Origin of the sequence: Paraburkholderia strydomiana (assembly GCF_031456815.1) — a bacterium.
Lineage (GTDB): Bacteria > Pseudomonadota > Gammaproteobacteria > Burkholderiales > Burkholderiaceae > Paraburkholderia > Paraburkholderia caledonica.
The window spans coordinates 173,015-230,685 of record NZ_JAVDVL010000004.1 but is presented as its reverse complement, the minus strand read 5'-3'; the positions used below and the strand labels follow the sequence as shown (position 1 = coordinate 230,685).

The 57,671-nt window shown below is 60.1% G+C and carries 42 protein-coding genes and 3 pseudogenes (2 of these 45 running past the window's edge); 16 read left to right on the top strand and 29 right to left on the bottom strand.

All coding sequences use genetic code 11. From position 1 onward, the window contains the following. The 5 genes from J2W46_RS13520 to J2W46_RS13500 all read right to left on the bottom strand — a co-directional run. On the bottom strand, positions 1–1,111 hold the 5' portion of the coding sequence (locus J2W46_RS13520; RefSeq protein ID WP_310354357.1) for an FAD/NAD(P)-binding protein. Its footprint begins 305 nt before the window's first position; 1,111 of the gene's 1,416 nt are visible here — the first part of the coding sequence; it begins with the start codon at positions 1,109–1,111; the stop codon falls past the left edge of the window. A 40-nt stretch (positions 1,112–1,151) separates the two neighbouring features. Beyond that, positions 1,152–2,159, bottom strand: coding sequence for an NAD-dependent epimerase/dehydratase family protein (locus tag J2W46_RS13515; protein ID WP_310354355.1), 1,008 nt, complete (start codon positions 2,157–2,159; stop codon positions 1,152–1,154). A gap of 12 nt (positions 2,160–2,171) precedes the next feature. Next, positions 2,172–7,364 (bottom strand): glycoside hydrolase family 99-like domain-containing protein, encoded by a 5,193-nt coding sequence (locus tag J2W46_RS13510; protein WP_310354353.1) that lies wholly within the window; start codon positions 7,362–7,364, stop codon positions 2,172–2,174. Positions 7,365–7,427: 63 nt separating this feature from the next. Next, positions 7,428–8,840, bottom strand: a complete 1,413-nt coding sequence (locus tag J2W46_RS13505; RefSeq protein WP_310354351.1) for an ABC transporter ATP-binding protein — start codon at positions 8,838–8,840, stop codon at positions 7,428–7,430. After that, positions 8,830–9,648: an ABC transporter permease gene (locus tag J2W46_RS13500; RefSeq protein ID WP_310354349.1), complete on the bottom strand. Its 819-nt coding sequence runs from the start codon at positions 9,646–9,648 to the stop codon at positions 8,830–8,832. Before J2W46_RS13500 ends, J2W46_RS13505 begins: the two co-directional genes overlap by 11 nt. Positions 9,649–10,699: 1,051 nt before the next feature. On the opposite strand from J2W46_RS13500, the gene cysD reads away from it, so the two are divergent. Then, complete coding sequence (cysD, locus tag J2W46_RS13495) at positions 10,700–11,596, top strand: sulfate adenylyltransferase subunit CysD (protein WP_310354696.1); 897 nt, start codon at positions 10,700–10,702, stop codon at positions 11,594–11,596. A gap of 26 nt (positions 11,597–11,622) precedes the next feature. Next, positions 11,623–13,506: a sulfate adenylyltransferase subunit CysN gene (gene cysN / locus J2W46_RS13490; RefSeq protein WP_310354347.1), complete on the top strand. Its 1,884-nt coding sequence runs from the start codon at positions 11,623–11,625 to the stop codon at positions 13,504–13,506. Between the two features lie 102 nt (positions 13,507–13,608). On the opposite strand, the gene J2W46_RS13485 is transcribed toward cysN, so the two are convergent. The 6 genes from J2W46_RS13485 to J2W46_RS13460 form a co-directional block, all read right to left on the bottom strand. Then, a complete protein-coding gene (locus tag J2W46_RS13485) occupies positions 13,609–15,105 on the bottom strand; it encodes a mannose-1-phosphate guanylyltransferase/mannose-6-phosphate isomerase (protein WP_310354345.1) in 1,497 nt (498 codons plus the stop codon). 56 nt (positions 15,106–15,161) lie between these two features. After that, positions 15,162–16,094: a glycosyltransferase family 2 protein gene (locus J2W46_RS13480; protein ID WP_310354344.1), complete on the bottom strand. Its 933-nt coding sequence runs from the start codon at positions 16,092–16,094 to the stop codon at positions 15,162–15,164. A gap of 81 nt (positions 16,095–16,175) precedes the next feature. Beyond that, a complete protein-coding gene (locus J2W46_RS13475) occupies positions 16,176–16,754 on the bottom strand; it encodes an acyltransferase (protein ID WP_053857624.1) in 579 nt (192 codons plus the stop codon). A 17-nt stretch (positions 16,755–16,771) separates the two neighbouring features. After that, positions 16,772–18,001: a glycosyltransferase family 4 protein gene (locus tag J2W46_RS13470; RefSeq protein ID WP_310354342.1), complete on the bottom strand. Its 1,230-nt coding sequence runs from the start codon at positions 17,999–18,001 to the stop codon at positions 16,772–16,774. Positions 18,002–18,035: 34 nt separating this feature from the next. Beyond that, positions 18,036–21,383, bottom strand: coding sequence for a methyltransferase domain-containing protein (locus J2W46_RS13465; protein ID WP_310354340.1), 3,348 nt, complete (start codon positions 21,381–21,383; stop codon positions 18,036–18,038). A 113-nt stretch (positions 21,384–21,496) separates the two neighbouring features. Continuing rightward, complete coding sequence (locus J2W46_RS13460) at positions 21,497–22,870, bottom strand: ABC transporter ATP-binding protein (protein ID WP_310354339.1); 1,374 nt, start codon at positions 22,868–22,870, stop codon at positions 21,497–21,499. 494 nt (positions 22,871–23,364) lie between these two features. Here J2W46_RS13460 and J2W46_RS13455 point away from each other — a divergent pair, with 494 nt between their 5' ends. The 3 genes from J2W46_RS13455 (at position 23,365) to J2W46_RS13445 (ending at position 27,870) form a co-directional block, all read left to right on the top strand. Further along, the gene (locus J2W46_RS13455; protein ID WP_053857620.1) at positions 23,365–24,198 is read left to right on the top strand and encodes an ABC transporter permease; all 834 of its coding nucleotides are present in this window, start codon (positions 23,365–23,367) and stop codon (positions 24,196–24,198) included. Continuing rightward, positions 24,188–25,639 carry an ABC transporter ATP-binding protein gene (locus tag J2W46_RS13450; protein WP_310354336.1) on the top strand — a complete coding sequence of 484 codons (1,452 nt, stop codon included), beginning with the start codon at positions 24,188–24,190 and terminating at the stop codon, positions 25,637–25,639. Before J2W46_RS13455 ends, J2W46_RS13450 begins: the two co-directional genes overlap by 11 nt. 323 nt (positions 25,640–25,962) lie before the next feature. Further along, positions 25,963–27,870, top strand: coding sequence for a glycosyltransferase family 2 protein (locus J2W46_RS13445; RefSeq protein WP_310354694.1), 1,908 nt, complete (start codon positions 25,963–25,965; stop codon positions 27,868–27,870). Between the two features lie 53 nt (positions 27,871–27,923). Here the strand turns inward: J2W46_RS13445 and J2W46_RS13440 are convergent, their stop codons facing one another. The 6 genes from J2W46_RS13440 to J2W46_RS13415 all read right to left on the bottom strand — a co-directional run bounded on the left by J2W46_RS13440 (position 27,924) and on the right by J2W46_RS13415 (position 33,531). Further along, positions 27,924–28,844, bottom strand: coding sequence for a glycosyltransferase family 2 protein (locus J2W46_RS13440; RefSeq protein WP_310354335.1), 921 nt, complete (start codon positions 28,842–28,844; stop codon positions 27,924–27,926). After that, complete coding sequence (rfbD, locus tag J2W46_RS13435) at positions 28,826–29,719, bottom strand: dTDP-4-dehydrorhamnose reductase (protein ID WP_310354334.1); 894 nt, start codon at positions 29,717–29,719, stop codon at positions 28,826–28,828. Before rfbD ends, J2W46_RS13440 begins: the two co-directional genes overlap by 19 nt. Positions 29,720–29,725: 6 nt before the next feature. Next, on the bottom strand, positions 29,726–30,277 hold the full coding sequence (gene rfbC, locus J2W46_RS13430) for a dTDP-4-dehydrorhamnose 3,5-epimerase (RefSeq protein ID WP_310354332.1): 552 nt from the start codon (positions 30,275–30,277) through the stop codon (positions 29,726–29,728). Continuing rightward, positions 30,262–31,155, bottom strand: coding sequence for a glucose-1-phosphate thymidylyltransferase RfbA (gene rfbA / locus J2W46_RS13425; protein ID WP_006048652.1), 894 nt, complete (start codon positions 31,153–31,155; stop codon positions 30,262–30,264). The genes rfbC and rfbA overlap by 16 nt, the downstream gene beginning before the upstream one ends. A gap of 10 nt (positions 31,156–31,165) precedes the next feature. Beyond that, positions 31,166–32,227: a dTDP-glucose 4,6-dehydratase gene (gene rfbB / locus J2W46_RS13420; RefSeq protein ID WP_310354331.1), complete on the bottom strand. Its 1,062-nt coding sequence runs from the start codon at positions 32,225–32,227 to the stop codon at positions 31,166–31,168. A gap of 392 nt (positions 32,228–32,619) precedes the next feature. Further along, a complete protein-coding gene (locus J2W46_RS13415; RefSeq protein ID WP_310354329.1) occupies positions 32,620–33,531 on the bottom strand; it encodes a GDP-mannose 4,6-dehydratase in 912 nt (303 codons plus the stop codon). A 203-nt stretch (positions 33,532–33,734) separates the two neighbouring features. Here J2W46_RS13415 and J2W46_RS13410 point away from each other — a divergent pair, with 203 nt between their 5' ends. Then, positions 33,735–34,619 carry a symmetrical bis(5'-nucleosyl)-tetraphosphatase gene (locus J2W46_RS13410; protein WP_310354327.1) on the top strand — a complete coding sequence of 295 codons (885 nt, stop codon included), beginning with the start codon at positions 33,735–33,737 and terminating at the stop codon, positions 34,617–34,619. Positions 34,620–34,631: 12 nt separating this feature from the next. On the opposite strand, the gene J2W46_RS13405 is transcribed toward J2W46_RS13410, so the two are convergent. The 8 genes from J2W46_RS13405 to J2W46_RS13370 all read right to left on the bottom strand — a co-directional run bounded on the left by J2W46_RS13405 (position 34,632) and on the right by J2W46_RS13370 (position 41,660). Continuing rightward, complete coding sequence (locus J2W46_RS13405) at positions 34,632–35,471, bottom strand: lysophospholipid acyltransferase family protein (RefSeq protein ID WP_310354325.1); 840 nt, start codon at positions 35,469–35,471, stop codon at positions 34,632–34,634. A 69-nt stretch (positions 35,472–35,540) separates the two neighbouring features. Further along, positions 35,541–36,821: a dihydroorotase gene (locus J2W46_RS13400; RefSeq protein WP_310354323.1), complete on the bottom strand. Its 1,281-nt coding sequence runs from the start codon at positions 36,819–36,821 to the stop codon at positions 35,541–35,543. Positions 36,822–36,914: 93 nt separating this feature from the next. After that, complete coding sequence (locus tag J2W46_RS13395; protein WP_020069825.1) at positions 36,915–37,940, bottom strand: aspartate carbamoyltransferase catalytic subunit; 1,026 nt, start codon at positions 37,938–37,940, stop codon at positions 36,915–36,917. Positions 37,941–38,026: 86 nt separating this feature from the next. Then, positions 38,027–38,566: a bifunctional pyr operon transcriptional regulator/uracil phosphoribosyltransferase PyrR gene (gene pyrR / locus J2W46_RS13390; RefSeq protein WP_310354321.1), complete on the bottom strand. Its 540-nt coding sequence runs from the start codon at positions 38,564–38,566 to the stop codon at positions 38,027–38,029. Further along, positions 38,553–38,993, bottom strand: coding sequence for a Holliday junction resolvase RuvX (ruvX, locus tag J2W46_RS13385; RefSeq protein WP_020069823.1), 441 nt, complete (start codon positions 38,991–38,993; stop codon positions 38,553–38,555). Before ruvX ends, pyrR begins: the two co-directional genes overlap by 14 nt. A 10-nt stretch (positions 38,994–39,003) precedes the next feature. After that, positions 39,004–39,582 (bottom strand): YqgE/AlgH family protein, encoded by a 579-nt coding sequence (locus tag J2W46_RS13380; RefSeq protein WP_020069822.1) that lies wholly within the window; start codon positions 39,580–39,582, stop codon positions 39,004–39,006. Positions 39,583–39,822: 240 nt separating this feature from the next. Further along, positions 39,823–41,232, bottom strand: coding sequence for a hypothetical protein (locus J2W46_RS13375; protein ID WP_087751582.1), 1,410 nt, complete (start codon positions 41,230–41,232; stop codon positions 39,823–39,825). A gap of 257 nt (positions 41,233–41,489) precedes the next feature. Then, positions 41,490–41,660 carry a rubredoxin gene (locus tag J2W46_RS13370; protein ID WP_007178992.1) on the bottom strand — a complete coding sequence of 57 codons (171 nt, stop codon included), beginning with the start codon at positions 41,658–41,660 and terminating at the stop codon, positions 41,490–41,492. A 286-nt stretch (positions 41,661–41,946) separates the two neighbouring features. On the opposite strand from J2W46_RS13370, the gene J2W46_RS13365 reads away from it, so the two are divergent. The 4 genes and pseudogenes from J2W46_RS13365 to cysC all read left to right on the top strand — a co-directional run. After that, on the top strand, positions 41,947–42,807 hold the full coding sequence (locus J2W46_RS13365; RefSeq protein WP_020069820.1) for a hydroxymethylpyrimidine/phosphomethylpyrimidine kinase: 861 nt from the start codon (positions 41,947–41,949) through the stop codon (positions 42,805–42,807). A 465-nt stretch (positions 42,808–43,272) separates the two neighbouring features. Next, entirely contained in the window at positions 43,273–43,446 is a 174-nt protein-coding gene (locus tag J2W46_RS13360) for a hypothetical protein (RefSeq protein WP_310354319.1), read from the top strand. A gap of 104 nt (positions 43,447–43,550) precedes the next feature. Continuing rightward, entirely contained in the window at positions 43,551–44,639 is a 1,089-nt protein-coding gene (locus tag J2W46_RS13355; protein WP_310354317.1) for an acyltransferase family protein, read from the top strand. Positions 44,640–44,757: 118 nt separating this feature from the next. After that, a pseudogene (gene cysC, locus J2W46_RS13350) lies at positions 44,758–45,210 on the top strand (adenylyl-sulfate kinase); the annotation flags it as partial. 729 nt (positions 45,211–45,939) lie between these two features. Here the strand turns inward: cysC and J2W46_RS34355 are convergent. Beyond that, positions 45,940–46,164 (bottom strand): annotated as a pseudogene (locus J2W46_RS34355) (hypothetical protein); the annotation flags it as partial. A 4-nt stretch (positions 46,165–46,168) separates the two neighbouring features. On the opposite strand from J2W46_RS34355, the pseudogene J2W46_RS34565 reads away from it, so the two are divergent. Both J2W46_RS34565 and J2W46_RS13340 read left to right on the top strand, forming a co-directional pair. Next, a pseudogene (locus J2W46_RS34565) lies at positions 46,169–46,594 on the top strand (hypothetical protein); the annotation flags it as partial. A 429-nt stretch (positions 46,595–47,023) separates the two neighbouring features. Beyond that, the gene (locus J2W46_RS13340) at positions 47,024–47,971 is read left to right on the top strand and encodes an FkbM family methyltransferase (RefSeq protein WP_310354316.1); all 948 of its coding nucleotides are present in this window, start codon (positions 47,024–47,026) and stop codon (positions 47,969–47,971) included. Positions 47,972–48,291: 320 nt separating this feature from the next. Here J2W46_RS13340 and groL read toward each other — a convergent pair whose 3' ends face one another. Both groL and groES read right to left on the bottom strand, forming a co-directional pair. After that, complete coding sequence (gene groL, locus J2W46_RS13335) at positions 48,292–49,932, bottom strand: chaperonin GroEL (RefSeq protein ID WP_020069817.1); 1,641 nt, start codon at positions 49,930–49,932, stop codon at positions 48,292–48,294. Positions 49,933–49,984: 52 nt separating this feature from the next. Beyond that, positions 49,985–50,275, bottom strand: a complete 291-nt coding sequence (gene groES / locus J2W46_RS13330) for a co-chaperone GroES (protein WP_006047749.1) — start codon at positions 50,273–50,275, stop codon at positions 49,985–49,987. 405 nt (positions 50,276–50,680) lie between these two features. On the opposite strand from groES, the gene J2W46_RS13325 reads away from it, so the two are divergent. The 4 genes from J2W46_RS13325 (at position 50,681) to J2W46_RS13310 (ending at position 56,648) form a co-directional block, all read left to right on the top strand. Continuing rightward, on the top strand, positions 50,681–52,213 hold the full coding sequence (locus J2W46_RS13325; RefSeq protein WP_310354313.1) for a methyl-accepting chemotaxis protein: 1,533 nt from the start codon (positions 50,681–50,683) through the stop codon (positions 52,211–52,213). A 477-nt stretch (positions 52,214–52,690) separates the two neighbouring features. Continuing rightward, complete coding sequence (locus J2W46_RS13320) at positions 52,691–53,257, top strand: FkbM family methyltransferase (protein ID WP_310354312.1); 567 nt, start codon at positions 52,691–52,693, stop codon at positions 53,255–53,257. A 1,008-nt stretch (positions 53,258–54,265) separates the two neighbouring features. Then, positions 54,266–55,828 carry a hypothetical protein gene (locus tag J2W46_RS13315; protein WP_310354310.1) on the top strand — a complete coding sequence of 521 codons (1,563 nt, stop codon included), beginning with the start codon at positions 54,266–54,268 and terminating at the stop codon, positions 55,826–55,828. 184 nt (positions 55,829–56,012) lie between these two features. Further along, complete coding sequence (locus J2W46_RS13310) at positions 56,013–56,648, top strand: FMN-binding negative transcriptional regulator (protein WP_310354308.1); 636 nt, start codon at positions 56,013–56,015, stop codon at positions 56,646–56,648. Positions 56,649–57,156: 508 nt separating this feature from the next. Here the strand turns inward: J2W46_RS13310 and J2W46_RS13305 are convergent. Continuing rightward, a protein-coding gene (locus J2W46_RS13305; protein WP_310354306.1) for an RICIN domain-containing protein crosses the window boundary here: on the bottom strand, positions 57,157–57,671 show its end. It continues 1,444 nt past the right edge of the window; only the last 515 of its 1,959 coding nucleotides appear in the window; the start codon falls outside the window, past its right edge; it ends in the stop codon at positions 57,157–57,159.

The following is a 57,671-nucleotide window of genomic DNA, read 5'->3' as shown; positions in this document are numbered from 1 at the left end:
TGACCGTCAGCGGCCGGATCGCGCCGAACGGGCGCGTGCCCAGCGCGACATGAAGCATGCCGTCCTGTTCATACGCATTGCGAACCGCTCCGGCGATACGTTCAACGTGCCCGGCCTTCAGCAGATACTGGAGGCGCTGACCGATAACCGGCGCAAGTCTGTGCCGATGGATGTCCCAATAGGGCAAAAGCGTGCGGAGGAAGCGCGCGCGCTCCGCAGGCGGGAGACTGCGCCATAGCGTCGATGTGTGCGGGCGCAACTCGTTCAGCGCGTCTCGCCAATCCTCTCCGCGAGCGACGCGCTGAGCGACGCAGTCGCGCAGTGATTTTGCGTAAGCCCTGATGGTGGGAGGTAATGACGCGAACCGCTCCGGATATCCGACCTTGATTGGCAACCTGGGGTTCGGACGGTGCGTGTGAGGCACGAGACCTCGGCGCGAGAACATGAAGACCTTGCGCTCGGGGCTCAGCCGCACGAGGCGCAACAAAGTGTCGATGCCGGTGTGCCCCATGCCCATGACAGCAACGGGCGCTGCCGGATTTAACGCGTCGATTGCATCGAAGTCCCAAGGCTGCAAGATTCTGTGCGCGACGTCGCTGCAGAAGCACTGCGGCGCATCCGGTGCGAAGTGCCCCGTTGCAAGCACGACCCGCTGCGCGTGCAGGATCTGCCCGTCTTCGAATTCGATCCGATACCGTCTGGGCTCTTGCTCCAGGTGCAAAGCGACAGCTTGCCCCCGGTATCGCGTAAGGACATCGGGACACATTCGCTCTGCTTGCGCGAGCGTGTGTTCCAGATAGTCGCCATATACCGTGCGCGGGACGAACGACCCGGCGTTCAACCGCGCATCGAGACGCTCCAGATATTCGACGAAGTCTCCAGGCCGATCGGGGAACGCGCTCATGTTGCCGGCCGGCACGTTCAGCAGAAGCTCGGGGTGTGCAGTGCGATAAGCGAGCCCCCGCCCGAAACCCGGTCCGTTGTCGATCAGGACGACGCGAAGCGTGCTCGCCCGCGCGCCGCGCAGCAGGCCGACTGCCGTCAGCGCGCCACTGAATCCGCCGCCGATGATCGCAATGGTCGTCGCGACGCCCTGGGCGGAGTCGGCCACGCCGAACACCTGCTTCAATGCCCCGTCGCCGCTTGCGCTGCTAGCCAGAGTATCCTCCGATTGCCAGCAACGACTGCGCCGCCAATTCGCGCTTCATCCAGGCGGCGAAGCGTTCAACGCCTTCTTCGAAATCGACTTTCGGTGACCAGCCGAGTGAACGGCGCGCACTTTCGATGCAGAGCACGCTCGCCGGGACATCGAACGACCGGCCCGGCCGATAGCGTCGAATAGCAGGCTGGCCCACCGTGCGCTCGAGCACATCGAGCACCTCGTTGATACTGTGTCCTCGACCCGATCCGATGTTGAACAGGCGTTCGCTGCCTTTCAGGTCGATCGAGAGCAGCAGCGCAGTCACGACGTCTTCAATGTAGATGTAATCGCGGATGACAGAACCGTCGCCCCACACTTCGAGTGTTTCGCCCCGAAGGATGCGGCCAAGGAAGACGGCGACGGCCCCTTGCCCCGACTCCGCGCGCTGACCTTCGCCAAAAGGATTGGCCAATCGCAATACCGCGTAATCCAGGCCGTGTTGCTGATGAAACAAAGCGAGGTATTTTTCGATTGCGAGTTTGGCTATCCCGTACGAACACACGGGATTCGTCGGGTGCGTTTCGGGGACGGGCACCGCTTGCGGCACGCCATAGACGGTCCCGCCGGAGGACACGAAAATCACTTTGGTCACGCCCGACTTGACCGCTTGCGTGAGCAGACGAACGGTGCCGAGCAGGTTGGTTTCAACATCGAACGCAGGGTCGGCATTCGACGATTTCGGCAACGTGGTCGACACGAGATGAAAGCAGACGTCGACGCCTTCGAGCGCACATGCAAGATCCAGCGGATTAACGAAATCGCCCTGGAAAAGCTCGAAATTCGGATGCTCAATCGCCTGTGCGCAGCTCGCGCCCGTGTGCGGACGCTCGAAACAGCGAACGTAATAACCGTGCTCGAGCAACGCGCGCGTCAAGTGCGATCCGATAAAGCCTCCTCCCCCCAAGACGAGACACCGCTTCGTGCTGGCTGCAATCTCACGACTGGCATGGCTATGCATATTCGTCCACCGTCAGTTGAGTTCTAGGAGATCGCACCGGCGCTCTTCGGAACCTATCCGTCGTTTGCCGTGCGACATTTTGAAAAGCTCAACGTACTTCGCCGTCACCATATCGATCTTGTAGCGGTTAGCGACCTCTCGCACGAGAGCGCGAGTTCTCTGGTACTTCTGCTCGTCGGACGCGAACGCTGCGATAATTTGCGAGACCGCATCCACCGGCACGGCCCAGTCTTCGAGTTCGATGACCGCGCCGGCAACTTCGTTGCCTTCGGTGAGCATGTTGCGGATATCCCCGACGTCCGTCGCAATGTAGGGTCTGCCCGCAAACAGGCAGTCGACGATCGTCAACGGAAAACTTTCGGACCTGAACTTCGTCAGCATGATGCCCATGTCCGCCGCCGCGTAATGGCCCACGGAGTTCTCCGAGAAACCCGCGAAGTGAACGAAGTCGAACGCCCCGCTTTGGCAATACTCGTCGTACACAGGACCGTTGCCCACGAGAATCAGGCGAATGTCGCGGTTCGACAGTGCTCGGGCCCGCTCCACGGCCTCGATGGTCTCGGCCCAACCCTTGTCAGGAATCGCCCGGCTCACACAGCACAACACGAACGCATCTTCGGGTATGCCCATGCTCGACCGGCTCACCGGCACGATGGTCGGCGGCATCATTCCGTTCGGAATCTTCGCAAAGCGGGTCGAAGTCTCGTCGTACAGTCCGCAGTCGATAAACGGCCCCAGGTTCTTGTCCGCCGTGTAGACCCAGGTCGTGACTTTCTCGTCGGCCAGACGAAGTTGCTCTTCCGTCGCGCCGAATGCGTCGCCGTGCTCGATCATTCCGTGCAACGACGCAACGTGCACGCGCAAACTGTCGTATACGTCGGGCACCTGCGACGGATACTTCTGCAAGTGCCATTGATGCGTGTTCAACGCCTCGATGCCGAACGCACGGATAAGTTCTCTCGTCGCCGTCACATCCGATACCTCGACGACCGGAACATCGTTGCGGACCATTTCACGAATGCGGTCGTCGTGCACCATCAAGCCGGTATTGAGGAGCAGCACGGAATGACCTTGCCGCTTCAGCTCGTTCACGATGCGGATGGGGAGGATCTCAGCACCACCCGGACTAAAGCCCATGGTCGTGACCATGACGTTCGGCAAGCGCCGCTGGCGTGCCTGCAATATCGAAAAGTAATCGTACCAACGCAAGAACTCTTCACTATCGCCGCCGACAACGCGCAAATAGAAGTCTTCGTATCCCTTGCGGCAACGCTCGAGTACTTCGAGTGGCACATCGTAAAGTTCTGCAACGGTACGACTCGCCATGCCGACTTCGCGATAGAAAACTTCGCGCTTATAGGTCGTGTCGGCCGTGCTGCCGGGGTAGCGCCGGAAAAAGTTGGTTGCATCGGCGCAAAAGGCGATTTTCCCGCCGCGCAAAAGATGGAGATAGAACACCCAGTCGCCCGCCACGCGCATGGACAGCCACGACTCGTCGTTAAGAAGCGGCATATCCACCGGTCGCCTGAAGACAACGCTACTCGCGTTCGGGATGGTGTTCTTGATGCCGAGCGCCGTCCTCACTTCGTTATGCGCAGTTTCGACGTAACTGCTATTCCACCTTTCCGGGTTGTCGAGATCGCTTACGTAGCATTCGAAATTACCGTCGATGGGGTTTTCATCGCGATCGACGAATAGCGAGAAGCTATACGCCAGCATCACCGCTTCATCGTTAAAGGTCGAAACAAGGGTCTCGAGGAACGAAGCGTCACAGAAATCGTCGCTTTCGGCGATCCAGACGAAATCGCCAGTTGCGGCCTGAATCCCTCTGGCCCATTGACGGAATACGCCGCCGGAGTTCCGGTCGTTGTATAACGTCCGGCTGATTTCCGGATAGGCCGCTGCGTACTCGTCCATTACTGCGCGGCTTTCGTCCGGCGAGCAATCGTCGAGCAACAGCACCTCGATATTCTTGTAGGTCTGACCGTACACGCTGTCGAGGCGGCGCCTGAGAAACTGCTCGTGCCGGTAGTTCGGAACGATGACGGAAACCTTAGGCATCTTCTTGCCCGACTCGTGTCCCGTGAGCGCCCGCGCCGTCTCGTTCAGACGGTTAAAGCCCGTTCTATGGTCCGGCTCCAGCGCGACGCCCTCGTTCCAGTCGTTCCACGCGTTGATGAAAACCATGCGCCGATCCGCGGGTTGAGACGTTCTCGCATTGCTGATCGCCGCATCCAGCCACCGCCGGTACGCTTTGGGATGGAAACGGGAATAGACGATCGAATCGGCGCCGCGGACCGCGGAATTATCGCGAGCCAGCGTGACGACAGGATAAGAGAAATGGTCAGGCGCACGGTCTTGCGATAGCCGCGACACACCGTTGGCCGCAACCACGCTGTAGGGAACGACATTGATACCGCCTTTGGACAGGGGCGTGAAGGTGCCGATTTCCCCGGCCACGGACAGATCCAGCGACGCCTCAAAGAGCTCGGTCAGTTCCGCGCGCGAACCGTCGTCGTGATCCGCCGACCAGGCTCCGATGAACTTCGGTGCGTTCACGCCCTGTTGCGCAAGATGCTGACGCAAGCTCGCGATGAACTCGCCCATCTGCTGCGCGTTTTCGGCTACGGACACCAGCACGACCGGCCTGTCGTCGATGTGGATATAACGACGATCGGCGAAACAAAACGCGAGCTTGCCGGCGATTGCACGCGACTGTTCGTCGGACTTTGCGTGCAACTGGACGCAAAAACGAATGTCCGCGTCTTCAGTCGCGAGCAAGCTGTCTACCGGCTGGGGCGGTACTGAACCGTCGGCGTCTGTGCCGAGGTCGAAACAGAACGCGTACACGCCATGACGTCGCGCCGCCTGCGCCTGCCAGCGCATGACGTCCTTGTCGAGCGGATCATAAAATCCTGGCTGCGTGCTCGGCAGAAAAGGCTGCAAATGCCCTTTGAACATTGGACGGCCGGCGCGCGCGACAGACCAGTCGGGCGCTTTATAGAAAGCAATCAACTTGACGTCCGATTCGATAGGTCCGAACCAGATGTCTTTCTCATGCAGATTGCTGGCCGCAGGCGCCGCGCGCCGTGCCTCACTCGCTCCAGCAATGGCGTAATGCCAGAACGGATTGATGCCGGCTTCGCGAATGTCGCGATACGTATCGAGGTAATACCGCGTGTCGAAGTCGTCCGACGGATTGCGCCCTTCTCGCCAGCCAGACTCGCAATAGTGGCGAATCGCCTCATCGGGACTCAGGTTGAGCTCCGAATTCACCGAAACGTAATAGCTCTCGTCAAACAGTCCCGACTGCCTGATGGCGTCGACCTCGGCATCGAGGGCATTGTTCACGATTGCATGTTCGTCGCTCTGCGCTGTCACCTGGCCGTCTGCGGGCTCGCGATGAGGATCGTCGACGGCGGCCACCTGACCATCGGTTTGCGACGAATGCGCGACGTCGACGGATGCCGCCGTCGCGCTTGCCTGGACGATGCGCCCTTCGGGCTTTCCAAAACGCAGATAGTGCAACAGAGGATTGACGAGGGCGCGCTCGACGTCCGGGTTATCGGACAGATATTGGGCGGTGCTGAAGGCGGGCGATGGATCGCGTCGCTCGCGCCAGCCATGTGTCAGATAGTGCCTGACGGGATCGAGCCCGGCCTCGCGCACATCCGGATTGCTGGCGAGATAAAACGAGCCGTCGAACAGGTTATTGCCGCGAATGGCGCGGATCGCGAGACGCGTCTGCAACGCGCGGCGCGCACGCGCGATTGGCGATGCGCTGCGCATTTCGTCCGGTCGCGAGCGGCCCAATACACGGCGGTACGCTGTGGCGCCCTTGCGAATGCGCGTGGCGAGTTGCCACGTGTGAGATCCGAAAATTTCGGCGAGCCGTTGGCGCTCCGATTCGAGTTGCGCGCCTTTCTCCGCAGTTTCTTGCTGAAGCATTGCAATCTGGCGATTACCTTCGGCAATTTGCCCATCGCGTTCCGCGAGCGCGCGCTCGAGATGCCACATGTGCGCCTCGCACTCCGCAATGCGCGCTTGTCGTGCCTCGATGGTTCGTTCCAGCGATTTCACCTGCGCGTTGCTCTGGATCGCTTGCCGACTGAGCCTGGAAACCTCCGCATCGCGTCCCGCGATGGCGCGATTCAGATTCGCGATTATCTGGTCACGCCCTGCGACAGCCGCGTCCCGGGCCGCGATGTGCGCTTCGCGCTCGATTTGCAAGGCGTCGCGCTGCGCCCGTGTAGCGTCGCGCTCAGACGCAGCATTTCCAAGCACTGCGATTCGTGTGTCGCGTTCGCGGACGGCCTGGCTAAGTGCGGCCAACCGCTCCGAGCGCTCGCCGAGCTGCGTGTGCCGGGCGCGCAGCAGATGCACGGCCTTGAGCGCAACATCGGCCTGCTCTTCGGAGAAGCTCTCCTTGGCCCCTGGCAACGCTCGGTCATAGCCGAATGCATCGAAGTCTTCCGCATACATCGCGCGCAGCAATTCGCCGCTTCGCTCGGTGATGAAATCCGGCTGAAAAGGAATGAGGCTCTCGTTCGCCCGATGCACGGCGAACGGATCAGGCAGGTAGCCGCCGAGCCACTCCTTCAGTGCGGCGCTCAAAGGCGCATAGTCTTCAACTTTCGCGATCCGGGAATATTCGATGATGTCCGGCCTCAGCAACGAAGCCTGCGGCATCCAGTGATGGTCCCAGAACGACGGTGCCTCGTTGCTCGCGAGATGTTCGAGAAACGCCTCGAACGCGGGCGCAATGTCCTGCCTCGAGTTGACCGGCAGATGAAAAAACTCGAACTTCGTATAGCGTCCGACCTGCAGCGGCTCCTGCAACAGCAGCTTGGATTGCCACGCGGAGAAGATGCGCTTATACGGGTTTCGCACCACCGCGAAGCGGAAGTATTCGTTCGAGGTCAACGCTTCATACAGCGCGTCTTTGTCCAGACCCGTGACGTGCGGCGCAACCTTGTGCGATTCATGAACGACGAGCTCGGGATCGGATTCGGAGCTATCGTTAATGTCGTACAGCGACTCCGCATAGCCTTCCAGCGCCGCGAACCACCATTTCAACGACGTGCACGCCACCTTGGGCGTGGCGATATAAAACAGCTTGTGCCGTTCGGAACGATAGCTGTTCCAGCGCAGGAACTGGAACAGCTTCTCCTGCGCCGCCAGCTTTCCATCAACAACGTCACTCATTTCCCACCCTTTCCAATCGCTCGATACGCGCCAGCGGATCGCGCAGATCCGTTGTCGAATGCATTACATCGTCGGGGTCGCCGCATTGATCGCACAGCCGCTCAGATCGAGCGTCGGCTCACTCGCGGCGAGATCCACATAACCGAACGACTTTTTCCTTTCGGTGGGCGTGATCCGGAACATCACGGCATCCACAATTCGATGTGCGCATGCCGGCTCCTCCGCCGACCACACGCCGCCACCAGCGAAATACGCGCCCTGAATAAGGTTCATATTGAAAGCGAACCTCACCTTGAATTGCGTTCCTGCGCGGGCGTCCGGCACATATGAGCCCTCTTCGGGATAACGCTGGCCGGTAATCTCCGCTCCCTGGATGTTGCGGATATGGCTACCAAAGAACACGCCGGCAAAGTCCCGCGTGAACACACCCTGCATTTCCAGGTAATACGTTTCGCCCGACTGCAGCACATTGACCACGCGCCCGTCTTCGCTGCGAAATGCGATGGATTGAATCTCCGCACCCTGCGCCGGATAGACCGTGGTGGTCTCCGGCACGAGTCCTGGATCGAACGTGGACTCGGCGTTCCTCGCTGCGTCCTGAGCGGCAAGCACGATGTCTGCCGCGGCACCTGCGGCACCCGCGGCACCATTGACGGCGCCGGCACCGCTGTCCGCCGCGCGAAATTCGCGGACCAGTGATTCGTGATCCGCTTTGGGCGCGTAAAGCAGCTTCTGATACGCGCGCACGGCTTGCGCCGCCGGCGCATACATGATGCGGCTGCCACTGTCGAGCAGCAGAGACCGTTCGCACAACTCGATCACGCTGGCCGCCGAGTGCGAGACAAAGAGGATCGACGTGCCGCGGCTTTTCAGTTCTTCCAGCCGCGCAAAGCATTTGCGCTGGAACTTCTCGTCGCCCACCGCGAGCGCTTCGTCGACGACAAAAATGTCCGGGTCGATCATCGCCTGCACCGCGAATGCGAGCCGGACCACCATGCCGCTCGAATACGTTTTGACCGGCTGATCCAGAAAGTGGCCGATATCTGCGAACGCAACGATATCGTCGAAGCGCGCTTCCACTTCCTGGTGACTGAGGCCCAACACTGCTGCGTTAAGGAACACGTTCTCGCGACCCGTGAAGTCCGGGTTGAAGCCGGAGCCCAGTTCGAGCAACGCAGCGATTCGGCCTTTCGTTTCGAGCGTTCCATGCGTGGGATTGAGGGTGCCGCAAATCATCTGCAGCAAGGTCGATTTGCCGCTTCCGTTACGCCCAATGATTCCGACGGTCTCACCGCGCCGCACTTCGAACGATACGTCGCGAAGCGCCCAGAATTCATGAAAGTACTGGGCAGGCGCAGCGCCGATCATTCTCCGTACGCGGGGCAAAACGAATTGCTTGAGCCGATCTCTCGGCTGGTCGTAGATCTGATAGCGCTTGCTCAGGTTCTCGACCTTAATCGCGATTTCAGATGACATCGGCAAATCCCGTGCGTGTCTTCTGGAACCAGGCGAAACCCAGCCAGGCGATGAATGCGCTGATCACCAAGTAGACTCCTAACATTTCGAAGCTCGGAACTTTGCCCCAGTACAGTACATCGCGCGCCGACTCGATTACGGGCGTCAATGGATTGAGATAGAGCAGCGGACGATATTTTTCAGGCAACGTTGTTGCAGGATAGAAGATCGGCGAAAGAAACATCAAGACAGTTGTCAGGATGCCGATGACCTGCGCAACGTCGCGCAAAAATACGCCGAGCGACGCCAGCGCCCAACTCAGTCCCATCGTGAAGAGAATGAAGGGGATCAGCACGAGCGGCAGCAAGACAACCGTTGCGTGCGGCGCTCCAAAAAAGATGCAATAGGCGATGAGCCAGACGAGCAAGCTAACGCCGCCGTGAAAAAGAGCCGACCCTAGGCTCACCCAAGGAAGTATTTCAAGCGGAAATACAACTTTCTTTACGTAATTGGGGTTACCGAGGATGAGACCGGGTGCCCGATTTATGCATTCCGCAAACAGATTAAATAGCATCAGACCCGCAAATAGCACGAGCGCGAATTCGGTCTTGGAATCGCTGGCCGCGTTCCACCGAGCCTTCATCAGGCCACTGAACACGAGCGTATAGACGGCCAGCATCAGCAGCGGATTGAAGAACGACCAAAAGATGCCGAGAAACGAACCCCGGTAGCGACCGAGCACCTCGCGCCGAACAGACAATGCGATCAGCCTCCGGTTACGCCACAGACTGATCGCTAGCTCGCGCGGATGAACTGAAAACTTTTGCATTCGAAGAACGCCTTATGCTTTTTGAAGAGAACTCTCACGACGGGTAATGGTCGCATGCTCACATGCAACAACGAGTACGTATGCACCGGTCAGATGCGGTGGTTTAACCAACGAAGTGTAGTTGGGCGGCGACAGGACAGGAAAGCGGCTTCTATAACCGCGAGATCGGCAGACACACTGGATCGCGTGATCCAACGCTGCAGACCGACCACGGCCTCGCCCGCGCGCCCCGCAGGGGTGGCTGGCTTCATGCCCCTTGCCGAAGCGCAGCGATTTTGCGCCATCGCGAGTTGCGAGAACTCGCTTAGCGTGAGTGACAATAATAGCAGCAACAAAAGGATTCGAGATCAATAGCAAGGATTTGAAGCCTTTTCCGCTTGTCGTGCAGCACGTTCCGCAATTCTCCTAGGACATGCTTGACGCAGTTCGCATTTATCGCCATTCAGACGAGCGAGACGTTGGAAATTACCCGAGCAAGCGCTAGAATTAGATTCAAATTTGCAAACTCCGACATATGACCGACATTGATCTTTTGGGTCTCGATGAAGAGAAGGTGTGGACGACGGAGCTCGCCTTCCAGCATCTGAGTACGCTGCTCGGCGCAGAAAGCAAGCGCACGACTGAACGGCGGCTGCATAGCCTGGAGATCCTGCCGCAAGAACTCAATGCCCAAACGCTCGTCGACGAGCTAGGGCGTCCCGCAATCGCGCTGGTGACGAACTGGGTCATCGAACGCGCACGAAGCAAGCGCCGGCTCTTGCTGTTCTCGCAGCTAGCTCCGCTGCCTGGAGGACGTCCCTGTCTCCATGCAAACGACGCAAGGGGCGGACGCTATTGGGTGCCGCTGCCCGGCGACGCGGACGCCCGCATGGTGCGCAACGCGCTCGCGCAATTGCAGCAGCATCTGGGGCGCGACCTGACCGTCCTCGCTTCCGGGCAACTGGTTGGACTGCTTAGAGATATGCCGTCGATCCCATCGATCGAATTCGTACCGCAGGCATACTCGCCGATTCTGATCGAGCCAGCCGACGACGGCGCAAGCCGTGGTCTTATTTCGCCGCACCTGAAGCGGCTCGAAAACGAAAGCATTCACATACTGCGCGAGGCCATTGCCGAGGCGCAGAATCCGGTCATGATGTATTCGGTCGGCAAAGACAGCGGCGTGATGCTGCATCTCGCCCGCAAGGCGTTCTATCCGAGCCAGCCGCCATTTCCGTTACTGCACATCGACACGCGCTGGAAGTTTCAGGAGATGTATCTGTTCCGGGACTACATGGCGCGCCGTTCGGGTATGCGTCTTATCACGCATATCAATCCGGAAGCCATCACGAAGAACATCAATCCGTTCGAACACGGTGCGGCCCGGCATACGGAAATCACAAAGACGGAAGGCCTGAAGCAGGCGTTGGATCACTACAAATTCGACGTAGTCATTGGGGGAGCCCGTCGCGATGAAGAGAAGTCGCGCGCAAAAGAGCGCGTGTTTTCATTCAGAACCGCCACACATGTCTGGGACCCGAAGAATCAGCGCCCGGAACTGTGGAATCTCTATAACGCTCGCAAGAACGCCGGAGAGAGCATTCGCGTGTTCCCGCTCTCCAACTGGACAGAACTCGATATCTGGCAATACATCCGCCAGGAAAACATTCCTGTCGTGCCTTTGTACTTTGCGCGGCAGAGGCCGGTTGTCGTTCGTCCCGACATGATCATGATGGTCAACGACGACCGATGCCAGATCATGCCCGACGAGCAAATAGAGATTCGCAAGATCCGCTTTCGCACGCTGGGCTGCTATCCGCTGACGGGTGCGATCGAATCGGAGGCGGAGACCATCGACGACATTCTGCTCGAACTGGTCAATGCAAATACATCGGAACGCCAGGGCCGCAAGATCGACACCGATAGCCCCGGCAGTATGGAAAAGAAGAAACAAGTGGGGTATTTCTGATGGCGCGAAATCCCAGGACTAATGGCTTGCCGCAGCGAACCGTCGAGCGGCCGGGCGATATCGACGCGTGGCTGGCCGAGCAATCGCAACTCGACCAGTTGCGCTTTATCACTTGTGGCAGTGTCGACGACGGCAAAAGTACGCTGATTGGCCGTCTATTGTGGGACTCGCGTCAATTGTTCGATGACCAGCTCGCCGAACTCGTAGCGGAGTCCAGAATGTACGGCACGCAACGCGATGCCATCGACTTCGCGTTGCTGGTGGACGGCTTGAGCGCCGAGCGTGAGCAAGGTATCACCATCGACGTCGCGTACCGTTTCTTCGCGACCCGCCGGCGCAAGTTTATCGTGGCGGACACGCCCGGCCACGAGCAGTACACGCGCAATATGGCGACGGCGGCATCGACGGCCGCGGTCGCCATATTGCTGGTCGACGCACGGCGCGGCATCCAGACTCAGACTCGCCGGCATGCGTTCCTCGCGTCGCTCTTCGGCATTCGCCATGTCGTGCTGGCCGTCAACAAGCTGGATCTCGTCGGCTTCGACCGCGCGACGTTCGACAAGATCGAGGAGGACTTCTCGCGCCTCGCCCGGCCGCTGCATTTCGATGAGATCGTCGCCATACCGGTCGCCGCGCTCCACGGCGACAACATCACGCAGAGGTCCGCGCGCACGGTCTGGTACACCGGTCCCACGTTGCTCGGTTATCTCGAGACGGTCAATGCGACCGCGCGGCCGCAAGCAGACTTTGCTCTGCCCGTGCAATGGATCAATCGTTCGACCGCGGACTTTCGCGGCATCTGCGGTACGGTGGCCGCCGGTGCGGTACGCCGTGGAGACGAACTACGCGTGACTTCGTCGGGACAATGTGCGCGCGTCAGCGACATCGTGACATTCGACGGCAATCTCGACGAGGCTCAGGCCGGCGACGCCATTACAGTCGTTGTTGACCGCGAGATAGACGTTTCGCGCGGCGACGTGCTGACGCTGGCATCGCAGCCGCTCGAGGTCACCGATCAGTTCAGGGCCACCGTCATCTGGATGCAGGATCAACGCGGCCTGACAGGCCGCAAATATGAACTGAAACTGGCGAGCCAGTGGGTCGGCGCGTCGATCACCGCGATCAAGCACCGGATAAACGTCAACACGTTCGCGCTCGAATCCGCACGCGATGTCGGCATGAACGACATCGTGGTGTGCAACATCGCCACGAGCAAGCCTGTTGCTTTCATGCCTTACGAGAATTCGACGACGCTAGGCGGCTTTTTGCTCGTCGATAATTTCACGCGCAATACGGTGGCCGCCGGCATCATTCATCACAGCTTGCGCCGGTCGCAAAACGTGCACCGCCAACCATTGACCATCACGCGTGAAGATCGCGAACAGCAGAACGGACACCCGGGCAAGGTTATCTGGTTCACGGGTCTTTCGGGCGCGGGCAAATCGACGATTGCAAACGCACTCGAAGTCAGGCTTCACGCATTAGGCAAGCGCACGTATATCCTCGACGGTGACAACGTTCGTCAGGGCCTGAACAAGGACCTTGGCTTCGAAGAGGCGGACCGCGTCGAAAATATCCGTCGCGTGGCGGAAGTCGCGAAGCTGATGATGGACGCGGGGCTCATCGTGCTGACGGCATTCATTTCGCCGTTCCGGCAGGAGCGTGAAATGGCGCGTCAACTTATCGGCGCAGATCGATTCGTGGAGGTCTACGTGAATGCTTCGCTGACCGTCTGTGAAGAGCGCGATCCAAAGGGCCTGTATAGAAAAGCGCGAAATGGACTGCTGCCGAACATGACGGGCATCGACAGTCCCTATGAAGCGCCCGAACATGCGGACGTGACGATCGACACGGGCAATACGTCGATAGAGGACTGCACCGACATGCTGGTGCAGTCGCTGGACTGCTGACGCAGGCGTCGTTGTACGTGGGCGTAGATCGGCCAGGGACAATCGCGTCAGCCGCGGCGCACAACACGCGCGCCGCGCGCTGACGCGCAGCGACGCTAACGTTCAGCTCCGTCCGTACGTGTCGTCGAACCGCACAATATCGTCTTCGCCCAGATAACTGCCGGACTGCACTTCGATCATGGCCAACGGCACCTTGCCAGGATTCTCGAGCCGGTGTTTTTGCCCGAGCGGAATATAGGTCGACTCGTTCTCCGACAACAAAAACGTTTCTTCGCCGCGCGTAACCAGCGCAGTGCCGCTCACGACGATCCAGTGCTCGGCGCGATGGTGATGCATCTGGAGCGAAAGGCGCGCGCCCGGATTGACCACGATCCGCTTGACCTGAAACCCGCGACCACTGTCGATCGAGTCATAGTAGCCCCACGGTCGATAGACTTTGCGGTGATATCCCGCCTCGGTCCCTTTCTCCGCCTTGATACGCGCGACGATGTTCTTGACGCGCTGCACTTCCGAGGTCTTCGCGACGAGAATTGCATCGGGCGTCTCGACCACCACCAGGTTTTCCGTGCCCACACATGCAATCAGGCGCCCTTCGGAATGGGCGAAGGTGTTCACCGCTCCATCGAACATCGCCCTGCCTCGTGCAACGTTTCCTTCATTGTCTTTCGGCAACAGATCCCAGATCGCGTCCCACGAGCCGACGTCCGACCAACCCGCGCGCAGCGGAATCACCACCGCTTCTGCCGGCGAACCGGCGTCACCGAGGTGCTCCATGACAGCGAAGTCGATGGACTCCGACGGACACGCCATAAGCTCCGGCTTGCCGACACGGAGAAAATCCTGGTCGGTCACAGAAGCAGCAAAAGCACGCTGCGACGCTTCGGCGATAAGCGGACGATAGTGCTCGACAAGCGTCAACCAGACCGACGCGCGAAGGACGAAAATGCCGCTGTTCCACCAGAACTCACCGGACTGCATGTAGCTTTCCGCGAGGCTCAGGTCAGGTTTCTCGACGAAACGCTGAAGGCGATGCCCGCTTCCCTCGCCCACCGCTTCGCCCACCTTGATATAGCCGTACCCGGTTTCCGGCCGGGTAGGGACGATGCCCATCGTGACCACCTGCCCCGTGGCCGCATACTCGGCGGCTTTGGCCACAGCGTCGGCGAATGCTGCGACGTCGCCGATGACGTGATCGGCGGGCATGGCCACCATGATTGCGTCCTTGCCGCCTTCCGCCAGCGCGAGCGCTGCAAGGGTGAGCGCCGGCGCCGTATTGCGGCCCGCCGGCTCCAGAATGATGACGCCGCGTCGGCCAACGCGCCGGAGCTGCTCCGCCGTAGTGAAACGATGGTCTTCGCCGCACACGACGAGCACTTCTTCGGCAACGGGCCGCGTTGCGTGAACCGCATCGAGGCGGCGTGCCGTCGATTGAAGAAGCGACTCTTCGCTGAGAAGCCCGATCAACTGCTTCGGAAAGTGCTCCCGCGACAACGGCCACAAGCGCGTGCCCGAGCCTCCGGCCAGAATTACCGCCTGCAGCGGCAGCGAACCTTGCGTCGGCGACGCACTGTCCTGATGAGAAGATACCGTCGAATTCATAGTACTTTGGCGCCAGGTGATCAGCGAACAATGACCCTCTTGATGGGCCACTGCGCTCAGTTCATGACGGCTGCTCGAAAAGCCGCCGCGTTTCGGGCATCTCCCGCGTACTTGTAAAATGCAGCCCGAGTCGGAAACGTAGACAGGATTGTCTGGAAGAAGCACAGCAGTTCAGTCAACTGCTTGTTTCGCAAGAAAGTCAGGAATGCAGCGAGATCCCGTTCGGCCAGACCAGCCGAGAATAGTCGCGGACCCGAAGCGAATAACGCCTGTGCAATCACCGCAGCGATTTCGACCCGCACCTTGCTGAGGTCTTCCTTGATCGTGTTGCTTTCGTGGACGCGATAAACGATATGCTCGTGCTCGCGATCAAGAAACACCGAACTCTGCGCATACGCAAACATCAGGAAATCCAGATCGTGGCAATAGCGAAGCGGCTGGAAGCCTCCCGCTGCATCCCATAGCGCACGCGAAAACACCATGTTCGACGTGGTCGCAACGAAGTTCTCGTTGAGCAACGCGAGCTGCGGCAGCCCTGTGTCTTCGAGAAAATTCGCGGCGCGGCCCAGCCAGTCGATCGCGACGCCTGCATTCTGCCGCACGCCGTTATCGTCCATGATGCCCGGTCTGCCCGCGATCAACCCGACGCCGGGACGGTCCTGCACGATGGCCCGCACTCGCTCCAGTTTGGTGGGCGCGAAGATGTCGTCCGAGTTCAGCACCGCAATGTATTCCGAGCGGCTGATCCCGATTGCACGATTGATCGTGTTGTGCGCGCCAGCGTTTTCCTGCTTGTGCAAGGTGGCATGCGGCAATTTCGCCAGCATCTGCTGCGCAAGGACGAAACCGTTGTCCTTCGAGCCATCGTCAATGAGGATGATCTCGTCGGCGGGCGAAGTCTGCGACAGCACGCTGTCGAGCGCGGCCTCGATATAGCGCGCGTGGTTGTACAGCGGCACGACGACCGAAATAGTCGGGGTCGTGCGCACTGGCGATGTCCGGCGTGGTTTGAAGATCGACATGATGGCGACTGGGAAAAAAGTGACGGTGCCGACGGATAGCGCCGTCGGCTATTGAATATCGGTGTCGAAGAACGGGAAATAGCGTGACCTGTACCGCAAATCGCGCGAGCGTTCCTTGATGAAGCGGGCCGGATTGCCTGCAACGATCGTGTACGGCTCGACGTCGCGCGTCACGACCGAGCCCGCGCCGATCACCGCACCTTCGCCGATCCGCACACCCGGGCTGATGATAGCGCGCGCGCCGATCCACACATGGTCTTCGATCACCACCGGTTTGCACAGGCACACAAAGTCGGGGTTTTGCGGATCATGCGTCAGCGTCTGGATCAGCGTGTAGTGCGACACATTGACGTTGTTGCCGATCGTAAGCGGCACGCGGCCGTCGAGATACGTGTAACGATTAATCACCGTATTGTCGCCAATCGCGATGTGATAACCGGTCACGAAACAGCCCATCGCAATACTCGAATCCCGGCCGATCCTGACCTGGCAAAACCGCCTCAGAAACCAATGCCGAATCCCGTACGGCATGTAGTTCATGAACAGATGGTTGCCCAGATAAAAACATACAGCAGGCTTGAAACGCCACCTGATGAAGCGATAAAACTCTTTTGCACGTCCCAGCATGTCGCCCTCTCGCCTTGCTAGTGGCTCTTTTGCCGAACCACGTTTTCGATGATCTCTTCATACCGTTTGACGATCTTCGAGAAGTCGAAACGCTCGTAAATCTTTTGACGGCCAGCCTCGGCTCGCGCGCGCCACTCGTCGCGATTGGACGCCATGTCGTTCATCGCACCGGCAAGCACGGGTGCGATTGCATAACTGCGCGGCGCGTAAGCCAACTCGTCCAGAAGCCTGGAGTTCAGATCCGGCGTATCGCCGTACTCGTTCGGCACGAGAATGCCGATATCGTTGTTCTCGATCACTTCGGCGGACGCGCCCGTGTCGGTCAGGATCATCGGCTTGCGGTAAAACATTGCCTCGTTCATCGCAATGCTCCACCCTTCGATAAACGAGGGCAGCAGGAAAGCGTCCGACACGCGATGCACGTCTTCGACATCGGGGAAATAGCCCGGCATCAGAATATGCTGGTCCAGACCATGCTCCTTGAGATACGCACGGAGCTCCTCGACATGCGGCGGATAAACGACGTTTCCAACGCAAAGTATCTTCACGTCACGGCGCTGCCTGAGCAGATGACGCATGGCGTCCGCCATGACGTAGTGGCCCTTGTGCAAGTTGTAAGACGCAATATTGGCAAACACATAATCGCTGTCGGCAAGGCCCAGTTCTGCGCGTGTCAGCTTGACGGGCTTCTTTTCGCGCGCTTCGTGTTCGGAAATGATGAGGCCATTCGGGACGGTCACGATCTTGTCCGCATCCACGCCCAGGTTTCGCACCGCAAAGCGTGTCGCGTTGTTCGACACTGAGACATAACAATCGACGTATCGGTCGTCGCGCGCGAACGCCTTGGCCTGCGCCGGCGAGAAAAAGGCATACACGTTGTGGATGAACGTGATGTTGGGAATCTTGTGGCGCGCAAAAAGCGAATACCCCGCATTCGAAAAATGCGACATGGCTACGTCGATTGGCAACTCGTCCAATAACCGGTCGTAGGCGCGCTGCGGGTCTTCGGCCGGCAAGCCGATCACTCGCAGGCCCGCATCGCGCGCGACAGCACCCAAATGGCCAACCTTGCCGGGCGTCACGATGGTCACATCGAAGCGTTGACGGTCGAAAGCTATCGCCGAGTCGAGCACGACCTTTTCCAGACCGCCTTTGTCGAACGATGCGAGTTCGATCAGCACACCTAGCTTGCCGTCCGTGCGACGCGGCGGACGCTTCCTGAACAACGAAAAAATAGATTGCAACATAAAGTGCCCGGGGCAGTTCGTTCGATACGATCGGTTAGTGGATGTGGAACGCGCTAGGCTCGATAACGCGCGAGTTGTCGATCAGACCAACCGAGTCGAGCAACGCCGAGAACTTGTCAGCGACGCTCTCCACGGAATATTCCTCGGCGGCCGCGAGAAAACCTGCGTCGGCAATGCGCTGCCACAACTGCGCGTCTTCGTGTAACCGCACGATGGCCGCCGCAATCTCTTCGGCAGTCTCGCCCTCCAGGACGTGCTCGCCGTCGACGAGGCCCATGCCTTCGCTCGCCATCTTGCTCAGTACGCAAGGCAGGCCATGCAGCAGGCTCGACACAACCTTGCCCTTGATGCCCGCCCCGAAGCGCAAAGGAGCGACGGAGAGCCGGGCCGTGCTCATGACCTCGTCCAGGTCCTGAACGAAACCGACGATCTTGACACCGGCAGCAGGATTGTCGAGCGCACTGATTTCCGGCGTCACATTGCTGCCGACAACGCGCAGTTCGGCACTCGGCAAATTCCGGCGCACGATCGGCCAGATTTCGTTGACGAGGAACATGACCGCATCGATATTCGGCCGATGCGCGAAGCCCCCGACGAACACCACACCCGAGCGATCGGCAAATGTACTGGCCGAGCGCACAGGCATCCGCGGAATCGGAATGCGGTGGACATTCACTTCCGGCAACGCGGCCTTGACGATGTCGTGTTCCAGCCGGCTCACCACGATGGTCGCGTCGGACAAGGACATCGCACGGAGTTCCTCGCGGCGCAGCGTCAACGCATAGTCGAGCGCTTCGGGCGAGCGTTCATGAATGGCAATGCGCTCCTCGCGCAGATAATGCAGATCGACCGTGCCGAATACGATCTTGGCGCTCAGTTGCCGTTCGCGGAGTGCGCAGATCACGTGACGGGCCACGACGACGCGCTGCACCAGCACGACTTGCGCGTCTCTCGACTCTTCGAGTACGAGATAATTCAGATGATCGAGATCGGTCGCGTATTGAACCCGCACGCCCCAACGGCGCAGTGCGTCGGCGTAACTTTCGAGCGGTTGTTCTTCGAACGCTGCGATGAAGCTGACCTGATAGCCGAACGCATGAAAGATCCGCATGTACCAGAACAGATCGGCGGACCCGGAGTCCTGGTCGGGCTTCGGCACAAACGCGTCGATCATCACGATCTTCGGCCTTGCTGCAAGCTTCAGCACGGTCCCATCGGCCCCGGCGGCAGCGAAAACTTTCTCGAATCGCTGACGAACCGACCACCGCTGGTGCGCGTCCTCCCATTTGCTGTTTGCGTCGCTGGAAGCCGCGCGGTCGACCTTCGAGACCGGCAGCCGGGTGAAGCGCGCAAAAGGCTGCAGGTACGTGTTCTTGCCGAGCGTGGACAACAACAAGCCGATTGAGACCAACCCTGCCTGAAACGGATCGTCGTTGCCGAAGTGCGCGGCTATGGCGCGCCAGGCATCCGCGCGCATCGCTATCACACCGGGCCCCGCGCACGTCACGCGCATGACGGAGTTGACCGCCGGGTCGTCCGGTGTCAGCCCCGCGCAGTTCGGTCGCAGCCGCGCATCGGCTTCAATGGCGGCGCCGGCCGTCTCCACGGTATCGGCATCCTTGAGAATCAGTGCGCCGAGCGCTGCCGCATCGGGGAAGCGCGCAAACGCTTCGTCGAGTGCGGCAAGCCAGCCGGGGTGAGCGACCAGCCGATCCGAAACCAGCACGACGAATTCGCCGCTCAGTTGGCCGATGCCGTCACGCAACGCCGCGAGCGACCGGGACGTGTTGCTGTCGCCCAGGAAGCCGACACCGTATTGCCCGGCGAGCTCCGTATTGGCTGCACCCGCAACGGAGACTGCGTAAGGCACGTCAGAGGTATGGGCGCTGAGTGCGGCCAGACATTTCGCCAACGATCCGTCGTTGCCCGATTCAAGGACAAAGATGGTTGCGCGCGGTTGCCCCGCTTGGGTAAAGCGGGCCGGCGATTTAGGAATCGCGGGCAGCCGGCCAGCCGGCAACGCGACGCGCGAATTGCCTTCATGAGCAGGCAACGCGTTGCCACGGCCAAGCGCGCGGGCGAGTTTGCGCCTCGCGGGCCTCAAACGCGTGACGACGCCGCGCAGTGGCTCGGTAAGACGCCATGACGCGGAATGGACAAGCGCATCGATCTGCGCGCGCAATCTATCGTTTTCAAGCCTCAGCGCTTCGTCGGATGGGCCGCTCGGGATAGCCCGCTGGGTCTGCAGCGCCCGCAACGCCGCATTTGAGTTCTTGACCTGCCGCGTCAATTCGGCCAGTTGCTCATAGATCTGGGACGGCTCAACCTGCGGCACATTGGCAGCGGCATTGGCACTCGCATTTGCGCTCGCCAACAACTGATTCAGGCGCTCGATTTCGTTGTTGCGGATAATGATTTCTTTGTTCAGCCGCACTGCTTCCTGCGTAAGACGGCCGATTTCGGCGTCTCGCGCGAGCACTGCCTCGGTAAGGCGTACGGTCTCGCCGGTCAAATGTCCGATCTCGTCGCCACGGGCAATCGTCTCGGTCGTCAGGCGTGCGATCTCGACCGCCTGATTGCCGATGTGCCCGTTGCGCGAGTGGTCATAGCGCGCGAAAGAAAAGCTCCCTTCGAGAACGTCGTCATTCGGCTCGGGCAACGGACCATCGGAAGCGATCGCGACGAAATAAACCGGGTCGACCATGCTCTCCGTCGCCGTGTATTCGCCTATGTCCGTCTCCGACCAGTACGTGACTTCGCGCGCGCCTTTGCGCCCCTCGCGGAACAGCATTGAACCTGCCGTTGGCTTCTGTTCGTAAAGCACGAAGTTCTTGAAGCCCGTCTTGAGCCACTGAACGAACTCCTCGCGATCGAGCTCGCGCACATGATATTCGTTCGGCGGTGCGCCAGGCGGCGAGTAAATCGGCCGATTGGGCGTCGATATGATCATCAGGCCGTTCGGGCGCAGAACACGCCGGGCTTCCTGCATGAACGCCTCGTGCTCATGGAAGTGCTCGAGTGTTTCGAACGAGTTCAGGAGATCGACCGAAGCGTCGGGCAACGGAATAGCCGTTGCGCTGCCATGCTCGTAGCGCAGATTCGGTTGCTCGCCATAGCGCTTGCGGGCGTTTTCGACGGCCTGGGCGTCGATATCCACGCCCACTACGGATTTCGCCGACTGGGCCAGCACTGCAGAACCGTACCCTTCGCCTGACGCGATATCGAGCACTTCCTTGCCCTCGCACAACGGCGCGGAGAACAGATACCGATGGTAGTGTTCGTACTGAATAGGACCCGCCACGCCGGGAAGATAGCGTTCCCCGGTAAATTCATGGCCGCTCTCCGCGCCTTTGAACCGGAATGTTCTAACTCGTGTTGTCATATTTGAAATCCTGGGCTACTGGCTGACTTAGCCTGGTGAAACTGTCGGTTGTTTTTTTAAGGCCCGATCTTGCGAAGCGTGCGTGAAGCGCCGCTGCTGATACGGTCGCGGCGTCAGGGCACGGCGCTCACGTCGACATGAAGCATCGGGATGCCGAGAAGCGCGTGATGAACTCGTGAGGCGTGCGACTGGAGCGGCAATGCATCATGAACCCAGTGAAGCTGAACGTGGTTGTACTGAGTGCCTTCTGCCACTGCAACATTGATCGAAAAATGACCCTTGGGCAGGACCGGCATGACGAACGAAAACTCCGCGCAAAGAACGGAGTTAGCCTCACAGTGCACAGGGCGGTCTGCGAAAGTACCGAACGTGTTTTCGCCGAACAGATCCTGGCCACGATCGTTCTTCAGAAAGAATCCAACGATCGGGGAAAAAAGCGATTCGCCCACATGGACCGACACCTGCAAGGTCACGGGTTCGCCGCCAACGACCCACTCGAGGCGGCGTTTCGCTTCGTCGACGAGCGCGACGTCGACGATATGCGCGCCGCCTGCTCCGAACGATTGCGACTGGCGATTGAAGGCCATGACCTGAATGTCGTTGCGCAACGAAGACGCGTTGATGAGCCCGCGCCGCTCGTCGCACGACGCGACGCTGCGAGGTTTTACCGGAACCCGCCCGCTCGCGATCGAGGGCGCAGAACCGGTGTATCGGGCTTCGAGATACGCGGCGCACACTTCCTCGGGATCGCCCTGGGCCATCACATGGCCGCGGTCGATCCAGATAACCTTGGAACACAGCTTCTTGATTGTCGAAGTGTCGTGGCTCACGAAAAGGATCGTGCCGCGCTTCTTGAATTCGTCGAGAAAACGAAAACACTTCTGATTGAAGAAAGCGTCGCCGACAGCAAGCGCCTCGTCGATAACGAGAATGTCCGCGTCGACATGCGCAATGACCGCAAACGCAAGTCGCACGAACATGCCGCTCGAATAAGTTTTGACCGGCTGGTCGACGAACTCGCCAATGTCCGCAAAAGCGACGATATCGTCGTACCGTTCGTCGATTTGCTGGCGAGTCAGACCGTAAAGCTGCGCGTTCAGGTAGACGTTCTCGCGCCCCGTGTACTCCACGTCGAATCCCGAGCCGAGTTCGAGCAGCGCGGCGACTTTACCGCGCACAGCGATGTCGCCCGCGGTCGGCGCAAGCGTTCCGCAGACGATTTGCAGCAACGTGCTTTTGCCTGAACCGTTGCGGCCGATGATCCCCACGGTTTCCCCGACTGCGACCGAAAAGCTGACGTCGTGCAGCGCCCAGAACACACTGGATAGTGCGTCGACACGGCGCAATGCGGCGCGCTTTGCAAGCGCGCCCGGCGAGAACCGCGCCGCGACGCCTAACATGCTTTTCTTCAGCCGGTCGGCTGGGCGCTCGTAAGAAGCAAAGCCCTTACGAATGCCCGAAGCTTCGACTGCCAAGTTTCCCGACATATGGTTTGTTCCTTAACCGCTCTCGTATCGCTCTCCGGCGCGCGAACGCATCTTGGCCGCAGACGCGGACTTAACGGCCCGATCAGAGTGGTGCTGAGTAACAGACGATTTTACCGCGTTTCATTCATTTCACAATATGATAAAACCACAGTGCCGATGATTCCGTGATGATGCGAAGAGCCGGCTCGGCGCTTGTGCGCAGGGTCGCTGCCTATGCGAGCAGATTTGCGGCAACGCGCCGCCGATATTCATTTACAGTATTTACACTTCGAGACATGAGGGCCGGCTTCACGGGGTTTCGAGCGCAGCGCTATGCGATAATGCGTACCCACCCATATACAGCTCATCTCCGGCAAGCCACTTGTTGCCGGTTGATCCGACCGCGTCGTCCGACAAGCCGGATGCCTCTCGTCAGCAGGCATCAACCGAGGGGGTGTGCCTGTCGGATGACGCCGTATCTCACTCCATCTTTGTAGAGCATCGACGACCGACTTATGCACAGTTTTAGCGTTTCGCCACGATACCTCGCTGCATCGCTGGTGAAGAATCGGCGCCTCATGTTGGACCTCGCACGCCGCGATGCAGTGGGGCGATACAAAGGTTCATTACTCGGAATATTGTGGTCGCTGCTCACTCCGCTTCTGATGTTGACCATCTACACGTTCGTGTTCAGTACGGTCTTCAAATCGCGTTGGGGCGGCGGTGCCGCGGGCACCGAAACAGCGTCCAAAGGCGAGTTCGCCGTCGTCCTGTTCGCCGGGATGATCATGTTCAATCTGTTCTCCGAGTGCGTGAGCCGCGCGCCGACCCTGATTCTGTCGCATGCGAACTTCGTCAAGAAAATCGTCTTCCCGCTTGAGATTCTCCCTTGCGTGACGCTGCTTTCCGCCATGTTCCATCTTTGCGTCAGCGTGTTCATCCTGCTCGTGGCGGAGTGGTTGATCGTCGGTTCAGTGCCGCCGACAGCGTTTCTGCTTCCAGTCGTGCTCGCGCCTTTGTGTGTGTTCATACTCGGCATCAGTTGGACGCTCGCGGCGACCGGTGTCTATCTGCGCGACATTGGACAAACGATAGGCATTCTGATCACGGCCCTCATGTTCCTGTCGCCCGTCTTTTTTCCGGTCTCGTCGCTGCCGGAACGCTTTCGCACGTTTGTCTATCTGAACCCGATGACGTATCCCATCGAGCAAAGCCGTGATGTGCTCGTGTGGGGCCACTCCATCGACTGGAGCCGCTGGGGCATCTATACCGCCATCGCCGTTCTCGTCGCGTGGCTCGGGTTCGGATGGTTCCAGAAAACGCGACGGGGATTTGCGGATGTCATCTGACATTGCCATCCGCGCCGCGTCGCTGACCAAAGGCTTCGAGTCGTACGAGCAGCCTTCGGACCGCCTCAAGCGCAGTGTCCTCGGCCTGCTCGGCACCCTCGCGCCGTTGCGGCCGCTACGGCGAGCGTTGTTCAAACGCGCCCAGGACTGCGTTCGTACCTTCTGGGCCCTTAAGGGCGTCGACTTCGAAATCGCCCGCGGAGAAACGGTCGGTATTATCGGCCGGAACGGCTCCGGCAAAAGCACCTTGCTGCAGATTGTCTGCGGAACACTGGTGCCCACCGGCGGCGAGGTGGAAACACGCGGCAGGATTGCGGCGTTGCTGGAGCTCGGCTCCGGCTTCGACGTCGAATACACCGGCCGCGAAAACATCTACATGAACGGCCAGTTGCACGGGCTGAGCCGCGACCAGATCGACGCGCGTCTCGAGCAGATCATCGAGTTCGCCGATATCGGCCATTTTATCGACCAGCCCGTAAAAACCTATTCCAGCGGCATGTTCGTGCGGCTGGCCTTCGCGGTGATCGCCCACGTCGACGCCGACATACTGGTGATCGACGAAGCGCTCGCCGTGGGCGATGCGTTCTTCACGCAAAAATGCATGCGGTTCCTGCGCCGGTTCCAGCAAACGGGCACGGTGCTGTTCGTGAGCCATGACTCGTCTGCGGTTCGCAGCCTGTGCTCGCGCGTGATCTGGCTCGACCGTGGCGTGATTCGCGAGACTGGGGAAGCCAGGCACGTCTGCACCAGTTACTTCGAAGCTTTCTACCGCCAGCAGCAAGGCGAAGCTACGTCATGGGCCAGCGCCGAGGACCTTGGCGAAAGCGGGTCGGACATCAAGGCGCCAGCGGGGCTGACACGGCAACCGACGCAAGCGCAAACCGCGGATCAACGGCAACGCTTCATTGAAAACGCGGCCACGCCGGGCGTGACGCTCACCGCGCTTGACGTCGACCCACATAGCCTGCCCACGCAGAGAGATACGCCGCTCATCGAGTCGGTGGAACTGATCAGCGAACAGGGATCGGCGGTGAGCTGGGTGCTCGGTGGCGAGCGCGTGCTGCTGCGCATCCGTGCGAAGAGACCGGAGTCCGGCCCGTTGCCGGTGTTCGCCTTCTTCGTGAAAGACCGGCTGGGTCAGCCGCTGTTCGGTGACGACACCTCGCTCACGAGCACCGGCGACAACGCAGCGTTGCGCGAAGCGCCCGCGGTCGAGGCGGAGTTCGTGTTCGACATGCCGATTCTGCCGCCCGGCGATTACGCGTTTACCGCGCTGGTGCTTACCGGGGCTGCCCATGTTGCCGGCACAATTGCCGTACGGGATTGTGTGCACGACGCCCTGATCGTCAAATCGGAGTCAACGAGCGTGACGACCGGTCTGGTCGGCGCGCCGATGAGCTACATAGCGCTCTTCGTTCGAGATGAAGTAGAACAGGCGTGACATTCCGCTTCGCGCCTGAATGACCTGAACCAATGGAATAACGCGATTCGTTCGCGCTTCAAAAAATGACGTCTGGCCACAATGTCGGCGACCCCAGGCCCGCTCCGCTTCCGCGTAACGCGCCTGCTGCAATACACGAGTCGGAACTCGCCGCAGCAACCCAACGCGCCGAGGTGCTCGAGGAAAAACTGGCGTTCGCGCTCGAGAAGCTGACCCACTACGCGTCAGTAGAAAACGAGCGGGTACGACTCGAAGTCGAACTGCAACGCGTTCTTACCTCGCCGTCATGGCGTATCACCGCGCCGTTGCGTCGCGTGTCGGCGATGGCCCGTGCGCTCCGTCTTGTCTGGGGGACCATCGAGCGACAGGCCGAAGCGCAGGGCGGCTACGCTGGCGCGCTCGGCTACTACGCCAAAGCGCTGCGCCGCGGCGGCATAGCCGGCGCACGCGATCGCCTGCGCCGCTTGCAAAGTGGCGCAGGCTTCGCAGACAGACCGCCTTCGGAAGCCGTCTACAGCGCGTGGATCGATCGCTTCGACACGTTCGGCGAAGCGGAGCGAGACAAGGCGAAGACGATCATGGCGACGTTCGCGCGTCAGCCGCTGATATCCGTCGTCGTGCCGACCTATAACAGCGACCCGGTGTTCCTCGAAGCCATGATCCAGTCGGTGCGGGATCAGGTCTATCAAAACTGGGAACTGTGCATCGCAGACGACGCCTCGACGAGGCCCGAGCCGGCGCAGATTCTGCGCCGATACGCGGCGCTCGATCAGCGGATCAAGGTTGTGTTCCGGGAGGTGAACGGTCATATCTCGGAAGCGAGCAATAGCGCGCTGTCGATTGCTACCGGCGAATACGTCGCGCTGCTGGATCACGACGATGTCCTGCCGGCTCACGCGTTGTTCTCGGTGGTGCGCTATATCAACAAGCACCCCGACGCACGAATGTTCTACAGCGACGAGGACAAACTCACCGCTGACGGCAAGCGCGCAATGCCGTACTTCAAATGCGACTGGAACCCGGAACTGTTCCTGACGCAGAACATGTTCTCTCACCTGGGCGTATTCGAGACCGCATTGATCCGCGAAGCAGGCGGCTTTCGTAAAGGCTTCGAAGGAAGCCAGGACTACGACCTCACATTGCGCTGCGTGGAAATCGCAGGGCATGACAAGGTTGTCCACATTCCTCACTTGCTTTATCACTGGCGCATGGCGCCGGGCAGTACCGCCGGCAGCGGCAGCGAGAAGCCGTATGCGCTGCTGGCCGCCATTCGCGCGTTGCAGGAGCACCTGAAACGCATCGGCGCGGAAGCGACCGTCGAACAGGTCTTCGACGAGCCGGCCATCGTGCACGTCCGCTATGCGGTGCCTCAGCCTGCACCCAAGGTGTCATTGATCATCCCGACGCGCGACGGCGTTGACCTGCTTCGCCAGTGCATCGAAAGCGTTCTATTGCGAACCATTTACCCGAACTACGAAATCATCGTGGTAGACAATGGCAGCGTCAAGGAAGAAACGCTGAGCTACTTCGCGCAGATTTCGGAGAAGAGCAACGTTCGTGTTGTCCGCGACGATTCGCCGTTTAACTACTCAGCGCTTAACAATCGCGCGGTGGCTATGGCCACTGGCGACTATCTTTGTCTGCTGAACAACGACATTGAAGTGATTTCGCCTGACTGGCTCAACGAGATGGTCGGCGTTGCCTGTCAGCCCGGCCACGGCGCGGTCGGCGCGGCGCTCTGGTATCCGGACAACACGTTGCAGCACGGCGGCGTGATGATCGGCCTCGGCGGTGTCGCGGGCCATATTCATCACAAGATGAAACGCGGGCTGTTCGGTTATTTCGGCCGGGCGGTCATGCGGCAGAATCTGTCCGCGGTCACGGCGGCCTGCCTCGTGATCCGCAAGTCGATCTACCACGAAGTAGGCGGTCTGAACGAAGAGTTGGCTGTCGCCTTCAACGACGTTGACTTCTGCTTACGCGTAGGCGAAGCGGGCTACCGGAATGTGTGGACACCGCACGCTGAGTTGTACCACCATGAATCGGCCACGCGCGGTTCGGATATGGACCCGGACAAGCGCGAGAGGTTCGTCAGCGAGGTTCGATGGATGCAGAATCGTTGGGCGAGCAAGCTGGAATATGACCCGGCGTACAACCCGAACCTGACGCTGAACCCGCAACTGCCGCTGTTCACGCTAGCCGACCCGCCGCGCACCCACATACTCGATTGACACCCCGAATGCGTGGGTCAAACCAGCGGCCGTTGCCGGCCGCTGCGGCGTATTTACTGGCGACGGTACGCACCAAGCCGCCCGTGCCAACCGTCGCGAACGCCGCGCCACGCCATCGCAAGGTGATCTCTTCGCTGCTGCGGAAAGAAGCAGTAAATCAGCACGCGTATCGGGAGTTTGATGAGCTCAGTGCTCTTCCATGCCATCGGCATCGACGGGCGCTTGATCAACGCAACGACGTTGCGGAACTGGTAGTAGTGCCGCAACGGGCTATGCATGGGATAGTTGCGCCCGAGTACGCGGACTGGTTCACCGCCGAGCTCGTGACTCATGCGCACCCAAGGGACACCGAGAACCTGGAAGCCTTTCCGCTTTGCGCGCACACACCATTCGAGATCGACGAAATCGATAAACAGCGCGTCGTCCATCGGACCAATGCTTGCCCACCAGCGCAGATTGATACATGAGCCCGAGGTAATCAGAAAGTCGACCTCGATAGGCTGATCGCCGGTGGGCGATACACGTTCCAGCGCCCACCATTTGAAGCGAACGAACGATGCGACACCGCGCAAGCGAGGGTCGTCGTAGGCGGGCCCAACCAGCGCAACGCGTTGTTGCGACGCGTTGGCGCGAGCGATGATTGCCGGCAACTCGACAAACAGCGATCCGGGCGGTTCGCTGTCCTGGTCGAAGAGGATCGCGACTTCGAATTCCTCACGAATGAGTATGTCGATACCCTGATTGATCGCGGTGGCAATGCCGAGGTTCTCGCCGTTCGGCAAGTATTCGATCGAATCCGATAAGCCCAGGTCGCGGGCGGTGGAGACTGACGGCGTATTGTCGATGACAACGCATCGCATGAAGGACGCGAGGCGGTTGGCGCGCTGCACGCAGGCCGCGTCGGGATGGTAGAAAACCACGACTGCGCCCGAACGCGGCTGCCGCGGCTCGCCATTCACTTCGTTGACATGCATAGGCGCAGAGCGTCCCGCCAGTCGGGCGCGCGTACGCCAAAGCTGGCAGCGAGCTTGTCGTTCGACATCCGTGAGTTGCTCGGGCGTGTGGCCGGCGTCGGATACGACGCAGCAGGTATGGGCTTCACCGTGGGCTTCTTCTCGAGTTGCGAATACTCGAAAATAGCTTCAGCGAAACCGTGCCACGACGTACTGCCCGAGGCGGTCAGGTGATAAACGCCCGAATGCTTTTCCCACCAATCGGACTGATTGGGCGCCACGGCTTGCGCGAGTACGTTTGCACTCAGGGCCGCAATCGTGTTGGACCACGTCGGCGCACCATACTGGTCGGCGACCACGCTGAGCTCATCGCGCTCTGCGCCGAGACGCAGCATGGTGAGCAGGAAGTTTCTCCCCCGCGTCCCATATACCCAGCTCGTGCGGAAAATCAGATGCGCGCAGCCGGACTGCGCGATCGCCCGTTCGCCCGCGAGCTTGCTCTTGCCGTACACGTTTTGCGGATTGACCGCGTCGCTCTCGACATACGCGCCGGCCTTGGTGCCGTCGAATACGTAGTCCGTCGAATAGTGAGCCAGCGCCGCGCCGAGCCGCTTCGCTTCTTCTGCGAGCACGCCGGGCGCTTCCGCGTTCAGACGCATGACTGCGTCGATATCGGTTTCGGCTTTGTCGACCGCCGTGTGTGCAGCGGGATTTACGATGAGTCGCGGCTTCACTTCGCGCACGACGCGCCGCACCTGCTCCAGGTCGGCGAGATCTAGCGCGCTACGCTCTAGCGCGACGACCTTGCCCAAACCTTGTAGCGTGCGCGCCAGTTCAAAACCGACCTGGCCATTGACGCCGGTCAGGAGGATCGTTGGTTGATCACCCGCGCTCATACGACCTCAGGAGAAATGCTCAGCGTCCGCGAGATGCTTGGCCGCCGCATCTTTCGCTGCGAGCAGCGGCTCGAAATCAACAGGCCATTCGATACCGATGGCGGGATCGTTCCAGAGAATGCTGCGCTCATGCTCGGGGAACCAGTAGTCGGTCGTCTTGTACAGGAACTGCGCGGACTCCGACAGCACGACGAAACCATGCGCGAAGCCAGGCGGCACCCACAATTGCCGATGGTTCTCCATCGACAACGTCATGCCAACCCACTTGCCAAAGTTCGGCGAACTCTTGCGAATATCCACCGCGACGTCGAACACTTCGCCTTCCACCACCCGCACGAGCTTGCCCTGCGCATGTTCAATCTGATAGTGCAAGCCGCGCAGCACGCCTTTCGCAGAACGCGAATGATTGTCCTGCACGAACGTCACGCCAGCCTCGACACGCTCCGCGAATTCCACGGCATTAAAGCTCTCGTAAAAATAGCCGCGCGCATCGCCGAATACCTTCGGCTCGATGATCTTGACTTCGGGCAGCGCCGTAGCGGTTACTTGGATGGCCATGCAACTTGGTCCGTAAGAATGTTTTGGAGATACTGCCCGTAGGCGTTCTTCGCGAGCGGCGCGGCGAGCGCGAGCAACTGCTCAGCGCCGATCCACTGTTGGCGATACGCGATTTCCTCGGGACATGCGACCACGAGGCCCTGGCGCTTCTGCAACGTCGCAATGAACGTGGCCGCTTCGATCAGCGAATCATGCGTGCCCGTGTCGAGCCACGCGTAGCCGCGACCCATGATCTCGACATTGAGCGCGGCGTTGGCCAGATACCGCGAATTGACGTCGGTGATTTCCAGCTCGCCACGCGGCGACGGCTTGATGTCCGCCGCGATGTCGCAGACCTGCTTGTCGTAGAAGTACAGACCCGTGACCGCATAGTTCGAGCGCGGCTTGGCCGGCTTTTCCTCGATCGACAACGCGCGGAACTGTTTGTCGAATTCGACCACGCCGTAGCGCTCCGGATCGTGCACGTGATACGCGAACACGGTGGCGCCATCGGCCTGATCGTTTGCACGCTCGAGCTGCTTTGCGAGGTCGTGGCCGTAGAAAATGTTGTCGCCGAGAATCAGCGCCGACGGGTCATTACCCACGAACTCGCGGCCAATGATGAACGCTTGCGCGAGACCGTCGGGAGACGGCTGGACCGCGTACTGAATGTTCATGCCCCACTGGCTGCCGTCGCCGAGCATGGCTTCGAAGCGCGGTGTGTCCTGCGGCGTGGAGATGATCAGCACGTCGCGAATGCCCGCCACCATCAGCGTGGAAAGCGGGTAGTAGATCATCGGCTTGTCGTAGACAGGCAGCAACTGCTTCGAGACGACATGCGTGATCGGATAGAGCCGGGTGCCCGAACCGCCCGCGAGAATAATGCCTTTGCGCGCCATTGCCGTGCCCTTACGCGCGTTGCGCGTAGTTGGTCTCAACCCACTTCCGGTAGTCTCCCGAAGCGACTTCGTCAGACCACGCCTGATTGTCGAGATACCACTGCACCGTCTTTGCAAGACCCGTTTCAAACGTTTCCGCGGGCTTCCAGCCGAGTTCGCGTTCGAGCTTGCGAGCGTCGATCGCATAACGGCGGTCGTGGCCCGGGCGGTCCTTCACGTAGGTGATCTGGTCGCGATACGAAGCGCCCGCCTTCGGGCGCAGCTGATCGAGCAGATCGCACAGCGTGTGCACGACGTCGAGGTTCTTCTTTTCGTTCCAGCCGCCGATGTTGTACGTCTCGCCCGGCGTGCCGCGCGCGAGCACTTCGCGGATCGCGCTGCAATGGTCACCGACATACAGCCAGTCGCGCACGTTCTGACCGTCGCCATAAACAGGCAACGGTTTGCCGCCGAGCGCGTTCGCGATCATCAGCGGAATCAGCTTTTCGGGGAACTGGTACGGACCGTAGTTGTTCGAGCAGTTCGTGGTGAGCGTGGGCAAGCCGTACGTGTGATGGTAGGCGCGCACCAGATGGTCGGAGCCCGCCTTGGTCGCCGAGTAAGGGCTGTTCGGCGCGTAAGGCGTGGTCTCGGAGAATTGCGGATCGGTAGCGGAAAGCGAGCCGAAGACTTCGTCGGTCGAGACATGCAGGAAGCGGAATGCGGCCTTGTCGGCGTCGTCGAGCGTGTTCCAGTAGCTTCGCGCGGCTTCGAGCAGCGTGAACGTACCGACCACGTTGGTCTGCACGAAATCGGCCGGGCCGTGAATCGAACGGTCAACGTGGCTTTCGGCCGCGAAATGCAGCACGGCACGCGGCTTGTGCTCGGCGAATAGCGCGTCCATGGCGGCGCGGTCACAAATGTCTGCGCGCACGAATACGTGCTTCGCATTGCCCTGCTGCGACTTGAGCGTGCCGAGATTGCCGGCATAGGTCAGCTTGTCTACATTCAGCACCGCTTCGTCCGACGTATTCAGCCAGTCGAGCACGAAATTGGCGCCGATAAAGCCGGCACCGCCCGTAACCAAGATCATGAAATTCCCTTCCAGATGTTTGCGACAGCCCCGGCATTGGTCGGCCGGCCCGCGCGCCACGCGTTGTGGAGTCTGATTTTCTCAGCGGCTGCGCCTCCGCATCAAGGCGGACGCTCAGACACCAATCTTATAAAAGCCCCGATTATAAAGCGCCCCTGAACAAAAACTAGAACCCTAACAACTTGAAACAGCTTGACAAGTTCCCATTCGGGCGGAATTTCCGACCCCCACTGCCGGGTGGCCCATGCTTACCGGATCGGCGCTCTATTTATATGAGATATATCGCGGCACGAGGCGCGTAATTTTTGTCAGCGACGCGAAGGTGATGGAAGGCCGCGCCCCTTGCGGAGCGGGCCGTCATGAAGGACGGGCGAGCGCCCGGTCCGTGCGTTTCAGGCGGCGAGCATCCAGCGCAGCGTATCCATGAACGGGATAGCGTGCACTTCGGGTACCAGCGAGCGCAACTTCGCGGGCGATCCGGCGAGCACCTTGACATCGGTTTGCCGGACGAAAGCGGGATTGATGTGCACTTGCAACTCATGGCCGGTCAGGTCGCTTGCGGCCGAGAGAATTTCGCGCAACGTATAGGGTGTGCCGGTGCACACGTTCACGGTCTCGGAAGCGGCCTCGGAATCGAGCAGCGCCTCGTAAGCGCTCGCCACATAGCGCACGTCGGAAAAATCGCGTGCAACATCGATATTGCCGAGTTCGATAAAGGGCTCGCGCCGCGCGAAGTGCTCGACGATTTTCGGTACGAGGAAGTTCGGCGCCTGCCCGCGCCCCGTGTAGTTGAACGGACGCGCAATCAGGATGGGCAACCGGTCAAACCAGGTGTGCACCATCGTTTCCATGGCAGCCTTGCTGGCCGCATAGTGATTGACCGGCGTGAGCGGGAAGCTTTCGTCGATCGCGTCGCTCGTCACGTTGCCATACACATTCGCGCTACTCGCGATCAGCACCTTGCGCGGCGTATGACCGGTCGCGGCACACGCCTCCAGCAGATTCAGCGTGCCGATCACGTTGACGCGGTAGAAGTCGAGCGGATCGTCGTGGCCGACAAAGCTGATCGCAGCAAGATGAACGATATAGTCGGGCCGCGCCGTTTCGATCACGCGCCGGCAGTTCTCCGGCGAGGTGATATCGAGCCTCAGGCACGTGGGCGTTTCCGGCTCGTCGCGGCCGGCGAAGGTTTCGATCACGGTATGACCGCGGCCGAGCAGGTTATCGACCAGATAGCGGCCAGTAAAGCCGCTCGCCCCGGTGACGAGCGTGCGGACGGGTTGCTTCGCATGGGAAGACGACATGCTTTCTCCGTTCACGAGGGTCATCCTGTTGTGATGCAATATCGCGCCGGGCGTTCACTGCATGCTGCGACAACAGCCGTAGCCGCGGCATGGCGCGATGCCGGCGCTTCAAACGAGCTATTATGTCACGCTCGCTTGCTGCACTGCCCAACTCGGCAAGCCCCGTTCGCCGCCGCGTGTATCGAACCGCAAACATTTCCTCGATGACTCCCTTCACCGCGCCTTCAACCCCTTCGTCAATTTCGCAGCAGCACCCCGTGCCTCTGGCCTTCGGCGATCTGCAAGGATGCCGCACGCCGTTCCAGCGGCTGCTCGCGAAGGCCGCGCCGCCGGCCGGCACGCCGCTATGGTTCGCGGGCGATCTGATCAACCGCGGCGCCGAATCGCTTGCCACGTTGCGCGACATCATCGCGCTCGGCGATAGCGCGGTGCCGGTGCTCGGCAATCACGATCTGCATCTGCTGTCGGTGTCGGCGGGAATTCGCAAGTCGAAAAAGGGCGACACGATCGACGAGATTCTTGCTGCGCCCGATGCCGCAGACCTGCTCGAATGGGTCCGTCACCGTCCTATCGCGCACTACGAGAACGGCATGCTGATGGTGCACGCGGGCGTGGTGCCGCAATGGGACGTGAACCTCACGCTCGAACTCGCCGACGAATTGCAGCGGGCGCTGCGCGCGCCGAACTGGAAGGAGACACTGGCGGGCCTGTATGGCAACGAGCCGAACCTGTGGACGCCGAATCTGAAAGGCATCGAACGCCTGCGCGTCACGTGCAGCGCGTTGACGCGGGTGCGTTTCTGCAATGCGGAAGGCGCGATGGACTTCAGCAGCAGCGGCGGCCTGAACGCCGCGCCGCCCGGCTGCATGCCCTGGTTCGACGTGCCGTGGCGCAAGACCGCTGACGTGACCGTGGTGTTCGGCCATTGGGCCGCGTTAGGGCTGATGCTGCGCGACTACCTGATCGGGCTCGACTCTGGCTGCGTGTGGGGCGAAAAGCTGTCGGCCGTGCGGCTCGCGCAAAATCCCGCGGAGCGCACACTCACGCAGGTCCAATGCGACAACTGCCGCTCGAGCGGCGGCAATTAAGCAGTAAGGGAATTAGACGCCTGGCGAGCGCACCGGGTTCTCGGCGGGTTCAATCATTGTTTCGGCGGATGCGGACGTCGCCGCCTGCTCGGCGATGAGCGCGCCGCTTGTTGCCGCGCCGCCCTGCATCTCGCGCAGCGCCGCTTCGATTACGCCTTGCGCTTGGGCCGCCAATGTACGACGGTCCGCGCCCGCCGCAAGCGGCGCACACACGTACACATGTGCGGTCAACGGCCCGCCGCGCAGCAGTAAGTTAAGCGAGTCCGCGAGCGACAGATCGTCGATATAGGCAGGCGCCGTGGACTGCCGCCCGTGCGCGTCTTCGTACATGATGCACAGCGGCTGCACCGGCGCGCACGCCGACACCGCCGCCTGAAACATATTCGCGTGAAACGGCAGCACCGCGAGTCCATTGGACGTCGTGCCTTCCGGAAACACGCACATCAGCTCGCCCGCGTTCAAACGGTCGGACAGCTCATGCATGATCCGCTTTGCGTCGCTGCGCTTCTCACGCTGGATAAACACCGTATCCAGTTGCTGCGCGAGCCAGCCGACCAACGGCCATTGGCGGATCTCCGCCTTCGACACGAACGGCGTGGGCCGCCACGCATTGATCACATAGATGTCGATCCACGAGATGTGATTGGCCACCACGAGCGCACCGCGGTCGAGCCGCGCGCCGTCGTTATGCACGACGAGCCGTATGCCGCACAGGCGCAGCATCTTGAGCGACCATTCGCGATTGAGCGCATGACGCCGGTCCGCGTCAACCTTCGGAAAGCGCGTCGCCACGATCCACATGCCGTGCAGCAGATGCGCGATGAGACGGGCCTTGCGTAACGCGAGCTTCATGTTCGGAGCTTTCCGTTGCGGGTCGATGCGAAATCCAGGCTGGCCAATGCGTGAGCCATGCCGGGCACGTTAGCGTTGCTCGAATGCGACGCGACCGGCCACGATGGTCGCGCGAACGCGAGCCGGCAATTCGTAACCGAGGAACGGCGTGTTATGCCCTTGACTCTTCAGCGCGCGCGGCTCGACGCGCCAATGCGCGTGACGGTCGAACACGCACAGGTCGGCCACACTGCCTACCGCAACGCTGCCCGCGGCTGGCAGGTCGAGCACGGCGGCCGGCGCTGCGGTGACGCGATTGAGCGCCTTGGCAAGCGGCACACCGGCTTCGTCGGCCCATTTCACCGTTAACGACAGAAACAGCTCGAGGCCGGTAGCGCCCGGCGTCGCTTCGCCAAAGGGCAGCAGTTTTTCATCGTCGTCGACCGGTGTGTGGTCGGAGCAGATTGCGTCGATGGTGCCGTCGACGAGACCCGCGCGGATCGCTTCGCGATCGCGCTGTTGACGCAGCGGCGGGTCGAGCCGGAACTGCGCGTCGAAGTAGCCGATGTCGAGGTCGATCAGATGTACATGGTTCACGGTGACGTCGCACGAAACCGGCAAGCCCTCGGCCTTTGCCTCGCGCATGAGCGCGATGCCCGCCGCCGACGACACATGCGACAGATGCACCCGCGCGCCCGTCACCCGCACGAGTTCGAAGATGGTATGCAGCGCGATGGTTTCCGCCGCGACGGGCACGCCGGAGAGGCCGAGCCGCGACGCCAGCGCGCCGCTCGCCGCCACGCCGCCCTTGCCGAGATAGGCATCCACAGGACGCAGCCACACCGTGTAGCCATACGTTTTCGCGTATTGAAGCGCGCGCATCAACACCTGCGTATCCACCACCGCCGCGTCGGCCTGCGAAAAACCGATGCAACCCGCTTCGGTCAGTTCGACCATTTCCGTGATGACCTGGCCCTTCAGGCCGACCGTCAACGCGCCGAGCGGATACACATGCGCCTGATCGAGATTACGGGCGCGGAACTTCAGCATTTCGACGAGACCGGGTTCGTCGAGCGTCGGATCGGTGTCCGGCGGACAAACGAGGCTCGTCACGCCGCCAGCGAGCGCCGCGGCCATTTCCGATTCGAGCGTGGCCTTGTGTTCAAAGCCCGGCTCGCGCAGACGCGCGGACAGGTCGACGAGACCGGGCGCGATATGCAGACCGCGCGCGTCGATGGTTTGCGTCGCCTCGAAACCGGCGGGCGCGTTGCCGAGCGCGACGATCTTGCCCGCCTCGATGAAAACGTCCTGCTGCTGTTCGGTACCCGCTGCCGGATCGATCAGCGTGCCGCCTTGAATATGAATCTTCATGCGCTGCCTTAAGGTTTCAGCCGGATTCGGCCAGGTTCTGCGTGGTTTGCCGCGTGTGCGCCGAGGTGGCGCCGCACGCATGCGTTTGCCGGATCAATCGTTATTGCCCGCGACGATCCCCATCACCGCCATGCGCACTGCAATGCCGAACGTCACCTGATTCAGAATCACCGATTGCGGACCGTCGGCCACCTGAGAATCGATTTCGACGCCACGATTCATCGGGCCCGGATGCATCACGATTGCGTCGGGCTTCGCAAGCGCGAGCCGCTCGGGCGTCAAGCCCCAGCTCTTGAAATACTCCTGCGCCGACGGCAGCAGCGCGCCGCTCATCCGCTCGTTCTGCAGGCGCAGCATGATGATTACGTCGACGTCCTTCAGCCCTTCGTCGAGGTTGTGGAACACTCGCACGCCCATTTGTTCGAGGCCGCCCGGCAGCAGCGTGCGGGGGCCGATCGCGCGCACTTCGGGTACGCCGAGCGTGGTCAGCGCGTGAATGTCCGAGCGGGCGACGCGCGAATGCAGAATGTCGCCGACAATCGCCACACGCAGATTCGTGAAGTCCTTCTTGTAGTGGCGGATCGTGTACATGTCGAGCAGACCCTGGGTGGGGTGCGCATGACGGCCGTCGCCGGCATTGATCACGTGCACGTGCGGTGCGCAGTGCTGGGCGATCAGATACGGCGCGCCGCTCGACGCATGACGCACGACGAACATGTCGGCGTGCATGGCCGACAGATTGTTGATCGTGTCGAGCAGCGATTCGCCCTTGCTCGTGGATGAGGCGTTGATGTTCAGATTCAGCACGTCGGCCGACAACCGTGTCGCGGCAATTTCAAACGTGGTGCGCGTGCGCGTCGAATTTTCGAAGAACAGATTGAAGACCGACTTGCCGCGCAGCAGCGGGACCTTCTTGACCTCGCGATCCGTCACACTGACGAACTGACTTGCCGTGTCGAGAATGTGGTTGACGATCGCCTTCGGCAAACCTTCAATCGACAACAGATGCTTCAGCTCGCCGTTTTTCGTGAGCTGCGGGTTGCCCTTCAGGAAGCCGTAGCGAAAGCGCTCGGTGGCGCTATCGGCTTGGTCGTGAGAGGCCTGGTTCGCGGTGTTCATGAGTTACCTGCTGGAGAAACGGACTTCAACGTGTGTGCGGCGGGCTGCGAGTCGCGGTGCGTGCGCACTCGCGCCCGATGCCGTGCTCAATCGGCGCGGGCTTCGGTGTGGAAGGTGAAACGCGGCTGGCCTGCGCTGCTCTCGTCGCGCGCGAGCACCAGCGTCGCGTCCGCGGGCACATCCACCACGCCGCCGACGAAGCGTGCCGCTACCGGCAACTCGCGCCCACCGCGATCGGCGAGGACCGCCAGTTCGGCCGCCGCCGGGCGGCCGTAGTCGTAGAGTTCATTGAGCGCTGCGCGGATCGTGCGGCCGGTGTACAGCACGTCGTCGACCAGCACGATGCGGCGGCCGTCGACGGAAAACGGCAGCGATGTCGGACTTGCCTGCGAGTGCAGACCTTTTTTCGCGTAGTCGTCCCGATGCAGTGCGACATTCACAACGCCGAAACTCGGGAGCTTGAGATCATGCGCGAGCCGCTCGGCCAGCCACGCACCGCCGCTGTAAATGCCGGCGAGCACGGCGCCCTCCGCACCGTTTTGCGCCGCACCGAATTCGTCGCCGTAGGCGGCGCGAATCTGATCGAGCAGCGCGCGATAAAGCGCTTCGGCGTCAATGGAACTCATGATTGTCGGAAAGTCCGTCTAGATATTGCTGAAGGATGATGCTGGCGGCTTCGGCGTCGAGCATGTCGGCACGGCCCTTGCCCTCGCGGATACCCGACTTTGCCTCGACCGACGAATAACGCTCGTCGATCCACGTGACGGGTAAATTGAAGCGACCGTTCAACTGGTTTCCAAAGCGCTTGGCGAGTTGCGTCATTTCGTGCGGCGTGCCGTCCGGATGCATTGGCAAGCCGACGACGAGCGCGTCCGGCTTCCATTCGGCGATCAGTTTGCCGACCTCTGCGAAGCGAAATTCGCGGCTGCGATTCTGCACGATGACGAGCGGCCGCGCGCTCTTCGTCAGCGAATTGCCGACCGCCACGCCGATGCGCTTTTCACCGTAGTCGAACGCAAGCAGCGTCGCCTCACGTCCGGCCGGCAGACTCATGCGGCGCCCCTCATGCGTGCCCGGCCTCGCCCGACAGCATGGACAGCGAAATGCCGAGCAGCGCCAGCGCGGCTTCGAGACGCTCTTCGGCCGGCACGTCGAACACGATTTTCGGGTCGGCCTCGACTGTCAGCCAGCCGTTTTTCGAAATCTCTTCTTCGAGCTGACCCGCGCCCCAGCCGGCGTGACCGAGCGTGAGCAGGAAACGCTCGGGACCGGTGCCGCTGGCAACCGCCTCGAGCACGTCTTTCGACGTGGTCATCTCGAGACCGCCCGGCACCGACATGGACGACGTATAAGTGTTGCCGTCTTTCGGGTCGTGCAGCACGAAGCCGCGCTCGGTTTGCACCGGGCCGCCGAAATACACGGGAACGTGAAGGAGAGGCTCGATTTCGAGCTTGAGGTCGATGCGACTGAAGAGCGCTTCCAGGTCGATATCGGTCGGCCGGTTGATCACGAGGCCGAGCGCGCCGCGCTCACTGTGATCGCAAAGGTAGACCACCGTTCCTGAAAACGTCGGATCGGCCATGTTGGGCATGGCGATCAGGAACTGGTTGGTCAGATTGATGCGATCGGTACTCTTGGACATAGTTCGGATTTTAGCAAAGACGGTGCAGGATGGCGGGCTTTGAGCGTGGATTGGCGACGCGAGTCATGGAGCGTGCCGCAAGCCATCGACGGCGATTCATATTGCACTCTATCACGCACGCGGGCCTTGCCACGGTGCAGCTTGGGCCTGCGCGCTTGACTGCCTGGTTGCCTACTTCGTTGCCTGCGTAGTTGCGTACCTCATGCGCTCGCTGCGCGGCCCGGGCGCACGTGACGCCCGTTACGCGCCGCCCTGCTCGATCGCCCGCGTAAGCGCGCTCAGCGCCGCGCCGCTAGCCGGCGGCGCCACGCCCGCCGCCACCTTGTGCAGCGTGGCGCGCAATGCCTCGGCCGCGCCTTCCAGCGCACTGGCCGCGGGCGCGTCGACGATCACGTGCGCACGCACCGCAGGCGTCGACACGCCGGCATGAGCGCGACGCCGCCAGGCGAGCCCCAGCGCATCGGCCAGCAGCGCGACATGGCCAAGACCGAGCGCGCAAGCTGCGGACCCGAGCCGGTACGCGGCGTCGCCCGCCTGGAGCGCTTCGCTCGGATCGGCCTTCTCAGGCTGGTCCGCGGCGCGCGCATGTTCGGCGAGCGCGGAGATGGCCGCGTCGGCGGTCTGCAGAAAGTCTTCGTACGCATGCGTGTTCACGCTCAGCACGCCCAGTTCGCGTGTCATGGAAGTGCGTGCGCTGAATGACTGCGCCTCCACGGCTCCGGCTTCCCAAAGCATTTCCGATGCCTGCGTGCCTGCCACGTGCCAATCGACCGTCAAGCCGTAATCGTGCAGCACCTCGACCTGGTCGGCATCTTCAGCGGCTGCGCCGAACAGCGCGTAATCGCGCCACAGCAGCGCGAGGGTGGCTCGCACCAGCGAGCGCTGCGCGCGTTCGATGCCGCGTGCATGGTCGGCAAGCGCCAGATTGCAACGCGCGTAGAAACGCCGGGAGTCGGGCTCACCCGCCGCGCGCCCGCTGACTCGCAATGCACGGGCGCAGGCCTTGGCAAGACGCCAGAAGTCGTAGGGATCGGGACCGGCGAGTTCGGTGAACACCGCGTCGAGTTCGTCGAGCGCGGCGTTAGTGGCAGCACGCGCCGCCACGCTGCCCGTATCCGGCTGCGAGCGCAGCACCGGGAGCAGCGCGCGTTCGTAGCGCGCACGCAGATGAGCCAGTTGCTCGGCCGACTGCGCATGAAACGAAACCGGCGGCACGGGCCGCGCGGTCAGTGCGAGGTCTTCGAAGGCCACCGGAGAAGCCGCGGTGTGTTCGCCGAGATCGGCACACAACTCGCGGTAATGACTGAAGAGCGTAGGCGAGCAAGCCAGTTCGCGCAGGTTGTGACGTTCGAGCGCTGCACGGAAGTCGCGCAGCGCGGCACCGAACGCCGGGCGCACGTGTTCGGCCTCAGACGGATCGCCCGCGGCCAGCGGCGAGAGGCGCACGAGCACGTCGGCGAAGCGCGTGGCACTCAGCCAGCCCGCGCTGCGCAGTGCGTGCGAGGCGCGCACCAGCGCGGTGGTGCAGCCGGTGTGTTGTTCGAACGCCAGCAGCGCTTCGGCTAGCGCAAGTTCCGCCGGGCGAACAGCGCCGCCGCGCGGATTGGGCAATGCGTCGAAGGGAACGGGTGCTGCGGATCGAAGAGTCATGAGTTGGCGACGGAAAGTCGGCGGGCCGCCGTTGGGCGCCGCGCGCAGACTGAGCGCCTAACGCGCGAACCGGCGACTGAACAATGACAAATGCGCAATGACAAATGCGCGATGACAGCTGCACAGGGACAAATGCAGAACGACCAATGCGCCATGACAGACTACGCAACGTCAACCTGCGGTGGAGACACGGCCAGCACGAGGACGTTCCGGCGCGTGCCACACCTCGGCCGGGCTACGCCGGCCGCCGTTTGCCTTCAGATCTGGACCATCTCGAAGTCTTCCTTGCGCGCGCCGCACTCGGGGCACGTCCAGTTGATGGGAACGTCTTCCCAGCGCGTGCCCGGCGCAATACCCTCCTCCGGCAAACCGGCTTCTTCGTCGTAAATCCAGCCGCAAATCAGGCACATCCAGCTTTGATATTCCATTCTTGTATCGCGTCGTGAAGTCCGTGGAAACGGGAGCCATGATGGTACCGTGTTGCCGCCCCAATGCCTAGCAATCGCAAACGCGCAGTCCCTGTGCCCGCCGACCTTCGGCAATGCCAGATGGGAAAAAGCGCCGCTGCGTGCGGCGTCGCGCCACAAGCCAGCCAAGAAGAACGGGGCGAAGCCTGCGGGGATGCGAAAAAACGCCCCCGGGCCGTTTTAGGACGCATAATTGAGCCGCTTGCGCACTCACCGCGCCAAAAATACTGCTCCTTTGTAAATCTTCATGCCCAGCGACACGCCTCCGATCGTCCTCACCTTCGGCCTCTCCGATCCCACCGGCGGCTCTGGCCTGCAAGCCGACCTGCTGACCCTTGCCAGCATGGGCTGTCATGGCGTCTCCGTGCTCACCGGCTATACCGTGCGCGACTCGGCGAGTTGCGACGAAGTCAACGGGCTCGACCCGGAGGTTGTCGCGACCCAGGCGCGCATGCTGCTCGAGGACATGCCGATTGCAGCGTTCAAGGTCGGCGCCTGCACGCGCGCCGAGGTAGTGAGCGCGATCGCCGAAGTAGTGGCCGATTACGACGACATTCCGCTAATTCTTGCCCCCGACTTCACTCTCGACGACGAGCACGTCCTCGCCGCCGATGAACTGCGTGAAGCCATTGCCGACCTGCTCGCGCCGCAAACCACCTTGCTGGTTGCCGACTCGGCCACCCTGCTCGCGCTCGCCCAGCCAGACGGCGACGCCGAAGCACCGAGCCTCGACGCCGCGATCTCGCATCTGCTGTCGCAGGGCTGCGAATACATTCTGTCGACGGAAACCGGCACGCACCGGCTGGTCAATACGCTTTTCAGCGAAGACGGCCAGTTGCGTCAGGACATGTGGGATCGCGGCAGTCACCGCATCATGGGCCTGACGGATACGCTCGGCTCGGCCATCGCGGCACTTCTTGCCAATGGCCAGGAGCCGGCAGAGGCGGTCCGCGAGGCTCAGGAATACCTGTACCAGGCGGTGCGCAGCGCGTTCCGGCCGGGTATGGGCGCGTATATGCCGGACCGGTTCTTCTGGGCTCGCAGCAGCGACGACGAAACGCCGCCGGCAAGCGGCAAGGACGCGGCGCCCGGCGAAGCGCGGCACTGACGCGCTCCCCTCTTTTCGCCTTACCGCGCATTGCCTGTTTCGACGTTTCGCGCGATGCCCCTTGCACGGCGTGCGCGGCGGCCTTGCTGCGGTGTTGTCGCGGTTCCTGTTTCCCGGCGGTTCGCGCATTTGACGCCGCCTTTTGTTGCTGCGGCAGCAGCCCGTAAGTGACGTCCTGCCCCCGCATCCGAGATCCGTCGCGTAATTCGACGCTACAACGAGAGACGAACGTGCGCGATACACTCGCGAATCGGAAATCGTCTTGTTTCATATGTCATCGCCCACATTTTTCACTCGTCCGCCCAAAAGCGGGGAATCCACGGTGATTTCATTTTTTAGCAACAGCACCGCGAGCTACGCGACCTCATCCAGCAGATCTTCAATGCGCCCTCGCACCCAGCCGTCGTCCTGCTCGCCGTCATCGATCGATCGGGGCACAACGCTCAGGACTGGCATGTGCCGGTAATGCAGGAATTCCACCTGCCTTACATAAGCGACAAGAATGCACTGCTGCAAGAAGAGCAGTCAGGACAAATGGCCGCAGTCGACATTACACAAGACCCAATCCACTCGAATGATCTCGGGCATGAGGTGTTGGCCGAGTTGATCGCATACCGGCTGCAATCGGCGATGCACTGATACTGCATCGGTCCCATTTCGCTGTGGAAATCGCGGATTGCTGTAACATTGGCCGCCCGCCCATGCCGGCGCAAGCCATCATGCATAACTATGCAGCTTAAATCATGAAAAACAGGAACTTCGGCCTTGATGTCGTCCGGATGTGCGCAATTTTGCCGGTTTTGGTGGTGCACTTCTCAATATTTGCTGTGCAGCATGTGCCTGCCATTATTTACGTGATGGGCGATCTCGGCGTTGAACTATTCTTTGCGCTGAGTGGTTTCCTCATTGGAGGCATTATCCTCCGCGACTTCGAGCACGGGTTCTCGTGGCGCGTCGCCAGGAACTTCTATGTTCGCCGATGGATGCGCACTCTGCCCATATACTACGTCATCTTCATTGCGACCTGCTTCGTAACGGTGGATGGAATAACGCTGCGTAATGCATGGTCAAACAGTTATCTTACGTACCTCGTTTTCCTGCAGAATCTTGCCTGGCCTATGATAGATTGGTATCAGGAGAGCTGGTCACTCGCTGTGGAAGAATGGTTCTATCTGATCTTCCCAGTGTTCTTTGCATGCCTCGTTGGAATGCGGGCTCGCACACGCATCCTAGTGATAGCGCTGACACTCATTGTCGTGCCGCTTGCGCTCCGCATCTTGGCCTACGATCCGGCGCTTGAGTTCGATAGAAACATACGCCAGGTTGTTGTGATGAGGCTTGATGCTATCGCCTTCGGCATAGTCGCGATTTGGCTCGTGCGTGCATTTGAAACCACCCTGCGTCGGTGGGCCCATCTAATCGGTTTGGTTGGCGTAATGGGTGCCACGTTGACTATCACATTCATGATGGGCCATCTTTACCCGGGCGATTTCTTCTCGCGCACCTTTACATATAGCCTAGCGCCAGCTTCGTTCGCCGCCCTCGTCATATGGGCGCATTTCCAGCAGTGGAGAGAAGTAAAGGTTGTCCGATGGGTCAGCGTGCGCAGCTATGCACTTTATTTATGCAATTTCAGCGTGCTCAGGACAATGAAACACCAGGGGTGGATTTCAACGACGCCGATAATCTCACTCCTTATCTTTTCGATTGGCGTGATTTTTATCGCTGAGATTGTCCACAGATTGATAGAACGGCCAATCATGATCCGGCGTCCAAAAGAGTTGCGTTCGACCGAAGCGAAAGTTCCTGATAATAATCAGGTCGCTGCTTAAGCGTATTACTGGCTGATACAGCAGGAAGTCCGGGACTACCACGCGATGGACCAAGCAGACACGGGCTGGTAGTCGGTGGTAGCGAACGGCCGTAGTATTTCCGTTGCAGGCCATGGTACTCGTCTCGCAAGGCCGGGCCTGCTATGTACTCGACGGTGACAATGTTCGCCACGGCCTCGGCAGCGTTCTTGGCTTCGACCAGCGGGACTGCCATGAAAACATCCGCCGTGTCGCGCATGTCGCCCAGTTGATGAACGACGCAGGACTTATCGTTATTACCGCACTCATCTCGCCGACGCAGGCCGACCGGACGATGGCGCGCGATATCGTGGGCGCTGACAAATTTGTGGAGATATATCTGTCCGCGCCGTTCGCGGTATGTGCGCGCCGCGACCCGAAAGGTCTGTATGCAAAGGCGCTGGCCGGCGAGATTGCATCGTTCACAGGCGTATCAGCGCCCTACGAAGCACCGGTCGATCCGGATATCACAATCGACACCGCGACGTTGACGCCGGCCGAAAGCGTAGCGGGCATCTTCCGGTACTTGCACGAAAAGTGTCATGCGCCTTGACCAATAAGTTTTAGTGATCGAACGGCGACAATATCGCAAAACCGCGCTGCGACACGGTAAGAGGGGCGACAAACGATATAGGTTCGACGTTCCAATAATCGGTCAGCCGTCCCAGAATAATGGACGATTGTCCGGCTCATCTTGCGGCCGCCGCTTCTGGATCGAGGAATCGGTGAGACAAAGTCAAGCAATCAACCATCCTTCAGAATTGATGCGACAAAGCCCGCGAGCGTTTAAATACTTTTGCTTCAACCCGGCGGGAACTTCGGCCATCTTAGGCTTGCCGTCCGTTTCGCCTGTTAATAGCAGCGACGAAGCGAATGTCGCCGCCAGTCGGAACCTGTATTCGCCTAAAGGGAGTTTCGCGCAGCAAACGTTTCACTTAAGCTTTCCGACCGGCAGTGTTCCATTCGAAGAAGCTAATAAATTTGCCTGTCCATCAACAGTACTAACTAGCTGGCGCCCCGATGGCGCGCATTATTCACTCGCAGCGCAATGAGCGTTTTTGCGTTTCTTATCGAGAATTTTTCTCGGCAACGGAATTATTTACCATGCTAGAACGACGTCAACTTATTAGCGTCCTGCAGCTATCGGTGGAAGCCACCTCTTAAGCGCGTGTGGCGGAGGTGGTAAAAACGGCGGCGACAATGTACTGGATCGGCCAATATTGACGCGAAAGCGCACGCCGCCGCTTCTTTGAATGGCACCGCAATCCCTCCGGCAGTCCCGGCGCGTCAGTTCGTTGCCGCATTCGTACATTGTCACGCCGTAAGGCGCGAGTGCCGCGGCGACCGTTTTCGCACCTGCCATGTTGCCTTGGTAGGCCTTCGTTCGCCTGGAGCCCGTCGTTGGCATCCGTGACGCCTGGTTGATCAGAACGAACAACTTGAGGCCGGCACTTTGGAAAGCGTGCGCAATCTTGGTCACAGCATTGATCTGGATCGGTTCGGCCGTGCAACGCATCGGCGCGGCGGACACGCTGTGGGAAGAGATGCAACCCGCTTGCAGCAGCGGCCATCGGCCACTGCGCTAGGACATTACCAAGTGGCACAACTGCTCTGCGTACGGCGACATCTTCGTCAGTGGCAGTGACGGCAAGGGTCCGGCGTTCGACCTGCCAACGTATTGCAAGGCTTGGTTGGCGTGCCTTTGATTATCACCGAATGGAACACAGGTCCGGAAGAGACCGAAAGCACCCGTGCGAACCACGTCACGACGCAACTGACCGGATTCTAATCGGCGCAAGACGCACAACATCCAGTCGGTGATGTATTACGTGCTCGACAGTGGCAACACTACCTACGGCATCATGATCAACGGTACGCCGATCATTCAGCCCTACAGTGCTTTCGTTGCTTTCACGTCTGCCAAACCGGACAATTAACCGCAGAATACAGTGCCACGCCCTGGCTTCCAGCGGCCTCACTTCGATGCGGCCGTGCGCCCTTGCCTTTCGTCGATGTCAATGTCGGTCACATTGGCACATTGTCGATATCCGGCCGGCGCAACGCATCCCTGCTGAGCAGGCAGCGCGCATCCACCCAGAAGTGAGACACCCGCATCGGATGAAGCGACACAGGCCCAACACCGCTGTTCCTCAGCATTTTGCGACTGTATCGCCCGACTTTGCGCCGCACTGGCCTTTTTCGACGAAGCGACACATAACATTCCCCGAAATGGGCCATTAGCGAATGACGTGTGACCAGGCTTGTCCGAACACCGTCGACGCACCGGCGGCTCCTGGCGAAGACGTGTGTTACGTACAGTCTGCAGGGTAGCGCAGACGCCCTGGCATCTCTATTTGGAGTCACAGATGGATATCGATTCGCAGACCGTGCCTGCTTCGCAGCCGTTCCTCCCAAAGAGAATTTTGGCCAAGCGCGTTAGCGCCAGGAATTTTAGCTACGTAATCGACCGACTATCGTTTCATAGGCTTAACGGGCTTGCGGAGAAGCGTCTACGCGCAAGAGGCCACAAGATGGCCGTATTCGCGAATGAACATATCGGCGGATTTATCCATGTTTTCGGCGTCTACGAGCAAGAGGAGCTCGATGTGCTGTTCAGCTTCCTCGAGCCTTTGCATGATATTTTCCGTGCGGGCGTCGGGTTGGATATAGGTGCGAATATTGGCAACCACAGCCTTTATTTCTCGAACATATTTGACGAGGTGTATTGCTTCGAGCCAAATCCCTCGATTTTCTATTTGCTCGAATTTAATGTGAGCTTCCGGAAAAAGATCAAAGCATTCAATATTGGTCTTGGGGACAAGAAAGGAACATTCAGGTTGTCGGAGGTACCCGATAACATGGGCGAATCTGCCATCGTCTCGGACCAGCTGGGCGCCGATTCGGACGTAAACTGCGTCGACGTGCAAATCGAAAGGCTCGATAATCTCGACTATCGCGACAAAGGGGTTTGCTTTATAAAAATGGATGTCGAAGGTTTCGAACCCAAGGTACTGCAGGGCGGCTTACGCACTATCACGAAGCACTGGCCACTGATCGTATTGGAGCAGCATGAAAGTGACTTCAAAGAAGGAGATTCAGAGTCCATTTCAATACTGAGAGGCTTGGGATACAAATTTTGCTGGCATCAGAGCGGGACAGCGTCGCGGAATACATTTATCCGGCGCATTTTCAACTTCACGGAAATGTTTGCGGGACGTACGCATAAGGTAGTAACCGCCGAGGACGTTCCGCCGGGAAATTATTCGATGCTTATAGCGGTTCCCCCGCGCTTTCAGGCGGCCCTTCACATTTGACGAGGTGATTCATTGAAACCAGGAGCTTCGCCGCGGCGGACAACGACGTTGACGTTGACGCGATCGCCATAGGCGTTGCTCACCTTGCGAGCGTTAGCATGGTCGGGCGTGAATTGGTCCTTAGTGGAGACCACAAAAATAAGCCTTGAAGTGAGTGCCAACAGTCAAGAATTTCCAAGTTAGAGCCCAAACGCGCCGACCATGAAAAAACCCGCATTTGATTGCGGGTTTTTTCTTTGGCAAGCGCACCTTGCGGCGCGCTTTCCATGGGCTCCCGGTTGAACCTCTGTACGAGGCGTGACCGGGGAGCGGACATGAAATTACATGTCCATGCCCATGCCGCCCATGCCGCCGGGCATGCCGCCAGGCATCGGTGCGTCTTCCTTCGGCAGTTCGCAAACAGCTGCATCGGTCGTCAGCAGGAGACCTGCCACCGATGCTGCGTTTTGCAGCGCAGTGCGCGTGACCTTGGTCGGGTCCACGACACCAGCGTCAACCAGGTCGACGTACTCGCCGGTTGCTGCGTTGTAGCCGTAGTTGCCTTGACCAGCAGCAACTGCCGCCACCACGACGCTGGCTTCTTCGCCGCCGTTCGTGACGATCTGGCGCAGCGGCTCTTCCATTGCGCGCAGGACGATCTTGATACCTGCGTCCTGATCGGCGTTAGCGCCCTTCAGGCCGGCAATCGCCGTACGTGCGCGGATCAGCGCAACGCCGCCGCCAGCAACGATGCCTTCTTCCACAGCTGCGCGCGTTGCGTGCAGTGCGTCTTCGACACGTGCCTTCTTTTCCTTCATTTCGACTTCGGTCGCAGCGCCAACCTTGATCACTGCAACGCCGCCTGCCAGCTTGGCAACGCGCTCTTGCAGCTTTTCACGGTCGTAGTCCGACGTAGCTTCTTCGATTTGTGTGCGGACTTGCTTAACACGCGCTTCGATGTTTGCAGCTTCGCCAGCGCCGTCGATGATCGTCGTGTTTTCCTTGCCCACTTCGATGCGCTTCGCCTGGCCCAGTTCTGCCAGCGTTGCCTTTTCGAGCGTCAGGCCGGTTTCTTCAGCGATGACCTGGCCGCCGGTCAGGATCGCGATGTCTTCCAGCATGGCCTTACGGCGATCGCCGAAGCCCGGAGCCTTCACGGCAACCGTCTTCAGAATGCCGCGGATGTTGTTCACCACCAGCGTTGCCAGTGCTTCGCCTTCGACGTCTTCTGCGATGATCAGCAGCGGCCGGCCAGCCTTGGCGACTTGTTCCAGAACCGGCAGCAGATCGCGGATGTTCGAGACCTTCTTGTCGTGCAGCAGCACGAAAGGGTTCTCGAGCACGGCAACTTGCTTGTCCGGGTTGTTGATGAAGTACGGCGACAGGTAGCCGCGGTCGAATTGCATACCTTCGACGACGTCCAGCTCGTCTTGCAGCGACTTGCCGTCTTCGACGGTGATGACGCCTTCCTTGCCGACCTTGTCCATTGCTTCAGCAATACGATCGCCGATCGACGAGTCGCTGTTTGCCGAAATCGCGCCGACTTGTGCGATTTCCTTGTTCGTCGTGCACGGCTTGCTGATCTTGCGCAGTTCTTCGATCGCAGCGCCCACAGCCTTGTCGATACCGCGCTTCAGGTCCATCGGGTTCATGCCCGATGCAACGTACTTCATGCCTTCCCGGACGATCGACTGAGCCAGAACCGTTGCGGTCGTGGTGCCGTCACCTGCGTTGTCGCTGGTCTTGGAAGCCACTTCCTTGACCATTTGCGCGCCCATGTTCTGGAGCTTGTCTTTCAGTTCGATCTCTTTTGCGACCGACACACCGTCCTTGGTGACCGTCGGGCCGCCGAAGCTGCGTTCCAGGACAACGTTGCGGCCCTTCGGACCCAGCGTGACCTTCACAGCGTTCGCGAGGATGTTCACGCCTTCGACCATCTTGGCACGGGCGGAATCACCGAATACGACGTCTTTAGCTGCCATCTTCTAACTCCTTGAATTCTTGGGATATAACCGGGGAAGTAGCGGCTTGCGCTTACTTGTTCACCACGGCCATGATGTCTTCTTCGCGCATCACGAGCAGTTCGTTGCCGTCGACCTTGACGGTCTGGCCTGCGTACTTGCCGAACAGGACGCGGTCACCAACCTTCACGTCGAGGGCGATCTGTGCGCCCTTGTCGTCACGCTTGCCCGGGCCGACTGCCAGGATTTCGCCCTGATCCGGCTTTTCTGCTGCGGCTTCGGGGATCACGATGCCCGACGCGGTCTTGGTTTCTTGATCCAGACGCTTGACGATCACGCGATCATGCAAAGGACGAAGGTTCATACATACTCCTCTCTTGATTGAGACTGAAGAACGCTTGGAAAACCCGGCTGGCCGAGCCAACCGGCGAAGTTGTTAGCACTCTCGTGCAGCGAGTGCTAATTATATGGACGGGTGGTGACAAATTCAAGAAGGGATGTGGGGACAGTTGAGATTTACATGCTCTGCCCCGCCACGGGATAGATAGCCCGCCCACTCCACCAGATCCGAGGCGGCCAAGGCAGGGGTAAACCCGAACCTGCTCACTCACAAGAAATCTTCGCGCCCGCTCCTGCGACGCCAAGGGGCGCGCGTCATCGAATCCATAGAAACCCTAATACAGTATCGGCGCGCTGTGCCGTTGATGAGAAACCTGCGCGCTTTTTATACTGGTTCGGCGCCGGGACCACTGAACAATTGAGGTTTCCAATGAAGGTTTCCACGCGCCTGACGATGCTTGCGCTCGCGGCGCTCGTCGCGCTCTTGGTTGTCGGTTCCTACAGTCTTTACAGCGTCAGACAAGCGATGCTCGACGACAAGCGCGCGCAGATCACCAATCTGCTGCGAATGGCAGAGCACCTCGCGACGTACTACCACGACCAGGAAGTGGCCGGGAAGTTGACGACCGAGCAGGCGCAGTCTGCGACGAAAGAGGCGTTGAGCCAACTGAATTATTCGGACGAGAGCTACTTCTGGGCTCGCCTTCCCGACGGCCTCACGCTGGTACACCGCAAGGCTTCGACCGTCGGCAAAATCAACGTCGGAAAGGCACCCGACGGACGTCCCGACGGCGACCTCTACCGTGAAATGCTCGCCCGCGAACATATTCCGATCATGACCGTGCTCGCCAAGCATCCCACCAGCGGCGAGATGGTAGAAAAGATCAACGGACTGGTCGAGTTCAAGCCGTGGGGATGGTGGATTGGAACCGGCATCTTCACCACCGATATCAGCGCGACGTTCTGGCGAACGGGCGCATTCCTCATCACCCTGATCTCGGTTGCGATTCTCGGTATTGCGGCACTTGCCTGGCAAATCATTCGCCGCGTGACCGGCGCACTTGGTGGCGAACCCGCCGACGTGTCGCAGGCCATGCACCGCATGTCGGTCGGCGACCTGAGTCTTCCGATCGTCGTTACGGGCGCTAGTGAAACGAGCTTGCTCGCATCGGTGGCACGCATGCGGCAGTCATTGCTCGACATGGTGGTCCGCATCGGCATGAGCTCCGAGGCGGTGATGAGCGGGACGAGTCAGATCGCAGCGGGCAACACCGACCTTTCCGCACGGACCGAGCAGCAAGCCGCATCGCTGCAGGAAACGGCGGCGAGCATTGAAGAACTGACCGCGACCGTCAAGCAGAACTCGGAAAACGCGAGGCAAGCGAACGGCCTCGCCGACAATGCAAATCAGGTCGCGCTCGAAGGACGCAGGATCGTGGGCCAAGTCGTGGACACGATGAGCGGGATTCAGGAGAGCTCGGGCAAAATCGCCGAGATCATAGGCATTATTGAAGGCATTGCGTTTCAGACGAACATTCTTGCGCTCAACGCGGCGGTCGAAGCCGCGCGAGCGGGCGAGGAAGGCAGGGGTTTTGCCGTCGTCGCAAGCGAAGTCCGCAGTCTCGCGCAAAGATCGTCGAGTGCCGCCAAAGATATCAAGGTGCTCATCGAGGCATCGGGCTCGCGGGTCGAGGCAGGAGCCGAACTTGTCGCGAGCGCAGGGGAAACCATGGAAAAGGTCGGCATCGCGATTCAGCGAGTGACGGACATCATGGGCGAGATCGCGTCGGCGTCGCACGAACAGAGCCGCGGCATTGAGCAGATCAATCAGGCGATCACACAGATGGACGAAGTGACGCAGCAGAACGCCGCGTTAGTCGAAGAGGCGGCTGCGGCCGCCGGCTCTCTCGAACATCAAGCGCAGCAATTGCGCACCGCCGTATCGGTTTTCCGCACCGCCTGACACATGGGCCGGAGGGTTCGCGGCGCGACGCTAGATCAACCGTTATCTAAAGTTGCGCCGCTCGTGTAGCGGCCACGTGGCCTGTTGCGTCATCGACGCGACATTGCACTCGCTGTTGGTTGGTGATTGTTGGTGAAGACAGGCCAATGTCGCTCCCGTCGAGGCTTCGGCATGTCATGACAAAGTCCCTCCTGGTGGATAACTCGCTCGCGAGAGAGTATTGCTATCTCTACCTGTCCAGCCTGTCACGAAAGCTGAATGTTGTGTGGCTCTCGGCAAATGGACAGGACGGCACGATGGTCAGCAGTTCGAATGATTTAAGCATTCTCAAGAAATACGCCGAGACCGGACGTTGGGCGCCTGAGCTTTCGGAGAAATTGAAATTGTTCTTCGCGACTCGGGAGGGACGTATCTCGACATCGGCGCGAACATCGAGATGACAACCATACCGATTGCGCAGCACAACGAGCGCGTGAAGTGTTATTCGTTCGAACCCGAACCAGTCAACTACCGCAATCTTCTACGCAACATTGCGGCAATTGCCCGACATCCAACATCGAGACTTTCCAACTCGCGTTGCACGAACGGGAGGAAGTACTGCCCTTCGAAATTGCCGACGGCAATCTGGGCGACCGCCGCCTTCGCATCGAACTCAACCTTCCGGCAAAACAGAACGACGTGAGGCGCAAGATCACCGAAGTGCGTTGCGCAAGACTGGATGGTCTTCCTATTCAGTTGGCCGGCCCTGTCTTTGCGAAAGTCGACACCCAGGACGCGGAGCCTTATGTCTTTACTGGCGGAAGTAAGCCCCTCGCTAAAGTCGATGCCATCCTCGTGGAATTATCACCACGCCATATGGCCCGGTTAAGGTGCGGTCCCGACGTCGTGCTCCAGCTTCTTGAAGAGCACTTCACTTACGGCAAGATTGAAGAAACCGACGCAAACCAATGCGAACAATCGCAGCCCTGCTGCCGGTACTACGCGGAGTTCCTCGAGTCGGTCGTACAGCATACGAACGCTGTCGAAAAGCTAGTAACTGAGTAGCAGGCATCCGGTCAGGCTAACTTGCGCCGTGCCTTTCTGCCGCCTGAAAGCCCTGTATTCAAGCCAATGAATACCAGCATGTTCTGCGGCTTGAACAGATCGGCGAACCCCCCGATCAGAAGCCCCCTGATTGACAGTGGGAACACGTCATAGCCGGCGGACCTATATAAATCCTTCTGAATGTCGATGCAACGGTTTATCGGGTTTATGAAAGGACACGTTAACACTCGCGGCCAGCTTTGCATATTGTCTTTTCCAGTCGCGTAACTAGTTTAGTCAATGACCTGACGCTTAATATGCGCCAAACCGTTTGGCGAAGTTGCATCACCTTACAACGCGCCAATCTCAGCAGGCCCCTCGCCCAAGCGTTCGAAATGGTGAACGGAGGCATTCGTTCGATATGCGCGAAGTGGCGGCGGGAAGCTAACCTGTTGCGCATGGAAGCGGAAAATATGACCTCCACCTCTTAGGGTCAAAGCGAAAAAAATGCAGGGCGACCAGTCCCCATACGATAAGGAGAAAGTAAAACTTATTTGGGGCAACCCGCGAAATCGGAAACGATCTTGCTTTCTGGCGGGAATTTGCTATTTCCCGTTTTGTCCGACCACTGTTGCGGGTAAGATCTACTCCGTTCGCAGTAGCAACCCCGCAAATTTTACGGATTGCGGGTTCGCTTCCCGGCAAACGTTTGCACGGACACCGTTCTGATCCGCGGTTCCGGCAAACAGTTCGGTTGACCCCACTGTTGATGATTCCCCGACGCGCGAATCGGCCCGGCCGTTTCGACTGGCTCGTGCGCGTTTGTTTGAACCGCCTCGTTCATTAAAGCGGCGCAAACCGGTTCGGCAGACGCACGGCATGACGCACCAAATAGCACTGAGATTTTATAGACGATCAGTAGTGCGAATAAAAATAAAGATTTTCTGGTTTCAAGATCATTAATTAACAAAAATACAAGATCAAATTTATAAATTTTTTCGGGGTTTTTTCGATAGCGGATAATTCAAAATGTTGAAAAGACGACAGTTTATTGGCGCACTAACGGCACTGAGCGGAAGTGTTATTTTGAGCGCATGCGGCGGCGGTGGCGCAGAAGAAGGCGGCACAATTACCGCTAATTCTGCGGCGCAAAAGACAAACGCAACGGCCAAAGGCACGTCGCCGAACGGCGCCGCGATGCCGCCGGCGACATCCCTCATCGACGGCTCGGGCGCCACCTGGACTCTTTCGGGCGGTGTCGCTTATCGCAATGGCGCGAAGGCCGGGAACAACTACAACGTGATTCTCGCGCTGTGCTTCAACGGCAACATTTACGTCGAGAACACCAGCTCACAGTTTTACCAGTGGACTGGATCGACGTGGCAGTCTTCGAATGACCCGCGCCTCGGCACGACGTCGCCGGACGGTACGACGATGCCGTCGGCTCCCAACATTATCGACAAGACCGGCGGCGTATGGACGCTAACCAACGGTGTGCTCTCCCGGAACGGCGCAGTTGTGGGTAACAACTACAACGTGTCGCTGGTACTGTGGTACGGCGGCAAGATCTATTGCCGCAACACCAGCGGACAGTTCTACGCGAATGCAGAGGTGGCCTCGCAATGGTTGCCATGTAGCGACCCGCGCATTGCCGTCGCTGCGACCGCCGGAAGCTTCTTTGGCATCAACGGTCACTTCGATTACACGTACACGCCGACGCAACTCATATCGATCCTGAAGGGCCTGGGCTGCACGAGCTACCGCGTCGGCTGCACGGCAGATCCGAATCAGTTGAATGCTGTGGTCAAACTGGCACAGGCGTTCCAGTCGGCGGGTATGACGCTGCTCGTACTGGTCAACCTGGGTCTTTACGACAGCAGCGGCAAACTGCTCGCAGGCGAATCCGCTGCATACAACGCCACGTACGGACCGGCATTCACGATCGCCAACGCGCTGAAGCCGTACGGCGTGACGTTTTATGAATGCGGAAACGAGTTGACGCGCGACAGGGCGATCATTATCGATTCGACGAACGCAGGAACGAAGGCCGTCGACTTCAACAACGCGAACTGGCCCACCATGCGCGGCGCAATGCGCGGCATGATCGACGGAGTGAAAGCCGCGCAGCCCGGCGCGAAATGCGGTATCAACTTCTGCGTCGCCGACGTCGGCGCCTCGGACGCGCTGTGGGACGGCATGCAACCGGACGGCAGCGGCGGATATCCGAAGGTGCGCTGGGACATCACGACGTGGCACAACTATGAAGTGTATGGCGACATCTTCAACATCGGTATCGATGGCGCGGGTCCGGGCTTCAACCTGCCTGCGTACTGCAAGGCCCGATACGGTGTGCCGTTCTTCATCACCGAGTGGAACACCGGCCCGGAGCAGTCGCAAACATATCGAGCGAGTTACATTACGTCGCAATTGGGTTCGTTCTATGCGGCTCGCAAGACGCACAACATCCAGTCCGTCATGTACTACGTGCTCGACAGCGGGAACAACACGTTCGGCATTATGACCAACGGGACCGCGCTGAATCCGCCGTACGGCGCATTCACGAACTTTACGTCGGGCCACGCCGATAGCTGATCCGCCCGTCCGGGTTCGATGTACGAAATGGCCTCCCGCTGTTTTCTGGCGGGAGGCCATTTCTTTTTCACGGAGATACCGACACGCGGCGCCGCGACTCTGGCCTGAAGAAATCGCCCGAAGCTGGCTCTACAGGCGACACGAGTTTTGGCGCACACTGCGTACAGAACTCAACGGAGCAGCCATGTACGTACCCGACCATTTCAACGAAGCGCGCAAAGACGTGCTGCATGCGTTCATCGCGCACAATCCCTTTGGCACGCTGATCACTCACGGCACGAGCGGTCTGGACGCCAATCACATTCCGTTCGAACTAGCGCCAGAAGAAGGCGAATTCGGTGTGCTGCACGCGCACGTCGCGCGAAACAATCGGCTGTGGCAGGACGTGGCCAACGGCGACGAAGTACTCGTCGTCTTCCATGCGGGCGATGCCTATATTTCGCCGACGTGGTACCCGAGCAAGCAGGAAACGCACAGACAGGTGCCCACCTGGAACTACATGGTGGTGCACGCGCACGGCCGCATCACGATTCACGACGATGAAAAATATGTGCGAGGCGTCGTGGCGCGCCTGACTCGCACACACGAGGCGAGCCAGCCTCGTCCGTGGAAAATGGGAGATGCGCCGAGCGAATATATCGACACCATGCTCAAAGCGATTGTCGGCCTGGAGATCGAGATCACGCGGCTCGTGGGCAAAAGCAAGCTAAGCCAGAATAAGGACGCACGCGACATCGAGGGCGCGGCCGAAGCGCTGAAGGAAAACGGCAATCATCGGATCGCCGATGCGATGCTCGAGCACGCGCCGCATAAGCAGTAAGCCAAGTTGGCCCCGACGCCCTCCTGATGTCGGCCAGTGGGCGACATGTGCACTATGCGTTCAGCGCACTACGGGTTAGTGACAAAGCGCCAAAGCGCTGCACACTCGGCACTCGATAGCTCGAAATGAGGCATGGACTTGCGCAACACCACGCTTGCCGGATCTATGCCGTCTTTGACTGCCCGACAGAAGGCAACGGGATCGTACCGACTGGGCGGCCCGCCCCGGCGGCTTCTTGCATCGAGCAAGTAGCCACGAGTAAGGGGCGGTGCAAAGCCGGGCGATGGATCCGTCCGTGTATGGCAATTCACGCATCGCGTGGTCCACTCCGGCAGCGATTGATTGTCGTCGCGCAGGTGCGCCACTGCCGCACGTTGCCCGGTGAAAATCGCACAGCCCATATCGCCCGGCGAACAGCTCAGGTCGGCATGCGCGAAGTTCGCATTGCTCAATATCGCCAGGCAGATCGTCAGCCGAATCGCCTGGCGTAGGGTTGTCGACGTAATCATCAGTGCAGGCGCAGCGTGCGTGATACGCTCGGCGCACCGTTGGTGTTCAACGCAAAGAGCATGTAGTAGCCAGGCACGACAATACCAGGATCGGCCGGAATCTTCAGAATGAATTCACCAGCCGTACCTACCGTGAAACTCAACGGCACGCGTCGCTGCTCGTTGTTGACAGCATGCGTGTTGGACGACAGACGCATGAGCGCGAATGCCTTGACACCACTGCTCGCTTTTACGGCGATGGAAGTACCGAGTTGTGCATCGGCCGGTACGTTGCTGAGGGTCGGCCGTGTCGCAGCCGATCCATCCGCATTGAGTAGATACGGCGGCGTAAGTATTTCAATGTCTGTGTGATTAGTCGCGCAGCCGCCGCACAGTCCGCCGCCTCCGCTCAGCACGCGGCCATCCGCCAACAGCAGCGCAACGCTGTGATACGTCCGCGGCACGGCTTGCGGCGCGAGCTGAGAAAAGACTTTCGTCGTCGGGTCCCACAACTCCGGAGTCAGCACCGCAGTGT

Bases quoted from the DNA above. Each gene is read 5' to 3' on its own strand.
- J2W46_RS13465 (WP_310354340.1), bottom strand. From the start codon at position 21,383: ATGACAACACGAGTTAGAACATTCCGGTTCAAAGGCGCGGAGAGCGGC.
- J2W46_RS13355 (WP_310354317.1), top strand. From the start codon at position 43,551: ATGAAAAACAGGAACTTCGGCCTTGATGTCGTCCGGATGTGCGCAATT.
- J2W46_RS13485 (WP_310354345.1), bottom strand. From the start codon at position 15,105: ATGAATTCGACGGTATCTTCTCATCAGGACAGTGCGTCGCCGACGCAA.
- J2W46_RS13375 (WP_087751582.1), bottom strand. From the start codon at position 41,232: ATGACTCTTCGATCCGCAGCACCCGTTCCCTTCGACGCATTGCCCAAT.
- J2W46_RS13365 (WP_020069820.1), top strand. From the start codon at position 41,947: ATGCCCAGCGACACGCCTCCGATCGTCCTCACCTTCGGCCTCTCCGAT.
- J2W46_RS13400 (WP_310354323.1), bottom strand. From the start codon at position 36,821: ATGAAGATTCATATTCAAGGCGGCACGCTGATCGATCCGGCAGCGGGT.
- J2W46_RS13415 (WP_310354329.1), bottom strand. From the start codon at position 33,531: ATGTCGTCTTCCCATGCGAAGCAACCCGTCCGCACGCTCGTCACCGGG.
- J2W46_RS13460 (WP_310354339.1), bottom strand. From the start codon at position 22,870: ATGTCGGGAAACTTGGCAGTCGAAGCTTCGGGCATTCGTAAGGGCTTT.
- J2W46_RS13455 (WP_053857620.1), top strand. From the start codon at position 23,365: ATGCACAGTTTTAGCGTTTCGCCACGATACCTCGCTGCATCGCTGGTG.
- J2W46_RS13505 (WP_310354351.1), bottom strand. From the start codon at position 8,840: ATGTCATCTGAAATCGCGATTAAGGTCGAGAACCTGAGCAAGCGCTAT.
- J2W46_RS13310 (WP_310354308.1), top strand. From the start codon at position 56,013: ATGTACGTACCCGACCATTTCAACGAAGCGCGCAAAGACGTGCTGCAT.
- J2W46_RS13470 (WP_310354342.1), bottom strand. From the start codon at position 18,001: ATGTTGCAATCTATTTTTTCGTTGTTCAGGAAGCGTCCGCCGCGTCGC.
- J2W46_RS13475 (WP_053857624.1), bottom strand. From the start codon at position 16,754: ATGCTGGGACGTGCAAAAGAGTTTTATCGCTTCATCAGGTGGCGTTTC.
- rfbC (WP_310354332.1), bottom strand. From the start codon at position 30,277: ATGGCCATCCAAGTAACCGCTACGGCGCTGCCCGAAGTCAAGATCATC.
- pyrR (WP_310354321.1), bottom strand. From the start codon at position 38,566: ATGAGTTCCATTGACGCCGAAGCGCTTTATCGCGCGCTGCTCGATCAG.
- rfbA (WP_006048652.1), bottom strand. From the start codon at position 31,155: ATGGCGCGCAAAGGCATTATTCTCGCGGGCGGTTCGGGCACCCGGCTC.
- J2W46_RS13325 (WP_310354313.1), top strand. From the start codon at position 50,681: ATGAAGGTTTCCACGCGCCTGACGATGCTTGCGCTCGCGGCGCTCGTC.
- J2W46_RS13315 (WP_310354310.1), top strand. From the start codon at position 54,266: ATGTTGAAAAGACGACAGTTTATTGGCGCACTAACGGCACTGAGCGGA.
- rfbB (WP_310354331.1), bottom strand. From the start codon at position 32,227: ATGATCTTGGTTACGGGCGGTGCCGGCTTTATCGGCGCCAATTTCGTG.
- J2W46_RS13380 (WP_020069822.1), bottom strand. From the start codon at position 39,582: ATGTCCAAGAGTACCGATCGCATCAATCTGACCAACCAGTTCCTGATC.
- J2W46_RS13440 (WP_310354335.1), bottom strand. From the start codon at position 28,844: ATGCATGTCAACGAAGTGAATGGCGAGCCGCGGCAGCCGCGTTCGGGC.
- groL (WP_020069817.1), bottom strand. From the start codon at position 49,932: ATGGCAGCTAAAGACGTCGTATTCGGTGATTCCGCCCGTGCCAAGATG.
- groES (WP_006047749.1), bottom strand. From the start codon at position 50,275: ATGAACCTTCGTCCTTTGCATGATCGCGTGATCGTCAAGCGTCTGGAT.
- J2W46_RS13370 (WP_007178992.1), bottom strand. From the start codon at position 41,660: ATGGAATATCAAAGCTGGATGTGCCTGATTTGCGGCTGGATTTACGAC.
- J2W46_RS13515 (WP_310354355.1), bottom strand. From the start codon at position 2,159: ATGCATAGCCATGCCAGTCGTGAGATTGCAGCCAGCACGAAGCGGTGT.
- ruvX (WP_020069823.1), bottom strand. From the start codon at position 38,993: ATGAGTCTGCCGGCCGGACGTGAGGCGACGCTGCTTGCGTTCGACTAC.
- J2W46_RS13410 (WP_310354327.1), top strand. From the start codon at position 33,735: ATGACTCCCTTCACCGCGCCTTCAACCCCTTCGTCAATTTCGCAGCAG.
- J2W46_RS13500 (WP_310354349.1), bottom strand. From the start codon at position 9,648: ATGCAAAAGTTTTCAGTTCATCCGCGCGAGCTAGCGATCAGTCTGTGG.
- rfbD (WP_310354334.1), bottom strand. From the start codon at position 29,719: ATGAGCGCGGGTGATCAACCAACGATCCTCCTGACCGGCGTCAATGGC.
- J2W46_RS13395 (WP_020069825.1), bottom strand. From the start codon at position 37,940: ATGAACACCGCGAACCAGGCCTCTCACGACCAAGCCGATAGCGCCACC.
- J2W46_RS13445 (WP_310354694.1), top strand. From the start codon at position 25,963: ATGGCCCGTGCGCTCCGTCTTGTCTGGGGGACCATCGAGCGACAGGCC.
- J2W46_RS13340 (WP_310354316.1), top strand. From the start codon at position 47,024: ATGGATATCGATTCGCAGACCGTGCCTGCTTCGCAGCCGTTCCTCCCA.
- J2W46_RS13405 (WP_310354325.1), bottom strand. From the start codon at position 35,471: ATGAAGCTCGCGTTACGCAAGGCCCGTCTCATCGCGCATCTGCTGCAC.
- J2W46_RS13450 (WP_310354336.1), top strand. From the start codon at position 24,188: ATGTCATCTGACATTGCCATCCGCGCCGCGTCGCTGACCAAAGGCTTC.
- J2W46_RS13510 (WP_310354353.1), bottom strand. From the start codon at position 7,364: ATGAGTGACGTTGTTGATGGAAAGCTGGCGGCGCAGGAGAAGCTGTTC.
- J2W46_RS13360 (WP_310354319.1), top strand. From the start codon at position 43,273: ATGCAGGAATTCCACCTGCCTTACATAAGCGACAAGAATGCACTGCTG.